The sequence below is a fragment of the Bacillus sp. PPSBB_2 genome (assembly GCF_045291115.1).
Lineage (GTDB): Bacteria > Bacillota > Bacilli > Bacillales > Bacillaceae_G > Bacillus_A > Bacillus_A cereus.
In genome coordinates, this window is sequence record NZ_CP147983.1 from 648,406 (window position 1) to 706,076 (window position 57,671).

Here is a 57,671-nt window from a genome sequence, read left to right on the forward strand (position 1 = left end):
TAATGATAAATTACAGTCTGTTTCATTAGTGAAAGGAGCGTTTCATAACGCTGGTATATTTCAAGTTGTAATTGGTCCAGGGGATGTAGATCGTGTTTACGCTGAATTGATAACGCTTGCAGGTATGAAAGAATCGACTGTAGCTGACGTAAAAGACTCTGGAAATCAGAAGTTAAATCCAGCTCAAAAGTTTGTAAAAATATTTTCGGATGTATTTATGCCGATATTACCAGCGATCGTAACGGCTGGTTTACTAATGGGTATTAACAATCTATTAGGGGCAAAGGACTTATTTTTTGATGGGAAAAATTTATTAGATGTTTATCCGAACTTAGGCGGGCTTTGGGATTTAATTAATATGATGGCCAATACAGCATTCGTATTCTTACCAGCACTTGTCGGTTGGTCAGCAACGAAGCGTTTTGGTGGTAGTCCAATACTAGGGATTGTTATGGGATTAATGCTTGTGCACCCGGCCTTATTAAACGCTTGGGACTATGGAAAAGCAGCGACTGGTTTAGAGGGTCAAAAGATTGAGTACTTCAATATTTTAGGACTGTTCCAAATTGAGAAGGTAGGATATCAAGGACAAATTTTACCCGTTTTAGTAGCAGCATTTGTATTAAGTAAAGTGGAAATTTTCTTAAAGAAACATGTACCAAATGCAATTCAATTATTAGTTGTACCAATTACAACAATCGTTGTGACAGGTGTGTTAGCATTAGGAATTATTGGTCCGGTTACACGTCATATTGGAGATTTATTAACAGTAGGATTAGTAGGTGTATATGAAACAGTACCAGTAGTTGGAGCAGTATTATTTGGAGCGTTATATGCACCGCTTGTAATTACAGGTATGCATCATATGTTTATTGCAATTGATTTACAATTGATTGCACAACATGGCGGTACATTTATTTGGCCGATGATCGCTCTTTCTAACATTGCGCAAGGTAGTGCGGCACTTGCGATGTTCTGGATTTCTAAAAATCAAAATGATAAAAGTATGGCATCAACATCAGCCATTTCAGCATACTTCGGTATTACAGAACCAGCGATGTTTGGGGTGAATTTACGAAATAAGTTCCCGTTCTATGCAGCGATTATAGGGTCTGCTGTGGCAGCGATATTCATTACATTAAATGGTGTATTAGCGCCTGCTATCGGAATTGGCGGATTGCCAGCATTTATTTCTATCATTCCGAAATCGATTCCAATGTTTATTGTAGGAATGATTATTGCAGTTGTAATCCCGTTTACTTTAACATGGTTATTTGCAAAAAGAGTCAAACAGAAGTAGGAGGAAGTTAAACATGAAGGATTGGCATAAAAGTGTAGTCTATCAAATTTATCCGAAGAGCTTTAATAGTTATTACAATAGAGAAACCGGTGATATAAAAGGGGTTACAGAGAAACTAGATTATTTAAAAGAACTCGGAGTGGATTATATATGGTTAACACCGATATACCAATCACCACAAAATGATAATGGATATGATGTAAGTGATTACTACAGCATTGATCCATCTTACGGAACGATGGAAGAGTTTGAAGAACTTTTAGAGGAAGCGAAAGTACGTAACATTGAGATTATGCTTGATATTGTTGTAAATCATAGTTCGACTGAACATAAGTGGTTTAAAGAAGCGAAGGAAGATAAAAATAGTCCATATCGTAATTACTATATTTGGCGTGATGAAAAAAATAATTGGCAGTCTAAGTTTGGTGGATCTGCTTGGAAATATGATGAGAAGACGGAGCAATATTATTTACATTTATTTGATGAAACACAAGCTGATTTAAATTGGGAAAATGAAAAACTTCGTGAAGAAGTATATGATATGATGCGTTTTTGGCTGGATAAAGGAGTAACAGGATTCCGATTAGATGTCATTAACTTAATTTCAAAAGACCAATGCTTCTTAAACGATGAAGGTAGTACTGCGACAAGTGATGGACGCAAGTATTATACAGATGGTCCGCGTGTTCATGAATATTTACAAGAGATGAACCGAAATGTTTTTGAAGGAAAAGATGTAATTACAGTTGGAGAAATGTCATCTACGACAATTGATAATTGTATTAAATATTCTAATCCTGAGCGTAATGAATTAAGCATGACGTTTAGTTTCCATCATTTAAAAGTAGATTATCCGAATGGTGATAAGTGGACGAAAGCAGAGTTTGATTTTATTAAATTAAAAGAGATTATGTCTAACTGGCAAATTGAAATGCAAAAGGGCGGAGGATGGAATGCGTTATTTTGGTGTAATCATGATCAGCCTCGCATCGTGTCACGCTTTGGTGATGATGGAAAGTACCGAAACGAATCTGCAAAAATGTTAGCGACAGCCATGCACATGCTGCAAGGAACGCCTTATATTTATCAAGGGGAAGAAATCGGTATGACGAATCCTAAATTTGAGTCCATCGAGCAATATCGTGATGTGGAATCGTTAAATATATACGATATAAAGCTAAAAGAAGGGTTATCAAAAGAAGAGATTATAGGGATTTTAAAGCAAAAATCTCGTGACAACTCCCGTACTCCAATGCAGTGGAATGAAGAGATGAACAGTGGCTTTACAACAAGTACACCTTGGATTTCAGTGGCTGAAAACTTTAAAGAAATAAACGTAGAGAAGGCATTAGAAGATAAAGAGTCCGTATTTTATCATTATAAAAAGTTAATAGAACTTAGAAAAACGTATGATGTTCTTACAGAAGGAGAATATGCTATTTTGGATGAAAATCATCCTAAGATTTGGGCATATACACGTACTGTAAATGATGAGGTATTACTTGTTATCAATAACTTCTATGGAGAAGAAATAACGTACTCTGTACAAGCGCACGTTCAATTAGATGGAATGAAACAAGAAGTACTACTGTCGAATTATAAAGATGCCAGCAAGGATATTGCAAAACTTAACTTAAGACCATATGAATCAATTGTGTATCGATATACGAAATAAAAAGGTTGTATGCCCATGCGGCATACAACCTTTTATTTTAGGACACCACTGTACAAAATGTTTACCTCTACCTCAGGTTTGAATTTTACTTTTGCATAATCTTTATTCCAATTTTTCTTCTTCCATAAGTCAGGGTGATAGGCGATAAGGTGTCTGCCGATACCGAAAGCATCACAGTTTGCTTTTTGTAACTTTTTCGTTATCTTTTTAGCTTCTTTCGTAAGTTGTGTAGACAATTCTTTATTTAGTTTTTTTCTTTCATCCATTTTGTAAAGATTATCTCTCGGAGCTTCAAGCGCTATAACTTTTAGTTGGAGCTTAATGTGAGCATAAACATTTCCTTTTTTATCTGTTGTTATTTTTAAGTCGCGTTTTAACTTTCGATTGCTAATTTCCATTGTTAAATAATCAGATGTTTTCTCTGATTCATCGCTAGTAAGCTTTTGGGTTATACGGGCACTTGTTCCCATTTTTCCAGTTAATAATACGAATAAAACAGATTGTTTCAAAGGTAAATGCCCAGTTAATTTATCATTATTAAATAAAGCTAGACCGTTTGTAATCACTTCTTTTCCTTTTATTTTTATAGAAGGGAGGGTAAAGTCTTTACCGGGATCTAACATTTTTGTAGAAGCTGTTTCTAAAGTTTCTTTTGGAAACACACTCATATCTTCTAAACTTTTCACTTTTTTCTTTAGAAAATCTCCAATTAGTAAATTTCCTACTTTCTTTTTTTCTAGTATCTCGGATGTTTCACCATCTACTGCAATAAGTTTTACTAAAGCAGTTGGGTTTGTTGGGTCCCGAAAGCTGACATCTAAATAAGGTAATATACCTTTTTTTAGAATTTTGGTTCCTAGTAATTGAACACCATATTTAAAATAACGAATATTCCCAGTCACATTTTTTTTTAGGGCATCGCTTGTATCCCTTATGTTATGCCCCGTTGCTGAATGTATTTCATTTTCGAATGAAGATTGCTCTCCGCTTGAACTTTTTACGAGCTCGATTGTTTGCTGGAGTTTATTCTCTTCCGTAATATCAGATCCAATACTATAAGCTAACCTTGCTTCCCTTAATGGTTCTTGATCCCAACAGCCAGAAGGGACGGAACTAGCACATAATATAGAAAGTAATTTAACTTTTCTTGTGAACATACTGTTCTCCTTTCTTATTTCGTATCACAGAATAAAGTAGAAATAAAAGAGGGAGGACAACAATAAAAATATACGTGAACTTATCAGTGAAAGTTGAGATTACTTTTAATTCTTCAGGTGTATCTATAAATAAGGCTACACTAAAAGCAATAATACCAATGATTGGAACAGCTTTTTTATGATTAGCAAGATTGAATATATGTCCCACTCCGATTGAAGCAGCGCAATAATAACTAGCGATAGAAGCTGCAACTGTTATCATCCATATGGGAATGAATAGTAAATCCGTCCGGTCTATAATCCCAATATGTAAGGAACGTAATAAGTAAGCAACTGGTTCTGGAATAAGCTCAATTTGTTTTGGACTAAATACGATAAAGCAAATCCAAACAGTAAAAGTATAAAAAAGAGTTACAAATCCGTTAGCGATAGAAATGGCCTTCAGTTTTGCCACAGAACTCCCGTTTACTTTTGGGAAAGCGATAAGAATGATTTCAAAACCATACATAGCTGTAATTGTTTCTTTGGATGCTTGAATAATATTCCACCATCCAGCTTCTGTAATTGGAAAAATATAAGAAAAGTCAGCCCGTGAGAGCCCAAGTCCAATTAAAAGTGCCATTGGGAAAATAAGAATAGAAGCCATGACATAAAATCGTACAATTACTTTAAATGTATTATAGGCTACATAGCAACAAGCTATTGTAAATAGGATGAGAATGGCAGACCAAGGAGTGGCTTGTAATATCCAAACTTTAATGACATTACAAGCGTTCAACATAACCGTCATACCAATAAGCGTAAAATAAAAAACATAAGCAAAACCTAATAGTTTTCCAAACTTATTACCAAATAGCATACAAACACTTTCATACATATCTGCATCAGGAAATCGTTTTAAAAAAAGCCACATAAGTAAAATAATAAGCTGAATTGCAAGCCCGGCGATGAGAGCAGAAATCCATCCGCCACCTTTTGCTATCGGGTGAAGACGGTTAGGTAGAGAAAGGATACCAACTCCGATTTGGCATTGAATAACGAAAAAGGTAAATTGAACGAGCGAAATTTTACTTTGCGTGTTTGTCACCGTCCTCATCCTCTCTCGTTACATGTTGTCGTTGCATTTTTTTCGGTTTTGGATCATGTGGTCGTTCCCAAAACGACCAAATTGGAAGTCTTACAAAAGAATCTTTCATATCTTTTATCCGCATCGGGGCAACAGGAGAAAGATATGGCGTATGAAATGAATGTAATTGACATAAATGAACGAAAGTTATAATGAGACCGAATGATATTCCGACGTATCCGAATATAGCAGCAAGAATCATTAATGGAAAACGAAGAATTCGAACTGCTGAACTCATATCGTTTGATGGAACGAGAAAAGATGAGATTGCAGTTAAAGCTACAACGATAATCATTGTGTAAGAAACGAGTCCGGCTTTTACAATCGCATCACCAATTACTAAACCACCTACAATACCGATTGTTTGTCCAACTCGGCTTGGTAAGCGAATACCAGCTTCCCGTAATAATTCAAAGATTAATTCCATTAAGAGAGCTTCAAAAATAGGAGGAAGTGGTACTTTCTCTAATGAAGCTTTAATTGTATACACAAGTTCGAGCGGCAATACATCAGGATGGAAGGCTACGGTTGCGATATATATAGCTGGTAAGAGAAAGGCAATCAAGAAGCTTACTAGGCGAATCATTCGGACGAAAGAACCAACAATCCAGCGGTTATTATAGTCATCTGGTGATTGGTAAAAAGCAAATAATGTAACAGGAACGATAAGAGCTGTTGGATCTCCATCAGATAAAATAGCAACTCGTCCTTCCATTAAATTTGCTGCGACTCTATCTGGACGCTCTGTATTTAATTGCTGCGGAAATGGTGAGAAAGACGTATCCTCTATAAATTCTTGTATATATCCTGGAGGCATAAGTGCATCTGTCTTAATCGTTTCTAACCTTCTTTTTACTTCTGTAACTAAATCGTCATTCGCTATGTTTTGCATATAAGCAATTGCCACTTTCGTATGCATTTCTTCACCAAGTGTGAAATATTTAATGACGACATGTGGACTTTTTATGAGTTTGCGAATGGAAGCTAAATTGGTTGCTAAGTCTTCTACAAAACCAGTATGCGGTCCACGGACAATTCCTTCATTATCAGGTTCTGCTATATCTCTCTTTAAGGATAGAGCTGTTTCGAAAATACAAAAACTGTCGACGTGTTCATGAAAATATAAGGATTTACCTTGTAATAAAAGCTGCACACCATAATTTAAATTCGTTTCTTTTTTCATATTTAATGTAGAAAAAGCTTTATCTATAGCTAAGTCTGACCGTGTCAATAAAGGCTCAAGAGCTAACTGATGAATTAGATTTGGATCTGCTAAAGATTCGATATATAAGATTATTCCTTTTCCGTTTTGAAAAGGGAGATCTAATTTTTTTATATCATCAGAATGAGAAAGTTTATTTTCAATGTAACTAATGTTCTCCGGAAGTGATGGAAACATATGCTTTTGTTTTTTACTCTCTTGTTGTTCTTTTTTCTCTGTCATAATTTCCACCTCTTTTAAAGTGCAATTGTTTCTGTTAATTTTTGTCGTTTGTGAGAAATTTATGCTTGAATTATTTTTTTTAAAGAGGGTTGAAGGTTACGTTACATTGTCTTTTGTGCATTATTCAATTTCATAGCAGTACTTCTAACATTTGTGTCGAATTAAGAAGATATATAGGAGGGATATATATGGAAATAGCTGTAGAACGTGTTTTTACGAAAGAGATTTTAAAAAGAGCAGCGAATTTGTTTCATGTAACAGTAGAAGAAAAGCCACTTGGAGATTTTGAGAATTATATTTTTAAGGCGGAGGGTGATAATGATGAAGATTACGTATTACGTTTAACACATTCTTCTCATCGTTCTAAACAAGAGGTAGAGGCTGAACTAGATTTTTTACGATATGTTGCGGAGAATGGGGCAAAGGTAGCAGGACCTCTTTATTCAACGTCTCGAAATCTCGTAGAAGAAATCGTAGCAGAGGATGGGACTTTCTTTTTCGCTTCTTTATTTATATATGCAAAAGGTGAGCAAGTAAAAGGAGCAGAATCGCCTTATTGGGGAGATGCTTATTTTGAAGCGTGGGGAAAAGCGATTGGGCAACTGCATCGCCTTAGAACCTGTCTAGAATCTTTTTAATAAAATTGCCACACCGGCCAATAAGCAACTTTGTCTACTGTTTTCAAGTGTTCGTTCACAGTTTTTCCACAGTCTGCGGTAATTTTCCAACCAAGCAAAAGTTCGCTCTACGATCCAGCGTTTGGGTAACACAACAAACTTGTGAAGTTCCGAGCGTTTGATAATTTCAACTGAACAATGAATCGTTTCTTTTATCGATTGTGCAAATGATGGGCCCGTATATCCACCATTACAAAGTATATTTGTCACTTTGTCCAATGATTTTTTATGCTTTTCACACATTTGGATAGCACCTTCTCGATCTGTTATATTCGCAGTTGTTACTTCAATCGCATGAATGAGACCATTGGTGTCTACAGCGATATGTCGTTTGATTCCTGATACTTTCTTTCCCGCATCGTAGCCTTTTTCACTCGCTATCCATGTGTTTTTTACACTTTGTGCATCTACGATGCAGAAGCTTGTCTGTTTTTTTCGCCCCTCTTGTTCACGATAGGTTTCGATCAATTTTTTTATGCACTTTTTCAAGAAGACTTATGCCATTCTCGTCTACTTTCCGCCAAATCTGGTAGTAGGAATAGACGGTTTTCCAGTTTGGAAAGTCCCTTGGCAGATTACGCCATTGACAACCTGTCGTAAGCAAATATAGTACACCGCAGAATACCTCGTACAAATCAACTGTGCGTGGGCGCGTCGTTTTCCGTGCATTTTCTAAATCTTCACGAATCAGTTCAAACTGTTTACGAGTAATATTACTGGTATAATCATGTATCATTAGGAAACATCTTTTTTTGTATAGATTATACCATAGATTTCAGACAGGTTCTTACAATGGATTATCCTAAAACAGACTACCGTGATACGTGGGAAGAAGACGAAAGTGGAATTGTTAATGAATTAGAAGATGGTCAAGTGAAAGAGATTGCAGCGGTATTAATGGATGAAATTAAGGCTCTTCCAGTTGAAAGAGAAACGTTCGGTCTTATGCACGGTGATATTCATCAAGGTAATTTTCATTATGATGGTAAAGAGCTAACAATCTTTGATTTTGATGATGCTGCTTATAATTACTTTATACATGATTTAGCGATGGTTTTATACTACTCTGTTCTATTTACACCGTGGACAGCAGAAGAGAAGACAGATTTTGCTCGTAAACAGTTACAAGTGTTACGAAAAGGATATGAGTATGAGCACAGGCTGGCGGATAGTTGGTATGAATCGTTACCACTATTTTTACGTTTACGTGATATAGGTTTATATGGAACGCTTCAAAAGAAGTTTAAAGGGAAAGATATGCCTGATAACTTCTTGAAATTATCAGAAGAGCTATACGAAAGAATTATTAAAAGAGAAGCAATTGTGAATATATAATACATTTAGTTCAAAACAAAGTATATAAAACAAATATATACTTTGTTTTTTTATACAAAAATATGTTTACTTTATTAAAATAATATTGTCCTAGATTCGGTATGCACTTATAATTTTATATATATTCTGAATATTCTTTATAAAGAAGGAGGGGGAATGTTGGAAACTTTCGTAAATTGGTTAAATAATATTGTTTGGAGTCCAGCACTTGTTTATTTATGTTTAGGAGTAGGTTTATATTTTTCTATTCGAACGAAGTTTTTACAAGTAAGGCACGTAGGAGAAATGGTGAAGCTGACATTTCAAGGAGAAAAATCAGAGGCTGGTGTTTCTTCATTCCAAGCGTTAGCACTTTCGTTATCAGGACGTGTTGGAACAGGAAATATCGCTGGGGTAGCAACAGCCGTTGCATTCGGTGGACCAGGAGCTGTATTTTGGATGTGGGCAGTAGCCTTTTTAGGAGCAGGATCAGCTTATGTAGAATCAACACTCGCGCAAATATATAAGACGAAACATCAAGGACAATTTCGTGGTGGACCTGCTTATTACATTGAAAAAGGTTTAGGTGTGAAATGGTATGCTTTAGTATTCGTTGCAGCGACAATTCTTGCAACGGGGCTTTTACTACCAGGTGTGCAAGCAAATAGTATTGCTGTAAGTTTAGAAACTGCTTTTGGTATTAATACTACCGCATCAGGGGCTATATTAGTTGTCGTATTAGCTCTTATCATTTTCGGTGGAGTAAAGCGAATTGTTAACGTAGCGCAAGTTGTCGTACCGTTTATGGCAATAGGCTATATTTTAGTAGCTTGCGTCATTGTTGCTATGAATATTGAAAAATTGCCAGAAGCATTTATGTTAATTATAAGAAGTGCATTTGCATTAGAAGCTGCTTTCGGTGGTATTATCGGTTTAGCAATCTCTTGGGGGGTAAAACGTGGTATTTATTCCAATGAAGCAGGACAAGGGACTGGACCACACGCAGCAGCAGCAGCCGAAGTATCACATCCAGCTAAGCAAGGTTTAGTGCAAGCATTTTCCGTTTACATTGATACATTATTTGTTTGTTCAGCAACAGCATTTATGATGATTATTACAGGCATGTATAACGTATTTGATGCAAGCGGAAAAAACTTTATCGTTAATAAACTAAATGGTGCTCAGCCAGGACCAGGATATACACAGGCGGCGGTAGAATCTGTTTTTCCTGGATTTGGAAACGGTTTCGTTGCAATCTCGTTATTATTCTTCGCGTTTACAACAATTATGGCGTATTACTACATTGCAGAAACGAATATTGCATACTTAAATCGTGATAAAGACCGTCCTTGGATGTCTATGGTACTAAAGTTTGTATTTTTAGGAGCTGTATTCTATGGCTGTATAAAAACAGCAGCAACAGCTTGGGCTTTAGGCGACATTGGGGTAGGAATTATGGCATGGGTAAATATCATTGCGATTTTACTATTACAAAAACCTGCATTAGTCGCATTAAAGGATTATGAAAAACAGAAAAAAGAAGGAAAAGATCCAGTATTCGATCCAGGGCCATTAGGAATTAAAAATGCTGATTTTTGGGAGCATGAATACGGGAAAGATAAGAAAGAAGAAGTATCTTAACAGAATAGAAATGAAGAAGCAAAGGGGAAACCCTTTGCTTTTTTTTATGGACAAATTGAAGCTAAAAGTTATTTTTGGGACTATTTTTGAATATAAAAAGAATGTACATGCATTGTTAGGGGAAGGGGGAGTATGTTGATAGAATTTCGTAATGTAAATAAATATTATGGTAACTTTCAAGTTTTGAAAAATATTAATGTGCAAGTGAAAAAAAGGGAAGTGGTAGTAGTTGTCGGGCCTTCAGGATCAGGAAAAAGTACATTGCTTCGATGTATAAATCAATTAGAGGCAATTACAGATGGAGAATTAATTGTACAAAATACAGAGGTACACAATAAAAAAACGGACATGAATGAATTGCGGCGAAATATTGGGATGGTCTTTCAACATTTTTATTTATATCCACATAAAACGGTTCTTCAAAATATTACATTAGCACCGATTAAAGTAAATAAAGTTTCCAAAGAAGAAGCAGAGAAAACAGCAATGTTTTATTTAGAGAAAGTAGGAATCCCGGAGAAGGCTAACGTATATCCGCATCAATTATCCGGAGGACAACAGCAACGGGTGGCAATTGCTAGAGGACTTGCAATGCAGCCGGAAATTATGCTATTCGATGAGCCTACGTCTGCTCTTGATCCAGAGATGATTGGAGAGGTACTTGATGTTATGAAAGCACTGGCTAAAGAAGGGATGACAATGGTCGTTGTCACGCATGAAATGGGATTTGCTAGAGAGGTAGCAGATAGGATCTTATTTATGGATGATGGTCAAATTATTGAAGATACAACACCGGCGAACTTTTTTGCAAACCCTGAACAAGAAAGAGCTCGTTTATTTTTAAGTCGGGTGCTAAATCATTAGAGGAGGAATTTCATGCTTAAAATGAAAAAGTTATTTACTTTAATCGTATTTTCATGTTTATTCGTGCTTGTTGTTGCTGGATGCGGAAGTAAGAAAGATGAGGCAAAGGAAACAAATACGAAGCAAGGCGGGGCTGTTGAGCAAATTAAGAAACGAGGGAAATTAGTAGTTGGGGTGAAGAATGATACGAATTTATTTGGATTAAAAAATCCTTCAACAGGGCAGGTAGAAGGATTCGATGTTGATGTCGCGAAGGCACTGGCGAAAAAGATTCTTGGAGATGAAAAGAAGCTAGAGCTGAAAGAAGTAACGTCTAAAACACGTATTCCAATGCTGAAAAATGGTGATATTGATGCAATTATTGCAACAATGACAATTACGGAAGAACGCAAAAAAGAAGTGGATTTTTCAGATGTATATTTTAAAGCAGGACAATCGTTACTTGTGAAAAAAGGAAGCAATATTAAGAGCGTCGATGATATAAAACAAGGCGTTAAAGTATTAGCTGTAAAAGGGTCAACATCTACAAATAACATTCGTCAAAAGTCACCAGAAGCGACTGTATTAGAGTTTGAAAATTATAGTGAGGCATTTACAGCGTTAAAGGCAGGTAAAGGTGATGTGTTAACGACAGATAATGCGATCCTTTACGGAATGGCAAAACAAGATTCTAATTATGAAGTAGTAGGAAAAATTTTCACAGATGAACCGTATGGAATTGCAGTGCAAAAAGGGGCAGATGATTTAACGAAAGAGATTAATACTTTAATTAAAGACATGAAAGCAAGTGGGGAGTATGACAAATTATATGAGAAGTGGATTGGACAAAAACCAGAAAAGTAGATAGTAAAAGTGAGAGGATGAGAGTACTCATCCTCTTCTTGTAAAGAAAGAGGGGAGAATATGTGCCTGATTTTTCTATATTAACGAATAACATTGATATGTATTTAGAAGGGTTTAAATATACAGTTATGTCTAGTGTAATTGCATTGATAGGTAGTTTTATTTTAGGAGTAATTTTGGCAGTAATGCGTATTGCACCTATTCGCATTTTAAATTGGATAGGATCAGCTTTTGTGGAGTTTGTAAGAAATATTCCACTTGTATTAATTGCATTTATATTCTATTTTGCTTTACCTGTAATAGGAATTACTTTAAATGGTTTTGTAGCAGGAACAGTTACGCTTACGGTATATACGGCAGCTTTTATTGCAGAAGTAATTCGCGCTGGTATTTTATCCGTTGCAAAAGGTCAAATGGAAGCAGCACGTTCCTCAGGATTAACGTATGTACAGGGAATGTATTATATTGTTTTACCCCAGGCGATGAAAATCGTAATCCCTCCTTTAGGAAATCAATTTCTCAATTTAGTTAAAAACTCTTCAATACTTGGAATTATTGCTGGTGCTGATTTAATGTATCAAGGAGATTTAATTTCAACGAAGACGTTTGTTACGTTTGATGTTTATATATTTGTCGGGATGTTTTATTTAATATTAACAATTCCGCTCAGTATGCTAGTGCGTTATTTAGAAAAACGCTTAGCAAAGGAGGCGGTGTAAATGGATTTTAAGGGAGCAATTACAGGGGATCATATTCTATTTTTATTAAAAGGATTACTTATAACGTTAGAGGTAGCGCTCGTAGCAATTGTACTTAGCTTTATTATCGGTAGTGTAATAGGAATATTGCGCTACACGAAAATACCTGTCGTCTCACAAATATTAGGAATTATCGTTGAAGTGATTCGAAACTTACCACTACTGTTAATTATATTTTTCACGTATTTTGCACTTCCAGAAGCAGGCTTGAAATTAGAAATTATAACAGCTACAATTGTTGCTTTAACAATATTTGAAGCTGCAATGATATCTGAAATTGTTCGAAGTGGTCTATTATCTATCGAAAAAGGGCAAATCGAAGCAGCGAGGTCTTCCGGATTAACGTATGTTCAAGCGCTGTGGCATATTATTTTGCCACAAGCATTAAGAAGAATGGTCCCGCCACTTGTCAGTCAGTTTATTTCATTGCTGAAAGATACAGCGCTAGCAGTCGTTATATCACTACCAGAGCTTATTCATAATGCTCAAATTATTAGCGGGCAAAATGTGAATTACATGATTCCGACGTTTATAGTAGTAGCTTGTATGTACTTTATAGTAAATTATAGTTTATCAATTTTATCGAGAAGATTAGAACTCCGTTGACTCTTACAATATATGTAAGGGTTTTTTCCTTGTTTCTCCTTATTTTCCTCTAAATAGAATCTAAATCTTGCGATAATTCGATTTTTATATTGTTTTATCAGAAAAGTTTTAATTTTATATAGAAAATGTAATCGCTTTCGTGTATATTTTTATTATCAGAAAATTTTAACAGGATATAGGGGTATGGTAGGGGGAGGATTTAGATGCAGCAACCAACGAATGAGAAATTACATCGTACGATGAAGAGTAGACATTTATTTATGATCGCACTTGGTGGTGTAATCGGGACTGGTTTTTTCTTAGGTTCAGGTTACACCATTAATCAGGCTGGACCAGGGGGAGCCATCCTTTCATATTTAGTAGGCGGATTTATTATGTATTTAACAATGCTTTGTCTTGGAGAGTTAACGGTAGCAATGCCAGTTTCAGGATCTTTCCAAAAGTATGCGACGAAGTTTATTGGACCAGGAACGGGTTTTATGATCGGCTGGCTATATTGGCTTGGCTGGGCAGTAACAGTAGGACTAGAATTAACGTCAATCGGTTTAATGATGAAAAGATGGTTTCCAAATGTTGATGTTTGGGTATGGTGCCTTGTATTCGGCGTTATTTTATATGCTTCAAACGCAATTTCGGCGAAAAGTTATGCTGAATTAGAATTTTGGTTCTCTAGTATTAAAGTAATTACAATTCTTGCATTTGTTGTTCTTGGTGGTAGTGCATTATTAGGGTTTATATCATATGACGGAAAAGAAGCAGCACCTCTTTTCTCTAACTTTGTAAGCGATGGTGGATTATTCCCGAATGGACTAGCTGCCGTATTACTTACAATGATTACAGTTAACTTCTCGTTCCAGGGAACAGAGTTAATCGGGATTGCAGCGGGAGAAAGTGAAAATCCAGAAAAAACAATTCCACGTGCGATTCGTAATACGGTATGGCGCATTATGTTATTCTTCATTTTAACAATGACGATTTTAGTAGGATTAATTTCTTGGAAAGAAGCAGGCGTAATTGAAAGTCCATTCGTAGTCGTATTTGATAAAATTGGTATTCCATACGCAGCTGATATTATGAACTTTGTTATTATTACTGCGTTATTATCTGTAGCGAACTCTGGATTATATGCAGCGACGCGTATACTATGGTCACTTGCAAATGAGGGAATGGCACCAACTTCCTTCCAGAAAGTAAATAAGCGTGGTATTCCAATTACAGCGCTAGTCGTAACGATTGCGGTAGCTGGATTATCTCTATTCACAAGTTTCCTTGCAGAAGATACAGTATACATGTATTTATTATCGATAGCTGGTTTATCGGCTGTTTCAAGTTGGATCATTATTGCTCTATCGCAACTTCGCTTTAGAAGTCAGTATATAAAAGGCGGAGGAAAGTTAGAGGACTTAAAGTATAGAACACCACTATACCCAATTGTCCCGATTTTAGCCTTAATTACAAATAGCATTGTTGTTATTAGTTTAGCGTTTATTCCTGAACAAAGAATGGCGTTATACTGTGGTATTCCATTTATCATTTTCTGCTATATATATTATTATATTAGTAAGAAACGGCAGAAACCGATGAAAGTGGAGATGGAAAAAACAAATGAAACTAACAATCAAACACGATGATATAGAAGCAGATTTATCGTATGGTCAATTAGCGATTGGAAAAGAAAACGGGTATTCACCGTTACAATTACTCATTTCTTCTATCGCAGGATGTAGTGCAATTGTCTTTCGAACAATTTTAGAAAAGAAACGTATTACATATGATACGTTTACAATCGAAACTGAAATTGGTAGAAGTGAAGCTTTATCGAAGCCAGTTGAAAGTGTTCATTTGCACTATAAAATTAAAGCGCAAAACATTACAGAAGAGCAGCTGGACAAGGCGCTGCAACTTGCAGTGAAAAATTGTACGATTGTTCAATCTGTAAAAGATAGTATAAAGGTTACGGAAACAATTGAATTAATAAAGTGAAACTGTAATCAGTGGGAGTGTTTATCCCCCACTGATTACTAGTTGAACCAATCGGGCTTTTACGGGCAGTTGATCTCCTATTTCACTTCTTTGCTTTACAGCAGAATTTTGAGATAGGGATCTTACTGCCCGTTAATGCGGGATAAAATGAAACATAAAAACGTGAGAATACGGCTCTCACGTTTTTATGTTTTTAATAAAGGGAGAAAGTATGATGGAATGTTTAGGTTGTAAATTAGCAAATGAAGAGGAAAAAATATATAAAATATATGAAGATGACTATGTAACATGTTTTTTAGATCATGAACCTTTCTATACAGGACATACTTTAATTGTGCCAAAGCAACATGTTGTAGAAGTAGACGAATTAGATGATGTTGTAGCAAAATCCATTATGGATGCTTCTAAGCTGATTGCAAAAGCGATTAAGGTATTATATAAACCTGACGGAATTACAGTTTGTCAAAATGGTGGAGTATTTAACGAGTTAACACATTATCATATGCATGTCGTACCAAGATATAAAGAGCGTTCGTTTGCTGAGTTTTATATGGTACAGCCAGCAGAAAAGCAGAATCATAACTTGGAAGAGACAAAGAATTTGTTAAAAGAAGCGATAGAGCATATGCTGCTTACTGAAAAGGCGTAGCGGTCAGGAAAATTCTAATATTAAAAAGCCCAATTTCTCAGTTAAAATAGAGAAATTGGGCTTTTGTTTATTCTATTATTAAATTTTATACATAAAAAGATTTTGCAGTGTCACAAAGTATAGCGCTTATTCGTTATATAGAGTGAGAGGAGGGATTATATGAAAGTTACAAACAACGATTATGAAAAGATGGAAGAGCTATATGAGTTGTATGAACAAAAGATTTATTATGTAGCGTATTCTATTTTAAATAATATTCAACAGGCTGAAGATGCGGTTCAAGAGACGTTTATTACTCTTTATAAGAACTTGGAAAAGCTCCATAGCTTGGCTACTCAAGAGCTTAAACGCTACATTTTGAGGGTCGCGAAAAACAAGGCGATTGATAGTTACCGGAAAAACAAACGACATGAAACATTTTTAGAAGAATACGAAAGAGAATCAACAGAAGCAGTAGATGAAAATATTGAAGAGTGGGAAAAACGTGTAATGTCCGAGGTTCAAATTGATGCATTGTTAAAAGAGTTAAATGAGTCTAATAGACAGGTGTTTAAGTACAAAGTCTTCTATAACTTAACGTATCAAGAAATTTCAAGTGTCATGGGGATAAACGAGGCCAATGTCCGCAAGCAGTTTGAGCGTGCTCGAAAACGAGTCCAAAATATGATAGGAGGTATAAAACATGACGAATTCAAAGAACTCCAAAGAAATATATGAACTTGCTGAAAAAATTGCTTTAGATGATTTTGATAAACTCAAAGAACAACATGAATTTTCACATACATATACGCGCAAAAAGAAGTTGTTTATGGAGGAAATGAAGCTGAAAAATGGACAACCACAGAAAAAGCGTAAAAAACATCGTATGTTAATCGCTGCTGCTTGCTTATTGATTGGTATGCCGACAACCGTTTTTGGTGCAGTAAAAGTCTATAATATGATTGTTCAGAAACAAAATTACGAAGTAAATGTTTCCTTAACAAATAAGGATTCGAAAAAGAGTGATCAGTGGTATAAGTTGAAGATTGGTAAATTGCCAGAAAATATGGAAGCAATTGATGACTCTGCTATGAAATATTCCTTTAAAGATAACTACGCAATGGGTGGATTTTCATTCGTTCTTTGGAGAGTAGGAGGGAATTCAGATTTTCCAACTCTGTACTCGAAAAATTATGAAGAAAAAGAGATAAATGGTAAGAAGGCAGTAATTGTTCATAGAGAAAATGGTAATAAAGATTTAATGTTTAATAGAGTAATTTTTCTCTATTTTGAGGAAGAAGGAATTATGTTACAAAGTTATATTGGAAATGATATAAACGAAGAACAAATGATAGATGTGCTAGGGAGCATTTCACTTGAGCCCACGTCAAAAGAAAAGTCATCATATATAAGCGATTATGATAAAAAGTATTTTAGCCAAGAAAGTAAAACAACGAAGGTAATTCCTTTGAAGAAGGATAGCAAACGACTATTTCATATAGGGCAAAAGGTTCCAGTAACGATATCTATGGATAACAGTCAAATTGAATATGTGATAGAAAAAGTTGAAGCCTTTGATTCAATCAAAGATTTTAAACAAGAGAACTTTAATGAAATGGGCTTAGGAATACTAAGCAGGAATCAAGCTTTGGATCAAGCTGGAAAATTGATACCATATAGAAGGGATAAATATAAAATTGGAAATGGTAAAGATTCAATTGATCAATTAGTAGAATCAAAATTAATTCATCCTAAATTTGTCTACCTGACAACAACAGTGAAAAATATAGGTAAACAGGCGACAGAAGAAATCTATATGACTCCATCTATAAAAGTTCTTGAAGATAAAGGAAATGCATGGCAGTATGCTGGGAAAGATGGAATCGCAGAAAAAAATATTATGACGGGCGAAGTTGATTATTTAGAGCCTCATGGAGACGGGAAAAGCTTTTACAATATTGGCAGTATCACACCAGGACAAACGGTGAAAGTTAACTTAGGTTATTTTGTAGATGAGGATAAACTAGATTCAATCTTCCTTGATGCTTTCCATTACAGAGGGAATGGAAGTACTGAAAATATGAATGCATCATATCGTTGGTGGATTGATATTCGTCAATAGTAACAAAGAGACTAAAAAGCTGCTTACATCTAGCAGCTTTTTTCGTCTTCATACATATGTAAAATTTCTTTCGCACGTATACGTAAACCATCTATTAATTCTTTCGGTTCTAACACTTTTGCATCTTTTCCAAGCCTATAAAATAAAGGGGTAATAAAATTAATTTCACCTTTATCAATTGTTGAATGTATATATCCTGTCCCGTCCTCATTTACTACAACGAATTCTTCAAGGTAAGGCACGCTTTTACATTGGCGCACACCTTCTGTCGTTAATAAAACATGTAACTGGATAGGAATGTTTATGACGTTAGAGCTAGAGTCAAACCATTCTTCTAAATTCATGAACGTACTTTCACTTTCTTCTGTTGATAATATAGAAAGAATACGATCAACGCGATACAGTAATACTTTTTTTCTACTGAAGTCATAGGACGGTAAATACCATAGCCCGTCATGAGCATATACACCGATAGGATGAACGTGTTTTGTTTTTAACCCCGATTTAGATTTGTATTGAAAGTGTAAATTTTTATTTTCAATAGCCGCGGTTAACACTTCGTTTAAAAGAGGTGTATCAATTGTGCGCTTCGGATTCCAAAAAGCGATGTAAGAACGTATTTTATCAACTTTCGTTTTTGCATCATGTTGTAGGGAGCTATACAGTTTATGTGTAACGGAATTGATTTCTGTGTTAAAAGGTAAGTCGCGATAGTAACTTAAAGATTGAAAAGCAAAAAAGATAGAGACTGCTTCTTCTTCCGTAAATAAAATAGGCGGAATTACTCTATTCGTTAATACTTTATAGCCGCCGTTACGGCCTTGTTCTGCGTAAATGGGCAACCCCATATCACTTAAATCTAAAATGTATCTATGGACAGTACGAACGGAGATATTAAATTCATCAGCTATTTCTTGCGCTGTAAATGTCTTTTTGGCAGAAGCAAATATAAGAATATCTAATAAGCGTTTAGCTTTTGACAAATGTATCACCTTTTTTCTTTTTAACATGACATAAATTGTCATGTTTTATTGTTAGTATATTGTTTACATCATATGTTATCAAGGTGAGATGCAAGGAGGAAAAGATATGTCACGTGAAATAGTTTTATTTATTGCGGCGAGCTTAGATGGATATATTGCGAAAGAAAATGATGATTTAGAGTGGTTAATGGAAACAGAAGGAGAGGGAGATAACGGTTATACAGAAATGTATGAAACAATTGATACAATAATTATGGGAAAGAAAACGTACGACTATGTAGTAGAGCATACGGAAACATTCCCGTACTTAGATAAATCATGTTATGTTTTTTCTCGTTCAGAAAAAGGTTCAGACGGAAATGTAGAGTTTGTAAATGAAGATGTAGTGGAGTTTACAAAAAGGTTAAAAGCAAAAGAAGGATCTAAAATATGGATGGTTGGTGGAGGAGAGCTACTGAGAGAATTCTTTAAGAATAATCTAATTGATGAATATGTTGTTACGATTACACCGCATATATTAGGTTCTGGAGTTCCGTTATTTCAAGACAAGAACCCAGAAATTAATTTAACTTTGACGGATACGAAACGTTTTGGGCAATTTGTAAATTTATATTATAAAGTAAAATGATAAAGAAACACGACTACTGATGGTAGTCGTGTTTCTTTACAGATGGTAATGAAATGATAAAACAAGATCCATGATCAACTTCACTCGTGACAGTAATCGTCCCGCCGTGTAGCTCTACAATTTCTTTCACGATAGATAGTCCTAAACCAGTTCCACCTGTAGCTCGTGATCTTGCTTTATCGACACGGTAAAAGCGGTCAAAAATGTGAGGGAGGTCTTCAGGTGGAATACCTTCGCCTTCATCTTCAATTGCAATGGAAATATGTTTATGTTCTTCTGTAACAGAAATGTTTATATGAGAATGCTCTTTTGAATGTCTATAAGCGTTATTTAAAATATTCACCACAACTTGTTCGAATCGTTGTTCATCTAAGTTTACTAGCAGTGTAGGAGGACAAGAGAAAGAAACTTTACTGTACCTTTCTTTATACATGGCGTTTACTTTTTCACATATACGCGTAAGGAAGGTGTGTAAATGCACTTCCTTTACTTGAATAGAAAAGTTATGTTGTTCCATTTGTGCAAGTGAAAATAAATCTTGAACTAAGTTTGTAATGTAATCAGACTCATCTTTTATAATTGATAAATATCGCAAACGTTGTTCAGAAGGGGTGCTTTCTTTTAAAGCAATGTCAGCATAACCTCTTACGTATGTTAACGGTGTTCGTAATTCGTGAGCAACACTTGCTAGAAATTCACTTCGCTCTGTTTTCATATAATGCAAATCATTTGCGAGCGTTTGAATAGATGATGCCAGTTCACCAATTTCATCATTACGAGTAGTCGTTAACGAAACGGACAAATCGCCTTTACTCATTTTTTCAGTTGCATGTTTCATGTGTAACAATGGTTTTGTTAATAAACGTGATAATAGGAAAATTGTGATGACTGTGAGTAGAAATGTGATGGCACCAGCAATAATGAATTGTTTCGTTAATCCATTAACTAACTTTTCAATTGATTCTGTTCCAAGAAACATGTACACATAGCCTTCATGTTTTCCATCTACTACAATGGGGCTAACTGTACATATATAATTAGATGTTTTCCAATGATTTTCTATAATCGCTCCATTATGGTCTGTTCGAGTTTGCATTTTACTAATATGATCGTTTATAGTCGTGTTTATTTCGTTAGATTTAGCTAGTATTTCTTTATTTGCATTTGTAATAACGACAGTTGTTTCAGCTTCAGATTCCATTAATGCTACGTGAGAGATGGTTTGCTCATCGTAATATTTTTCAAGTACATCTCGATGACTATTTCCTCGCTTTAATAAAGCTGTCATTTCTTCATTTACTCTAGTGTTTACAAGACTATAATAGAGCAAAATAAAGAGAACACTTTCAATTAAAAGTGTAACAATTAAAAAATAAAATCCGAATTGAATTGAAATTCGTTTCATCGTTTTGCCCCTTACTGTTCAGTATCAATCCATCGATAACCTATTCCATACACGGTTTTTAAATGATGATCAATAGGAAAATTTGCTTTTCGCAATTTATCACGTAAATTACGAATATGTGAATCGACTGTGCGATCTTCTGTATTTGTGTTTAATCCCCAAATTCGTTCGATGAGCTGATCACGGTTTAATACGTAGTTCACATGGCGTAAAAATAATCCGAGTAAAGAAAATTCAATTGGTGTGAGAAGGAGTTCTTCATTATGGACAGAAACGAAGTGTTTTGTTTCATCCCATACAATACCGTGATATTGGATTTGTTTATGTTCATTTGTACGTCTTAAAACGGCTTCAATTCTTGCGAAAAGTTCTTCTTCATGGAAAGGTTTCGTTACGTAATCATCGGCTCCAATTTTTAATCCTTGAACGACATCTACTGTTTGATCACGAGCTGTAACCATAATAATAGGAATGTTACTAAAAGATCGGATTTTTTTGCACGTTTCCCATCCGTCCATCTTTGGCATCATAATATCGAGTAAAACAAATTTAAAGTTTCGATTTTCTATATGTAAAATAGCTTCTTCTCCTGAAGTCGCACATACGCAGTTATATCCAATTGGTGTAAGATAAAGCGTTAATAATTCAAGCATTCTCGGTTCATCGTCTACGAGCAGTATATCAATCATAGAGAGCCCTCCATATTTATAATCGTTACTTAAAGTGTAATGCAAAATCATGAAGAAATGGTGCAGATTATGATGTGTCTGCATAATTTCTTCAGAATTGCTTGTTATTGTGGAGTTGAAATTACATTTTAGGTAATCATATTGGCTCAAAAATGATTAATACGGAGGCGGTATAGTGAAAAAAATGACCCGAATTTTTGGGATAACAATAATTACAGCAGTTGGTCTTGCTGCATGCGGACAAACGAATACAGACCATAAAAACCATGAATCTACAAAAGAGAAGAAAACAGAACAAAAGGAAATGAAAATGAATCAGGAGGTAACGGCGCCAAAAGAAATGAACCAAGGTGCATCTAATGATTTATTAACGACAAGTTTAAAAAATGTAACGAGATTAAACACAAATGATCCTTCGCAAATGGCAGTATTAACTTCGCAAACGATATGGCCAGCAACTCATAAGGAGAACCAGCCAGGTGCTGTTATTTTAGTACCAGCAAGCGAGTGGCAATTAGGTATTGCGAGTGCAGATCTTATTCATCATCCGAATAACGGGCCGATTTTATTTATAGAAAAAGAAAAGATACCGGAAATGACGTTAAAAGAAATAAAACGATTAAATCCAATCGGAACGAAAGATGGAACACAAATTATGGTGATGGGAGATGTAGGTACTAGCGCGCTTGAACAATTAAAAGGTTATAAAGTAAAACAAATAAAAGAAACGGACCCAGCTATATTTGCGAAGGATGTTGATAAGGAGTATGCCGATATAACAGGAAGCTACCCAAATAGTGTTATTATCGGTTCGTCTGCAGAAGAAGGACGTTTATATACAACCCCCGCTGTAAATTGGATTTCTCATATGCCGGAACCACTACTCTATACAGAAAAGAATAAAGTGCCAGAAGCGACAATAGAGGCACTAAAAATGAGAAAAGATAAAGCAAATATATATGTATTAGGGCCAGAAAAAATTGTTTCAAAAGAAGTAGAAAAAGAGCTAAGCAAATACGGGAAAGTAACGCGTATTAGTGGAGAGACCCCTACAGAAAACTCGATTGCGTTCGCTAAATTTAAAGATGAAAAAACAAAATTTGGCTGGGGATTCACAAAACCTGGTCACGGTTTATCATTTGTTTCAAGTAAAACACCAGATTTAGCAGTTGCTGGGGCACCTTTTTCACATATGGGTAAACATGCACCTGTTGTATTATTAGAAGAAGGTAAAGCTTCACAACCAGTGTATGACTTCCTTGCAAGCATTCAGCCGAAGTTTAAAGATGATCCAACACTTGGACCATATAATCACGGTTTCTTATTAGGAAGTACGAGTGATATTTCATTTGAAACACAAGGAATACTAGATGAGAGGTTAGAAATTGTTCAGGAAAGTGGTCAAGGACACGGTGGACATTAATGAAATGAAAAAAGATGCTACTAAGGTAGTGTCTTTTTCTTTAGGAAACTTTTACATAGCAAAAAATCTTCTACTCGTTATATAATAGCTTTCGTGCAGTCGGCTAGATTTTCTTATGGAGAAAATCAAATTATAAAGGAGTAGAGGAGTGGTATTTTGTTTCAAACGATAAAAAATGACTGGTTTTCTAATGTGAGAGGGGACGTGTTATCAGGAATTGTCGTTGCTTTAGCGTTAATCCCTGAAGCGATAGCCTTCTCTGTTATTGCAGGCGTGGATCCGACAGTTGGACTATACGCAGCCTTTTGTATTGCAGTTACCATTTCATTTGTTGGCGGGAGAACTGGAATGATTTCAGCTGCAACAGGTGCAATGGCATTATTAATGGTAACGCTTGTTAAAGATCATGGTTTGCAATATTTATTTGCTACAACAATATTAACAGGTATTGTCCAAATTATTTTTGGCGTGTTCAAACTGAGCTCATTTATGAAGTTTGTTCCGAAATCTGTTATGAGTGGTTTTTTAAATTCACTTGGAATTTTAGTTTTTACAGCGCAATTGCCACATTTTAAAAATGCAACTTGGCAAATGTATGCACTCGTTGTATTAGGACTTGCAATTATATATTTATTTCCACGTATTACAACGGTTGTACCTTCTACGCTTATTTCAATTATTATTGTGACGAGTATTGCACTTATGAGCGGATTACAGTTGAAAACAGTAGGAGATATGGGAAGCCTGCCGAAAGAATTACCGTTCTTTAGTATTCCTGACGTGCCTTTTACACTTGAGACATTAGGGATTATTTTACCGTATGCAGTTATGCTTGCAATTATCGGTTTACTAGAATCATTATTAACAGCTTCAGTTTTAGATGATATGACGCATACGGAAAGTAATAAGCATAAAGAGGCACGCGGACAAGGGATCGCAAACATTGTTGCTGGTTTCTTCGGAGGAATGGCAGGTTGTGCAATGATCGGTCAATCTGTTATTAATATTAAATCAGGTGGACGAGGTCGCCTATCAACATTTGTAGCGGGCGGATTTTTAATCGTATTACTATTCGTTTTAGGAGATTATGTCGTTCATATTCCGATGGCAGCTTTAGTTGCAGTTATGATTATGGTTTCAATCGGAACGTTTGATTGGAACTCTGTAACAACAATTCATAAAGTACCAAAAGGAAACTCATTTGTTATGATCGTAACAGTTGTGATTGTCCTAATTACACATAATTTAGCATTAGGTGTAATTATCGGAACAGTAATTAGTGCAGTTTTATTTGCATTCAATATGGCAAAGATTCACGTGAAACATTTATATATTGAAAATAAGAAAATATACGAAATTCACGGTCAACTTTTCTTTGCATCTACAGCCGATTTCATAACTAATTTTTCATTTAATGAAGATGTAAAAGAAATTGAAATGAATTTTACTCATGCGCACGTATGGGATGATTCAGCAGTGGCATCAATTGATAAAGTTATCATGAAGTATGAACAAAGTGGTGTGAAAGTAAGTATAACAGGATTAAATGAACGTAGCTCAAAACTTGTTGCAAATTTAGCTACTTATAATAAAAGAATTGCTAGTTAAAAGCCTCCTTTTTAGGGGGCTTTATTATATAATACGAGTAGGATAACGAAAAGGGGATTCAGCATATGTACAAACAAATTATATTAGCATGTGACGGTTCTGAACATGCACTTCGAGCAGCGGAACATGCAACATATATTGCAAAATGTAGCGAAGAAACAAATGTTGAAGTTGTGTACGTAGTAGATAATAGAACGGCAAAATCAGATATTATACAAGGTCAAACAGATTTAGAAACAATATCAGCTAGTCGAAAAGATAAATTAAAAGAGATTGAAGGTTTATTAAAGAAAGAGAACATTTCTTATACAATTACGATATTACATGGTGATCCTGGAGATACAATTGTTCAATATGTAAATACAGGAGATATAGATCTTGTCATTGCTGGAAGTAGAGGGCTCAATACACTGCAAGAAATGGTGCTGGGAAGTGTAAGTCATAAAATAGCAAAGCGTGTGAAATGTCCAGTGATGATTGTAAAATGAAATAGAATGTAACGAAGATCTTAGTATAACTGAGGTCTTTTTTTATGTATAAATGACTCTTATTTGTGGAAATACTAGATATATAAGTTGAAAAGATGTTAACTTACAAATTTGTAAGTTAGTTGTTAGAGAAATCGATGTTATGAAATTTTTCCCATTGGTAAAATAAAAGTATCAAAGGGGAGATAGGGAGGATGGAAGCAATGAAATCATTTCAAAATTTGTCATATAGCCAAGGTGTCAGTCTTATTTGTTTAGGGGGATTTGCTGCATCTGTTACGTTAGCTGTTTTAATAAAGGTGTTTCATCAAATCTTTTAATCTTATAGTAGGGAAGGAATTGGTTGTTATCATTAGTAGGAACAGCAATGAAAATAAAAAATAGCTCTTAGCATGTATGTAAATGCTAAGAGCTATTTTTATGGTTGTTATATATTATTTAAGCTTGTTTTGATTTTACTGACCCTGTATTTAAAGTAAGAGCAAGGAAGAACATTGCAAGTACGCAAGATGCAAGTAATAAGATGAATCCGCCATCCCATCCGAATGCATCTACGATAAAGCCCATAGCTGCACTAGCGAAAGCTGCTCCGCCTAAGTAACCGAAGAATCCAGTTAAGCCTGCTGCAGTTCCAGCAGCTTTCTTTGGTGCTAAATCTAGAGCGTGTAGACCAATTAACATAACCGGTCCGTAAATTAAAAATCCAATTGCGACAAGTGCGATACTATCAACCATTGGATTACCAGGAGGGTTTAACCAGTAAACAAGAACTGCGATAAATACACCAACCATAAATAAAATACCAGCAGGTGCACGACGTCCTTTAAATAGTTTATCACTCATCCATCCGCAAAGAAGTGTACCTGGAATACCAGCCCATTCATATAGAGCGTAAGCAGTACGTGAGCTACTATGAGTAAAGCTTTTTTCTTCTACTAAATAAGTAGGAGCCCAGTCTACAACGCCGTAACGTACGAAATATACGAAAACGTTCGCAATAGCGATGTACCATAAAAACTTATTGTTTAATACGTATTTAAATAAAATTTCCTTTACTGAAAGCTCGCGTTCGCGATCTTTTACTTTTTCATCTGGTGGATATTCCCCAGTATGTTCTTCAATAGAAGGTAGTCCGCAAGATTGAGGCGTATCTTTCATCGTAATTAATACATAAATACCAACTAAAATTGAAAGAATACCTGGGAAGTAAAAAATACTTTTCCAGTCATCTGCGAAGAAGTATAAGCCTAATGTTACAAGGGAAGGCATAAGCGCTCCGCCAACATTATGAGCGACGTTCCAAATGGACATTTTTGTACCACGTTCGCTAATAGAGAACCAGTGAACCATCGTACGACCACAAGGAGGCCATCCCATACCTTGTACCCATCCATTTAAAAACTGAAGTACAAACATAAGTATAATGCTCGTTGTAATGAAAGAAAATGAGCCGAAAATAATATTAATGATACCTGATAAAAATAGCCCAGCTGCTAAAAAATAGCGAGGATTACAACGATCGGATACGATACCCATAAGAAATTTACTTAATCCGTAAGCAATAGAAACTGCTGAAAGGATAACCCCAAGTTCCCCTTTACTAAAGCCTTGCTCGATTAAGTATGGCATTGCTAGTGAAAAGTTTTTTCGAACAAAGTAGTAACCTGCATAACCGATGAAGATACCTAAGATACTTGTAAACGTAATTTACGGTATTCGCTATCAACGCGATCAGCTGGTAAGCGTTCCGCGTGGGGCGCAGGTTTAAATAATTGTGTGAAAAACATAAAATGAAAATCCTCCCCGAATTAATTCGAAGCGTTTTAAGACAGAGAACATAAAAAGGCCATGAAATATAAAAAAGTTTCCTTTTTTATGATTCATAGCCGTGTACTCCGTTTCTCCGTGACTGTCAATATTAACTTCGTCGAAAATTATACAACTTTGTGACAAAAATGTAAACGTTTTTATGAATAAAAGTATTGACGGATTTTATTCGTGGGATTAATATTTAAATACATTAAATATTTTATTGTTTAAATAAGAGGTGGATAACATGCCAAATGATATGACGCATATCGATAAAATTCAAGCTCTTGCCTTTTCGATTGGAAAGAAAATGCAAACGGAGTTATTAGAACAAATGCAAGCGACAGGACTTACACCACCGCAGTTTTATATTTTAAAGATTCTAGATCATTATGGGGCTTCAAGAGCGACAACATTAGCGAAAAAGATGTATGTGAAGCCTAGCGCGATTACAGTGATGATTGATCGTCTAATCGATCAAGAACTTGTAGAACGCTATCACGACAAAGATGACCGTCGCGTTGTCATCATCGAGTTAACGAAAAAGGGGAAAGCTAGAGTAGAAGAGGCAATGACAGCTCGTAACGAGCATATTGCAAAATACTTTTCACATTTAGAGTTGCAAGAAAGAGAAGATTTATTACGTCTCTTTGAGAAGTTAGAAACCATTATTTGCGGGACACAAGAGAAAAAAGAGAATAACTAAGAGGAATTGAGGAGATTACATGGAGCAACAAGAAAATCAAAATAGAAAGTTGTTGTTAATCGGTTTAATTATCGCGATGCTATTTGCTGCATTAGATGGAACAATTGTCGGTACAGCAATGCCACGTATCGTCGGTGACCTAGGTGGATTAAGCTTAATGACATGGTTAACAACAGCTTATATGTTAACATCAACGACAGTTGTACCAATTGCAGGTAAATTAGCTGATTTACTTGGTCGTCGTAACGTATATATAACAGGGCTAGTTATTTTCATGATTGGTTCGGCGTTATGTGGTATGGCAAATGGTATGACAGAATTAATTATTTTCCGTGGTATTCAAGGTCTTGGTGGCGGTATTATGATGCCAATGGCTATGATTATTATTGGAGATATGTTCACGGGAAAAGAACGTGCGAAATGGCAAGGTATTTTTGGGGCGTTATACGGCCTTGCTTCTGTAATTGGACCACAAGTTGGTGGTTGGATTGTAGATGCAGTGAACTGGAGATGGGTATTCTACATTAACTTACCGGTTGGTATTTTAGCAACAATCTTTATTGCAATGGGATTAAAATCACATAAACAAACAGGACCAATTAAAATTGATATCGCTGGAATCTTTACGATGATTCTCGGTGTTGTAAGTTTATTACTTGCGCTAACGTTTGGCGGAAAAGATTATGCATGGGATTCTTGGCAAATTATCGGTTTATTTGCACTAGCTGTAATTGGTATCGTTAGCTTTGTTATCGTTGAAACGAAAGCTGAAGAGCCAATTTTACCAATGCACTTCTTTAAAAATCGCACATTTACAATACTGAATGCGATTGGATTCTTTATGAGTATTGGAATGTTCGGTGCGATTATGTTCGTACCATTCTTCATGCAAGGGATTGTAGGAGTAAGTGCTGCTGAATCAGGAACAATTATGACTCCAATGATGATTACAATGATTGTGATGAGTATTATCGGTGGGCAACTTGTATTAAAAGTTGGTGTAAAACCACAAATTATCGCAGGTATGCTTATTATGGCCGGTGGTTTCTGGTTATTAACAACGATGGATATGCACACAACGAAGCTTACAGCTACTTCTTATATGATGGTTATCGGTTTAGGAATGGGTCTTGTAATGCCTACATTAACATTAGCGTTACAAGAAAGCTTCCCGAAAAAAGACCTTGGTGTCGTAACGTCATCAAGTCAATTCTTCCGACAAATCGGTGGTACATTTGGTATTACAATTTTAGGGTCAATTATGAATAACACTTCAGGTACGACATTAACAAAAAATTTAGTACCTGTATTAGATACATTCCCGAAAGAAGCGGGACAAATGGTAACGAAATTTAAAGATATGATTCACACAGATCCACAAGGTTTATATTCAATGCTATTTAGCCCAGAGGCATTAAAACAAATGCCAGAAGCGTTCGCTAACAGCATTGTACCTATTTTGAAAAACTCTTTAGTAGACTCGCTTCATACTGTATTCTTAACAGGATTAGTATTTATCGTAGTAGGTGCCATCTTTACGATTTTCTTACAAAAAATTAAATTATCAGATCGTAAAAAAGATGCTAAAGAGCTTGTTGTAGAAGAAAAAGAAAAAACTGTATCATACTCGTAATGAAGAAGCATCGCCTTATGGCGGTGCTTTTTTGAGTATAACCTTAAAAGCTTTTTAGTGAGAAATGATTGACGTATTTTTAGAAATACGTTATATTATTTTCTGTAAACGGTTACATGAAATGAGGAGAAAAGAGAATGAGTACGATCAAAGACGTTGCGAAATTAGCGGGAGTATCTGTTGCGACCGTTTCCAGAGTTCTAAATAAAAATGGATATGTTCACGAAGATACATTAAAAAAGGTAGAACGTGCAATTGAGATGTTAGATTATAAGCCTAGTACAGTAGCGCGTTCACTGTATAATAAAAAGTCTCGTTTAATTGGCTTAGTTGTTCCAAATATCGTGAATCCATTCTTTCCGGAAGTTGCACGTGCCGTAGAAGATGTAGCACATAAACAAGGTTACACAGTTGTCCTTTGTAACTCTGATGAAAGTTTAGAAAAAGAGAAACAATATATTGATGTACTTAGACAAAATAATGTAGATGGATTTATTGTAGCAACGAATCCACAAAATAGTGTTAATTACATGAATTTATCTGTTCCAGTTGTTGCGATTGACCGTATGTTTAATGAGCGTATTCCTACTGTATATGCAGATAACTATGCAGGAAGTCAGGCTGCGACAAAGTTGTTACTAGATAAAGGATGTAAACATATTGCACATATTCGCGGTCCACGTGATGTGAGTACTGCAAATGAACGTTTTGAAGGTTTTGTAGACGTTATTACGCAAAATAATCTTTCGTATATGATTGCAGAGAGTACGTTTGATCCAGCAAATAGTGAGCGTGTAGCGATGGAATTATTAGAAGAATACCCGCATATTGATGGTATTGTCGCTGGGAATGATTTAATTGCGATCGGTATTGTAAAGGCGGCACTTCAAAAGCGGATTGCCATTCCAGATGATTTACAAATTATCGGATTTGATGGCATTTCTTTAACGGAAATGATGTATCCATCTATTACGACAGTTGCACAACCGATATATGAAATGGGGAAAATTGCAACAGAGTTGTTGTTAGAGCAAATGGAAGGAAATACATTAGAAGAGAAACATTATCGTTTGCCGATTGAAATTATAGAACGAAATACAACGAAGTAAGGAGATGAAACAGATGCCAAATATTGCAGTAGTAGGAAGCATTTCAATGGACTTAGTGGCTGTTTCAAAAAAACGCCCGAAAGCAGGAGAAACAGTAATTGGTGAAGCGTTTCATACAATCCCAGGAGGGAAAGGGGCAAACCAAGCAGTTGCTGCAGCTAGGTTAGGAGCAAATGTAGCAATGGTTGGAGCGGTAGGAAATGATGATTATGGAACAGTAGTTAGAAAAAATCTAGAGAACGAACGCATTTTTATCGATTATGTGGTACCGGTTACAGATGGAACGACAGGAATTGCTCATATCGTTTTAGCAGAAGAAGATAACAGTATTGTTGTCGTACAAGGGGCAAATGCTCTTGTAAATAAGTCAGTTGTAGATCGCTCCAAAGACCTTCTTGTAAAAGCGGATATGGTTGTTCTTCAACTAGAAATTCCACTTGAAACAGTAAAATATGTATTGGCTATTTGTGAGGAACATAATATTCCTGTTATGTTAAATCCAGCGCCAGCACAAGTTTTATCAGAAGACATTTTAGAAAAGGCAACTTATATTACGCCAAATGAACATGAGTGCCGCATCGTATTAGATGATTTTACATCACCAATTGAAGATTTATTGGCGAAGTATCCCAATAAATTATTGATGACAGAAGGTTCTAACGGTGTTCGTTTCCATAATGGCACGGAGATTGTACATGTTCCTAGCATTGCTGTTGATGTAGTGGATACAACTGGAGCTGGTGATACATTTAATGGTGCGTTAGCAGTTGCACTTTCTGAAGGAGAGACACTTCAAAAAGCAATTCGTTTCGCGAATATTGCCGGTGGTCTTTCTGTAACGAAACTTGGAGCACAGGGCGGTATGCCAACGAGAGATCGAGTACGTGAAGTGCAGGTGATTGTTGGATGAAAAAGCATGGTGTATTAAATAGTGAAATCGCGGCAGTCCTTGCTTCACTTGGGCATACAGATACGGTTGTAATTGCTGATTGCGGGTTACCGATTCCGGATGGAGTAAAACGAATTGATTTAGCTGTTGAGATTGGAAAACCGAGTTTTTTAGAAGTGTTACAAGTTGTAGCTGATGATATGGCAATCGAAAAAGTGACGTTAGCAGAAGAAGTCATTATAAATAATGCGGCAGTAAATAAAGAGATCGAGCAGAAATTAACAGAGCCAGCATTTGAGTATGTATCTCATGAGCAATTTAAAGAGCATACAAAGAAAGCGAAGGCGATTATTCGTACAGGCGAGGCTACGCCTTATGCAAATGTAATTTTACATGCAGGCGTGATTTTTTAATAAAGGGAAGTGATGGGAATGCATATTGAAATGAAAAACATTTCAAAGGCGTTCAATGGCAATCCTGTTTTGAAGAATGCACAGTTTATGATTGAAACAGGAGAAGTCCATGCATTGATGGGGGAAAATGGAGCGGGTAAATCAACGCTCATGAAGATTTTAACAGGTGTATACAAAAAAGATGGTGGGACAATCACGATTGATGGGCAAGAGCGCACCTTTAAAAATGCGAAAGAAGCTGAAGAGTACGGCATCGCATTTATACATCAAGAACTAAACATATTGCCGAATTTAACAGTAGCTGAAAATATGTTTCTCGGTAAAGAGTTAATGTATGGGAAAACAGGTATTTTACGCACTCGACAAATGAACGCGATTGCGCAGCAGCAACTAGCGGAGTTAGGGTTGCATGTAAGAGGCGCTATGTTAGCAGAGGAATTATCGGTTGGACAACAGCAAATTATCGAAATTGCGAAAGCATTAATGACAAACGCGAGCGTTATTATTATGGATGAACCTACTGCGGCACTGACGGATCGTGAAATCGAAACGCTCTTTACAGTAATCAATAAGTTACGTAAAGAAGGTGTTTCATTCGTGTACATTTCGCATCGTATGGAAGAGATTTTCTCAATATGTGATGCTATTACGATTTTGCGTGATGGAGAATACGTGGGAAAGAGATTAATTCCAGAAACATCATTTGATGAAGTAGTGAGTATGATGGTGGGGCGCAGCATTGGTGAACGTTACCCAGAGCGAAATAGTCAAATTGGTGATGTCATTTTTGAAATGCGTAACGGAACGAAGAAAGGGAAATTTGAAAATGTTTCGTTTCAAGTGAGGAAAGGTGAAATCCTTGGTGTAGCTGGTTTGATGGGGGCTGGTCGCACTGATATTATGAAAGCGATATTTGGTTATGAACCTTTAGACTCTGGACAAATTTTTATAAATGGACAAGAAGTAAAGATTGATAGTCCAATAGATGCAATTAGACAAAGAATTGCTTTCATTACAGAAGATAGAAAGTCTGAAGGATTAGTGTTAGATTTTTCAATTCGAGAAAATTTAGCTTTACCGAATTTAGAAAGTCTTTCAAAGGGAAGTGTTCTAAGCAACGAGCTAGAACAACAGTTTACAGAGGATATGATGAAGCTTCTTAATGTGAAAGCATCTAGCGGAGAGCAGGCAGTGAAATCTCTTTCTGGTGGAAATCAGCAAAAGATTGTAATCGCAAAATGGTTAGGCATTCATCCGCAATTACTCATTTTAGATGAGCCAACAAGGGGTGTTGATGTTGGAGCGAAAAAAGAAATTTACTCTATTATGAATAAGCTTACAGAGCAAGGCGATGCCGTTATTATGGTATCATCTGAGCTTCCGGAAGTTTTAGGGATGAGTGATCGAGTTCTTGTTATTCATGAAGGAAAAGTCGGCGGAGTTTTAGGGAAAGATGAGGCATCACAAGAGTCTATTATGGCACTAGCTACAGGGGGAGAGTAAGGATGGCTAAGAAGGGGAATGTATTACAACAACTTGGTTCTTTAATCGGTTTAGTATTAATTATCGTCGTAATTACAGCTTTAAATCCAGCGTTTATTGAAATTCCAAATTTATTTAATATACTGCGTCAAGTATCGATTAATGCGCTTATTGCATTCGGAATGACCTTCGTAATTTTAACAGGGGGTATTGACTTATCGGTAGGTTCTATTTTAGCATTATCAAGTGCACTTGTAGCTGGAATGATGGCAAGTGGCATGGATCCGTTCCTTGCAATGGCAGTTGGACTATTAGCAGGTCTTGTAATGGGAATTGTAAACGGTATCATCATTGCGAAAGGAAAAGTAGCTCCATTTATTGCAACTTTAGCAACAATGACTATTTTTCGTGGGTTGACGCTTGTTTATATGGACGGACGTCCGATCACTGGTCTTGGTGATCATTTAATGTTCCAAATGTTTGGCCGTGGTTATTTTCTTGGTATTCCGGTACCCGCTGTTACAATGATGATCGCTTTCGCAGTACTGTACTTCATTTTGAAGAAAACGACATTTGGTCGCCGTACATTTGCAATTGGTGGAAATGAAGAAGCAGCAGCACTATCAGGTATTAATGTTACGAGAATTAAAGTAATGATTTACGGTCTTTCCGGAATTTTGGCAGCGCTTGCAGGTATTGTCTTAACATCACGATTAGATTCTGCACAGCCGACTGCAGGTACTTCTTACGAATTAGATGCAATTGCAGCAGTTGTATTAGGTGGAACAAGTCTTTCTGGGGGAAGAGGATGGATTGTTGGTACATTCATCGGTGTACTTATTATTGGTGTACTAAATAACGGTTTAAATTTATTAGGTGTATCTTCTTTCTTCCAACAAGTTGTAAAAGGACTTGTAATCTTACTAGCTGTATTAATTGATCGCAGAAAAGAAGCGTAATGGAGGGACAGTTCATGAAGAAATGGTTACTTATACTCGTTGCATGTATTATGGTCGTTACTGCTGGTTGTTCAATGGAACCACCAGAATGGGCAAAGGATTCTAGCGATAAAGGTCGAAATAAAACTATTAAAGTTGGATTCTCTGTTTCAACTTTAAATAATCCCTTCTTTGTAACTTTGAAAAAGGGTGCAGAAAAGAAGGCGAAAGAAAGCGGCATTGAATTGATTGCTGTTGATGCACAAAATGATGCAGCAAAGCAAACGAACGATGTTGAAGATTTAATTCAAAAAGGTGTCGATGTAGTTGTTATTAACCCGACCGATTCAGATGCTGTTGCTTCAGCGGTAAGTGCTGCAAATGCAGCGAACGTTCCTGTTATTACAGTAGACCGCGTTGCAAATTCAGGTAAGGTTGTTTCTCACATTGCCTCTAATAATATTGAAGGTGGTCAAATGGCTAGTGATTACATTCGTGAATTAGTCGGCGAAGGAGCAAACGTTGCTGAGTTAGAAGGAATCCCTGGATCCTCTGCCGCTCGTGAACGTGGGAAAGGATTCCATAACGTAGCCGATAAGTCTTTAAAAGTAGTTGCAAAACAAGCGGCTGATTTTGATAGGGCGAAAGGATTATCTGTTATGGAAAACATTTTGCAAGCAAATAGCGATATTAAAGCCGTGTTTGCTCATAACGACGAGATGGCATTAGGTGCACTTGAAGCGTTGAAGTCTGCTGGAAAAACAGATGTAGTAGTTGTTGGATTTGATGCAACAGAAGATGCTGTGAAAGCGGTTAACGATGGGCGTATGGCTGCAACAGTCGCTCAAAAACCAGAATTAATCGGAGAGAAGGCGATGCAAACAGCAAAAGAGATAACACAAGGTAAAAAAGTGGACAAATCTATTCCGATTGAATTAGAGCTTATTAAGAAAAAAAAATAAATATAAAATGAAAATTAGGAAGGAAGAATAACAAATGAAATTCTTTATTGATACAGCAAACATTAACGAAATTAAAGAGGCAAATGCATTAGGCGTATTAGCTGGAGTAACGACAAATCCATCACTTGTAGCAAAAGAAGGCGTAGATTTTCACGAGCGCATTCGTGAAATTTGCAACGTTGTAGAAGGTCCTGTAAGTGCAGAAGTAATTAGCTTAGAAGCTGATAAAATGATCGAAGAAGGAAAAGAATTAGCGAAAATTGCTCCAAACGTTGTTGTAAAAGTTCCAATGACAACAGAAGGTTTAAAAGCAGTAAAAGCATTCTCTGACTTAGGAATTCGTACAAACGTTACATTAGTATTCTCAGCAGTTCAAGCGTTACTTGCAGCTCGTGCTGGTGCAACATACGTTTCACCATTCTTAGGTCGCTTAGACGATATCGGTCATAACGGTATGGACTTAATTCGTCAAATCGCAGAAATCTTTGCGATTCATGGCATCGAAACAGAAATCATTGCAGCATCTGTACGTCACAGTGTTCACGTAACTGACGCAGCATTAAACGGTGCACATATTGCAACAATCCCAGCAAACGTAATTGCTTCATTAGTGAAGCACCCATTAACAGATCAAGGAATTGAGAAATTCTTAGCTGATTGGGAAAAAACACAAGAGAGATAATAGAAAAGCAAGAATCCTAGTTTAATTGACTAGGATTCTTTTTTATTTAAAAGAATTTTCATGCAATTTTGCATATTGTCTTTTAAATTTGTTATATAAGATATTTAATATATATCACATAACTCTTTATTTTTCATATTTCGATATAAAGTGAAACTTTAATCAGTGGGGACTTTGTTCATCCCCACACTGATTATTAATTGAACCAAGGGATAAAAAGATAGAGGGTCTGACCAGAAAACTGGAGGGCATGATTCTATAACAGAAAGCTTAACGTTTATAGAATTATGCCTTTTTATATAGGGAGGGTAGTAAACGGGGATTTCGACAAAAATGTACTTATTTATCTGAATTTTAAGTTTTATAAAAGGAGAGAAATGGAATGAGAAGAAAAGCGCCATTTAAAGTGTTATCGTCATTAGCAATTGCGGCAATTATCGGATGCACATCTGTAATGAGTGCTCCATTAACATACGCAGAAACGCCAGCAAAAGAGAAAGATAATGTATCTACAACACCAATTGATTACAATTTAATTCAAGAAGATCGTTTAGCGGAAGCACTGAAAGAAAGAGGAACAATTAATCCAGCATCTTCTAAAGAAGAGACGAAAAAAGCTGTCGAGCAATATATTGAAAAGAAACAAGGAGATCAGGCGAATAAAGAAATTCTTCCAGATGCTCACTCACAAGAAACGTCTGATTTCACAAAAAAAGTAAAAGAGAAAAAGATGGAAGAAAAGGAAAATGTAAAAAAGGCTGAAAAAAATGTTAGCCTTGAGCAAAAGCCAGAACCAAATAAAAAGCAATTGAATGGGCAAGTTCCAACTTCAAAAGCAAAGCAAGCTCCATATAAGGGATCTGTTCGATCGGATAAAGTATTAGTGTTACTCGTTGAATTTAGTGATTATAAACATAATAATATTGATCAAACACCAGGTTATATGTATTCGAAAGACTTTAGTAGAGAACATTATCAAAAGATGTTGTTCGGTAATGAGCCGTATACTTTATTTGATGGTTCAAAAGTAAAAACGTTTAAACAATACTATGAAGAGCAGTCTGGTGGTAGTTATACGACAGATGGATATGTAACGGAGTGGCTAACTGTTCCAGGAAAAGCATCTGATTATGGAGCTGATGGTAGCAGTGGTCACGATAATAAAGGTCCAAAGGGTGCACGTGATTTAGTGAAAGAAGCTTTGCATGCAGCTGCTGAGAAAGGACTAGATTTATCCCAGTTTGATCAATTTGATAGATATGATACAAACGGGGACGGGAATCAAAATGAACCTGACGGTGTAATTGATCATTTAATGGTAATCCATGCTGGTGTTGGTCAAGAAGCTGGTGGCGGTAAATTAGGTGATGATGCGATCTGGTCACATCGTTCAAAATTAGCAGTAGATCCAGTAGCGATTGAAGGTACGAAATCAAAGGTAGATTACTTTGGTGGTAAAGTAGCAGCACATGATTACACAATTGAACCAGAAGATGGAGCTGTAGGTGTGTTTGCACATGAATTTGGACATGATCTTGGATTACCAGATGAATATGACACGAAATATACTGGAAATGGTTCACCAGTCGAAGCTTGGTCATTAATGAGTGGAGGTAGTTGGACAGGGAAAATCGCAGGAACAGAGCCGACTAGTTTTTCACCACAAAATAAAGATTTCTTACAAAAGAATATGGGTGGCAACTGGGCAAAAATATTAGAAGTAGATTACGATAAAATTAAGAGTGGTGTGGGAGTTCCTACCTATATTGATCAAAGTGTTACGAAATCAAATCGTCCAGGCGTTGTACGTGTTAACTTACCAGGTAAAAGTGTTGAAACGATTAAACCGGAGTTTGGAAAGCATGCATATTATAGTACAAGAGGCGATGATATGCATACAACGTTAGAGACACCATTCTTTGATTTAACGAAAGGAACAAATGCAAAATTCGATTATAAAGCAAATTATGAGTTAGAAGCAGAGTGCGATTTCGTCGAAGTACATGCAGTAACAGAAGATGGAACGAAAACATTAATTGATAGACTTGGGGAAAAAGTAGTCCAAGGAGATAAAGATACAACAGATGGGAAATGGATTGATAAATCATATGATTTAAGTCAATTTAAAGGCAAAAAAGTGAAACTACAATTCGACTATATTACAGATCCGGCTGTAACATATAAAGGTTTTGCGATGGACAATGTAAATGTAACTGTTGATGGACAAGTTGTATTTTCTGATGATGTAGAAGGACAGTCTAAAATGAATTTAAATGGTTTTGTTGTTTCTGATGGGACAGAGAAGAAAGCTCATTATTACTACTTAGAGTGGAGAAACTATGCGGGATCAGATAATGGTTTAAAAGCAGGAAAAGGTCCAGTGTATAATACAGGCCTTGTCGTTTGGTATGCAGATGATAGTTTCAAAGATAACTGGGTTGGGATGCATCCAGGTGAAGGATTCCTGGGTGTTGTAGATTCTCATCCAGAAGCGCTAGTTGGTAATTTAAACGGAAAACCAGCATACGGTAATACGGGCATGCAAATTGCAGATGCTGCATTTTCATTTGATAAAACACCAGCATGGAGTGTAAATTCATTAACACGTGGTCAGTTTAACTATTCTGGATTACAAGGTGTTACAACTTTTGATGATTCAAAAGTATATAGTAACAAGCAAATTGCAGACGCAGGAAGAAAAGTTCCAAACCTTGGACTTAAATTCCAAGTTGTTGGACAGGCAGAAGATAAATTGGCAGGCGCTGTTTGGATTAAACGTTAATAACATAAAAGCACATTCTTCATATGAAGAGTGTGCTTTTTGATTTGTACAGTAAGTTATTATTTTAGTTTATCCCGCATTAACGGTCAGTAAGATCCCCACCTCAAAATTCAGTGGAAGTAAAGAAGTTAGTTGGGAGATCAACTGCCCGTAAAAGCCCGATTGGTTCAACTAATAATCAGTGGGGAGGAACCAAACCCCCACTGATTAAAGTTTCACTTTATGTAATACAAGTGTTTATTCATGTGTACTGTATCAAATTATGTGGGGAAAGGAAATATTTCCGAGGAAATTGTCGAAGTATCGTCAGTATTTATAAACTTTCTGTTTAAAAGAAGAGATGTATTATTGCCTCTACGGCTCAATTTATTTACATTGTTATTTGGTTATACACAAAAGTAATATATTGGGCAAAAAGAGTTCTATTCGATAGGGCTCTTTGGTTTTGTATTTGATATACAAATATTAACCTCAATTGTTTGGAAATGTATCTTCTTGTTTAGCGTCATTTGGACTTTAACTACAGTTTTTGTTTTTCGTTTATATGAAGAAGGAGATGAGCGGTTACCTTTTATATTTAAATTAATTGGCATTATTCCAACGCTTCCATTATATTACGAGTTATATCAATATGCATTAAAAAAAAGACAACGATGGATTATCCCATCATTGTCTTTTTTACTTTGCTTCTTACATAAATCATCCCAGCAAATGTTAATAAAAATGCTGTCCCGATAATGAAGCTGACGCTAGGTGATGCTCCGATTGCGCCGACTGTAAAGGAGCCAGCAACAACTCCTAATGAGAAGAAGGCATAAAATAATCCGAATGCCTTTCCGCGATTATCGTCTGTAGTATTTTCAACGAGTAAAGCGTTAATAGATGGAAAGAGGATTGCGAATCCAATTCCATAAATCATCATTACGATAAAGAGCATACCTTTTGTAGCAAATAATCCGAGTAAAGATAATGCGAATGCCATAACTGCAATTCCGATTAGCATTAGTTTTGAACGATTAAATCGATCATAAATACGATTTGTTGGAAGTAAGAAGAAGAGGATAGCAGTTATACCAAATACACTTAACATCATGCCTGTTGTGGATGCTTTAAGCGCTAATGCCTCAACTTTTACTGGTAACATGTAAGTGACAATTCCTTGTGAAAACATTAATGTGAAAGCACCAATATATGCTTGTAATAACGGTTCTGATTTTAAAAGTTCAACCATATCTTCTTTGTTCATCATTTGTGTTCTTGATGTATCTTTTCTTGATACGTTATTTGGTAAGAAGAATAGAGATACGATCGTACCAAGAGCCATTAAAATAGAAATAGTAATGAAGACCCATTCTACGCCAGCTGTTGCTTTCATAATACCGCTGAAAGCAGGTCCTACGATTGCGGCTGTTCCAACAGCAGCACCAGATAGAGCCATTGCTTTTCCTTGTCTTTTTGCATTTGTTTGTTTTGATAAAAATGTAAAGGCAGCAGGAATTAAAAAGCCATCACTAAATCCATGCATAAAGCGCACAACTAATAGTTGTTCACCACTTTGAACAACGGTGTATAACAAGACTATGAAACTCGTAATTCCCATGCTTATATAAAGGATTTTTTTTGCACCAAATTTATCGACAGCGGCTCCAGCAATAATATTACCGATCATATTAGCGAATGAGTACATACCGACAACTAGCCCGATAATAAGAGGAGTTCCTCCAAGGCTTTGAGCGAAAGTACTCATAATAGGTAATTGTGAAAATGTATCTAAAAATGCCACGATAACGATAAAGTAAATAAAATATTTCAAGCGATATTCACCTCTCCTATGCTATTATGGCACAATGCTAATTTCACCTGCAATGAAATTGAATTAACAGATGTGGAAAAAAGTACAAAGTGACAAAATATTGAACGTTATTTGTAAAAAATTAGTGGGAATGTGATTGTTTTTTTGAAATATATGGATAGAAGTATTATAATAGAATTGTAAACTTCACCAGGTTAAGTATATACATAGAGAGGGATGTATAAAATGAAAGCACTACTTTGGCATAATCAACGTGATGTACGAGTAGAAGAAGTACCAGAACCAACAGTAAAACCAGGAACAGTGAAAATCAAAGTTAAATGGTGTGGTATTTGTGGGACAGACTTGCATGAATATTTAGCAGGTCCTATTTTTATTCCAACAGAAGAACATCCATTAACACATGTGAAAGCACCTGTTATTTTAGGTCATGAGTTTAGTGGTGAGGTAATAGAGATTGGTGAAGGAGTTACATCTCATAAAGTGGGAGACCGCGTTGTTGTAGAGCCAATTTATTCTTGTGGTAAATGTGAAGCTTGTAAACATGGACATTACAATGTTTGTGAACAACTTGTTTTCCACGGTCTTGGCGGAGAAGGCGGCGGTTTCTCTGAATATACAGTAGTACCAGAAGATATGGTTCATCACATTCCAGATGAAATGACGTATGAACAAGGTGCGCTTGTAGAACCAGCAGCAGTAGCAGTTCATGCAGTACGTCAAAGTAAATTAAAAGAAGGGGAAGCTGTAGCGGTATTTGGTTGCGGTCCAATTGGACTTCTTGTTATCCAAGCAGCTAAAGCAGCAGGAGCAACTCCTGTTATTGCAGTTGAACTTTCTAAAGAACGTCAAGAGTTAGCGAAATTAGCAGGTGCGGATTATGTATTAAATCCAGCAACTCAAGATGTGTTAGCTGAAATTCGTAACTTAACAAATGGTTTAGGGGTAAATGTTAGCTTTGAAGTAACAGGTGTTGAAGTTGTACTACGTCAAGCGATTGAAAGTACAAGCTTTGAAGGACAAACTGTAATTGTTAGTGTATGGGAAAAAGACGCAACAATTACTCCAAATAATTTAGTATTAAAAGAAAAAGAAGTTATTGGTATTTTAGGATACCGTCACATCTTCCCAGCCGTTATTAAATTAATTAGCTCTGGTCAAATTCAAGCAGAGAAATTAATTACGAAAAAAATTACAGTCGATCAAGTTGTTGAAGAAGGATTTGAAGCACTGGTAAAAGATAAAACACAAGTGAAAATTCTTGTTTCACCTAAATAAGATAGAATCGAATAAAGTAGCCCTTTTCTAGAAATAGAAGAGGGCTACTTTTTTTCTATACTGAAAGGTGATAGACTTTCCTTTGACTCAATGTATTTTTGTTTGGAAGGGAGAATCTAATGCTTTCATTTTTGTTAACTTTAAAGCGAATGTTAAGAGCCTGTTTACGAGCGTGGAAAGATAAAGAATTTCAAGTATTATTTGTATTAACAATTCTGACTTTAATATCGGGTACGATTTTTTATAGTACAGTTGAAGGATTACGTCCTATTGACGCTTTATATTTTAGTGTGGTCACGTTGACGACTGTCGGTGATGGGAATTTTAGTCCGCAAACTGATTTCGGAAAGATATTTACAATCTTATACATATTTATTGGGATTGGACTAGTGTTTGGATTTATTCATAAGTTAGCAGTTAATGTACAATTGCCAAGTATATTATCGAATAGAAAAAAAGAGTAAAGCATTCAGATGCTTTACTTTTTTTTACATTAGAGGGTGTTGCAAAACTAAAATAAACATGCAATGTTATGAATCAGAAAAACTAGCTGAACATGCAATAGATAGCGATTTTGACCATACCAACGTGGCTGTTCCAACCCTTTATCTTTGAGTTTACTAAACTGTTGTTCAATTTTCCTACGTTCTTTCATCAATTGTTTACCAAAGATAGTTTGTATAAAATGAGATAATACACGACGATGTGTACTCTTATTTTGTTCACCATTCCTAGGATTGATTGGATTCATGGCAAAGATGTTACATGTTCGTGCAATTTCATAAATACGTTGACTATCGTAAGCAGCATCTGCAACGGAAAATAANAAAGAGTCAATTTGAAATACAGTTTTCAAGAAAAAGCATTTCAGTAAGGCTTTTCTACAGATTGGTGGGCGACCTGTCACAGGCGGAACGCCTTCAATAGTTAAACTGTCTACGTATGCAAATAAAATCTGTAAAATGGATTGATTTTCATCAAATTTGGTTATCATACTAGTAAATCCGTCCTTTCTGGAGATAGTTTCGGTTACTATCATTTTTCCAGGAAAACGGATTTTTTTATGCATTCATTTTTGGATATTTATGAGTTTTGCAACACCCTCTACATTAGTTTAGACAAGCCTTAATAATAGTTTATTAAAATGAAAGTGTATTCATTCATTATATTCACTGTGTATAAAGTTATAATGATATGAACATTTGCATATTTTAATTTAGTGATAGAAATTTCGTGAAAGGTGGGATATTCTAGTCATAGGTTAACCGGACGACATCATAGGATCCTAACAAAATGTTTACAATAATTCAATTATAAAATGGAGGATTTTATATGAAAAAGAAAGTACTTGCTTTAGCAGCAGCTATTACATTAGTTGCTCCATTACAAAGTGTTGCATTTGCTCATGAAAATGATGGGGCACAGAGATTTGGAGTTATTCCGCGCTGGTCTGCTGAAGATAAACATAAAGAAGGCGTGAATTCTCATTTATGGATTGTAAACCGTGCAATTGATATTATGTCTCGTAATACAACACTTGTAAAACAAGATCGAGTTGCACTATTAAATGAATGGCGTACGGAGTTAGAGAACGGTATTTATGCTGCTGACTATGAAAATCCTTATTATGATAATAGCACATTTGCTTCACATTTCTATGACCCTGACAATGGGAAAACTTATATTCCGTATGCAAAGCAAGCAAAGGAAACAGGAGCTAAATATTTTAAATTAGCTGGTGAGTCTTATAAAAATAAAGATATGAAACAAGCGTTCTTCTATTTAGGATTATCTCTTCATTATTTAGGGGATGTAAACCAACCGATGCATGCGGCAAACTTTACGAATCTATCGTATCCACAAGGATTCCATTCTAAATATGAAAACTTTGTAGATACGATAAAAGATAATTATAAAGTAACGGATGGAAATGGATATTGGAACTGGAAAGGTACGAATCCAGAAGATTGGATTCATGGAGCAGCAGTAGTTGCGAAACAAGATTACGCTGGCATTGTAAATGATAATACGAAAGATTGGTTCGTGAGAGCTGCTGTATCACAAGAATATGCAGATAAATGGCGCGCTGAAGTTACACCAATGACAGGTAAGCGTTTAATGGATGCACAACGTGTTACTGCTGGATATATTCAGCTTTGGTTTGATACGTACGGAAATCGTTAAGTATTTAAAAAAGGTCAAATCTCAGAATAGAGTATTTGGCCTTTTTATCACTATACAATACATGGGGGTATGAAACGTGAAATGTAAATTGCTAAAAGGTGTACTTAGCTTAGGTGTTGGTTTAGGAGCTTTATATAGCGGAACGTCAGCTCAAGCAGAAGTGTCTACAAATCAAAATGATACATTAAAAGTGATGACGCATAATGTATATATGCTATCAACAAACTTATATCCGAACTGGGGACAAACTGAGCGTGCTGATTTAATCGGGGCGGCAGATTATATAAAGAATCAAGATGTAGTTATATTAAATGAAGTGTTTGATAATAGCGCTTCAGATCGTTTATTAGGGAATTTGAAGAAAGAATATCCAAATCAAACAGCAGTATTAGGTCGTAGTAGTGGAAGTGAATGGGATAAAACGTTAGGAAACTATTCATCTTCAACTCCTGAAGATGGTGGCGTTGCGATTGTGAGCAAATGGCCAATCGCTGAAAAGATTCAATATGTATTTGCAAAAGGATGCGGGCCAGATAATTTATCGAATAAAGGATTTGTATACACGAAAATTAAGAAAAATGATCGCTTCGTTCACGTGATTGGTACACATTTGCAAGCGGAAGATAGTATGTGCGGAAAAACTTCACCTGCATCTGTACGTACAGACCAATTAAAAGAAATTCAAGACTTTATTAAAAATAAAAATATACCAAATAATGAGTATGTGTTAATTGGCGGTGATATGAACGTAAATAAAATTAATGCAGAGAACAAGAATGATTCAGAGTATGCATCTATGTTTAAAACATTGAACGCTTCTGTACCATCTTATACTGGACATACAGCGACTTGGGACGCAACGACAAACAGTATTGCAAAATATAATTTCCCTGATAGTCCTGCTGAGTATTTAGATTATATTATTGCAAGTAAAGACCATGCGAACCCATCATATATAGAGAATAAGGTGTTACAGCCGAAATCTCCACAATGGACTGTTACATCATGGTTCCAAAAATATACGTATAATGATTACTCTGATCATTGTGAAGTGCACGTTATCAACTCTTTAAAGAGATTAGGTCACAAATTGGTAACGAAAATGATAAATCTTGTTCCATAAATGCAACCACTTCCGCTTGTTTTGACGGGTATAAATGACTATATGTATTTAACGTTGTTGAAACATCCGAATGTCCTAGGCGTTGGGCTACCACCAGTGGACTTACCCCTTTATTTATTAAATATGATGCATGGGAATGTCGAAATTCATGAAGTAGAATTTTGGGTATTCCAGAAGCAACAATATATTTGGCAAAACGTNAGAAAGAAGGAAAAGATGAAAGAGCATGAGTTATTAGGGATTAGAATAGAACTTACAAATCAAATTGAAAAATTTGAAATGAGAATAGTGAAAAAAGTGGCAGAGTCGTGACCGCTTTTTGGCAGGAAATGTGCCGGTTATTTTGGGATTTTCGTGTTATATTTGTATTGTGAGAAGTGGCGGAAAAACACAACTCACTATGTTGTTTCTAAATTTCTAAACGGTTCATAATGACGGCACATAAAATCCGAAACCAGCAGATGGTACTGATTGAATGTTACCGTTGAAAAGAAAGAGCATCCTTAGGGATGTTCTTTTGTTTTTATGTAGCAAAGAGTATGCAGTATACTCTTTGCTAGTTTTCTTTCGTTAGTAACCATACCAATTACGGTGGCTTTCAAGTAAAGCATCGTGTGAAGCATCCCAATACTTCACAGAGTAAGCATAGTCGTAATTCATCATGCATTGAATACCGCTACCAGAAGCATCGTGAGGTAATCCATAATTATGGGAAATTTCATGTTGAATGGCATACGGAGTGTATAAGGTACCGAGATCGAATATGACGCTAATGCCACTTGGGGGAGCGGAAGGATACATATAAGCAATGCCACCAGCGGTAAAGCGAGTATCTTTCGTAAAACCAATTACGAAATCATAAGAGGATGTGTTTCCCCATTCAGTATTTAAATCATACAAGATAGAAGCACTATCATATCCATCGGACTTCCATGTTGTATAATTTACAACAGAAAATTGAATATTATGTTCAGTTAAAAAACTTTGGCCGGCTTTTTCAACGAGTTGTTTCGTCAGAGATTTCCAGTCTGGATGCGCAGCACGGTATTCTTCATCTGCAGCGATCAAAATTGTAACGGTGCGAGTAGGAGCTAAAGTATGAAAAAAAGAATTTGAATTTTTGATGTTTGAGGGTGAGAAGGGATGTAGAGGAGTTGTAACTTTATCTTGGTTCACCTTTGGTAAAGGATCACCAATAACCGGTAGATTGCTAGGGATGGATTGTTGATGGATATCTATTTCTTGTGCGTGTGTAGAAATAGAAGTAAAAGGTACCAGTAAAAGTGCACTACATGCTAAAGCTATAATCATGCGTTTCAGATTCAAATGTTTGTCCTCCTAATAAAATAATGTTGTTCTAAAACATTATATAGAGATTTATTTATAATGGTGATAGGACAAGCACCTTATTTAGAAAAGGATGTATAAAATGTTGAGAAGGTGAAGGGAAATGTTTTTTTTACATGAAAAGAAGCATATAGAGATGTGAAGTGTACTTGTTGAGAAATAAATTAGCACCTTACTACAGAAATGCGCCTATTGTACAATACATTTGTAAGTCAATTTATATCATGGGAGTGATGAATTTGAAACGTATGATGGGTGTAATGTCTACAGTTGTATTAATCGGAACAATGGTATTTGGTGGATCAAATGGGGTGGCACATGCAGATACTACTTCAAAACCATATTAGGTTGTAACGCCAGGCGAACATAACGAGAAGCCTGTGACAATTGGTTTTGATACGCAAAACGAGTTTGAATCTTATGTAAAGAAACATCCAGTGATACCAAACTTATCAAAAACATTCCAGTCATCAAGGATTTATTCCACTTTATATCATGATATTCATTTAAAAGGAGCACAGTTTTCAATAGATGCAAGCCGTAATCCTGTTATTATTACTAATTTTAATAGTAGCAATAATGATAAGGTTTCCTCAATACTTACACATCCGTTTGGAAATTACACAATGATTTATGAACATAATAATGCACAAGGTTATGCATTGGCTATTGTAAATAATGGGAAATATCTAAATTTGACAGATGTTAGTATGGGTGATGGAGAAAGAACATGGAATGATCAAGTATCTTCTGCTACTGTAAAAGCGAATTAATTGCATCAAAAGATGTATAAGAGCATCTGAAAGGAAAAAGCCGGACAATTTTGTTCGGTTTTTCGTATAGGAGAGAAAACAATTTAATTTTGAGGATAAGGATAAAAGTGAATGTAGTTTTGATATCAAAGAGTGATAATACATACTGGACTGTAATACTAGTAAAGAAAGGAGAGTGATCAGATGGAAAAAATATTTGCTACACATGTGAGCTTGATAAATGGAAAAACACATATCTTACATATGAAGTTGGAGAGTTTTATAGACAAAGTGGTTGCGCCAGATGGAAGCTTTAGGGAAGGACTGATACGCTTCGATGACATTGTAATAAACCCAGAACATATTGTTTCTTTGCAGCAAGTCACTTCTGTACGAACGCGTAGGGCGAGTCGAACTATATAGGGAATGTGGAGAAGGCACCTATAGCGGGTGTTTTTTCTATTTTATGAGGAGGATTCACAAAATGGCTAATAACAAATTAATTATTGAAGTAAATGCGGATACAACTGGAGCGTTAGAAGGCATTAAGGAAGTAACAGAAGTTGCAAATGAATGTGCGGAATCGTTAGAAAAGTTAGAAAAGTTTATGAATAGGCTTACGAATAAGAAGAAACAAGAGGATATAAAATTTGTCCTGACATTAGGTGAGAAAGTAGTAGTTAAATCTATTGTTGAGCATACAGCGGATTCAATCCAAGGTCGCGTAGTTAAAGGGAGTGAGATAAATGAAACTAGATAAACAAGAACAAGCGGTTGCAATTGGTATTTTCATTTCGATGCTGGGGCAAGATCTTGTAAATGAGCGTATCGATAAACAGAAATTAGAAAGTGTACTGCCTATTTTTAATGAAATGCAAGATAATACAACACCCAAGCAAAAGAGAGAAGCGATGATCAGTTTGCTTGGTAAAGTGGTGAATGAATTTTTGGAAAAGTAACCATAAAAACAAGAAAAGTAATTCGTATTGGGGACGAATTACTTTTCCGGATGACAATGTTAACTCTATTATAACAATTTGTATTTATTTGTAAATGTATAATCGGAATATTCTTTCTAAAGGAGTGAGGAAAGATGCAAGTCTACTGTTCTAGCTGCAATAAAGATTACGATATGCAACCACAAGTAGCACAACTTCCTAATCGTATTGAGAAGTGTTACTTCATATGTCCTCATTGTGGCCATGAACATGTTGCTGCATATGTGAACGATAAGATTCGCAAGCATCAAGCGGATATAGCTAAGTGTCATGAACAGATTAATAAAAAGAATCTGGCCATCGAGGATGAAATGAAACGATTGAGGAAGAGGATGGGAGGTGCCAAGTAAACCATTCAAGCCGTGCAAGTCATTAGGTTGCAATGAACTAACACGGGATAAGTATTGTGCTAAACATACCGAAAAAGGAAAAGAAACTGTAAGATATTACGACAAACATATGCGAAACAAAAGCTCACGTTCATTCTACAATTCAAGACTGTGGAAGGATATGCGTGAGCTTATGTATCGTAGAGATCATGGCTTATGTGTTCAATGTAGAAGCAAGGACATCATTAAGATAGGTGATGTAGTCGATCATATCATTCCTATTCGTGTTGATTGGTCGAAACGATTAGAGCCGACTAATTTACAAACGCTTTGCCATGCTTGTCACAACAAGAAAACAAAAGAAGATGAGAAGAAAAACAGAAAATGATTGGAAAGAAAAAATTCACAAACACCCCCCCATCATGAAAAAGCAAAAGGCGAATCCCTGGAGACCGCCGCCTAGCTTTCCGTGCAAAAAATTCGTTTTATTTCATAAAAGGGGGTTCAACTAAAGGAGGTGGTTCACATGGGACGAAAAGCGAAACCAATTCATTTGCAAATACTTGAAGGTAATAAAAATCGATTAACTAAACATGAAATAGAACAACGTGTGAAGGCTGAACAAAATATTCAACCGAAAGCGAATAGAATCAAAGCTCCAACTTGGTTGAATACTGTAGCTAAAAAGGAATTTAATCGTATTTCTAAAGAATTAATGGAATTAGACCTTATTACAAATGTAGATATTAATGCTTTGGCGGCTTATTGTGACGCCTACTCTGATTACGTTGAATGTACAAAGATTATCGGTGAAGAAGGGCTAATGGTAGAGTATACAAATAAAGCAGCTGAGACTAATAAAGTTCCACATCCCTTATTAACTAAAAAGAAACAATTACATGAACAAATGAAGTCGTTGGCAATTGAATTTGGATTAACGCCAAGTTCTAGAGCATCTTTAGCAAAACCCAAGGGTGATGATAAACCAAAAACCAATGCTGAAAAGCGGTTTGGTGATAGGGTATGAGATTAGAAGAAAGACTAATGCAATATGTTTATGACATTTCGGACGGTAACATATTGGCTTGTAAGAAGCATAAATGGGCTTGTGAGCGTTTTTTAAAAGACTTAGAACGTACACAAGATGATGAGTGTCCATTCTATTTTGATATTGAACAATTATATGATTTTTATGAATGGTGCAAGCAATTTAAACATTTTAAAGGTGTATTAGCAGGGCAATATATTGAATTAACCGATTTTCAGTTATTTGTAGCAGCTAATATATTTTGTTTTTTTATTAAAAATACAAATAATAGACGTTTTCTACGTGTATTTATTGAACTTGCAAGAAAAAATGCAAAATCACAATTCTTGGCCCTTATTGCTTCTTATATAACTTTTTTATCTGACCAACAAGAAGAATGTTATATAGCTGGTTGGGATAGACAACAATCAAGCCTTGTATATAATGATATTTTAAAACAGCTAGGCGCATGTGATATGTTATCCAAAAAATATAAGGACTCTTATGGGAAAATCACGCATATAAAAAGTGGTTCAACAATAACGCCACTTTCTAAAGAAGCAAAAAAGACTGGTGATGGTACAAACCCATCGCTTGGTATCGTTGATGAATATCATGCTCATGATACGAGCGAGATTTATGATGTAATTGATTCGGGAATGGGTGCACGTGAGAATACATTGATGTTCATTATCACCACAGCAGGATTTAACATCAATGGACCTTGTTACAAGGAGTATAAATATTGTTCAAGGATATTAGATCCAAACGATGTAGGTGTGGAGAATGATGAGTATTTTGTTGTTATTTGTGAACTGGATAAAGATGATGATATCAAGGATGAAACGAATTGGATAAAAGCCAATCCAATTGTAGCAACTTATGAGGCTGGGATGAAGAAGCTACGTAGTGACTTGAAAGTTGCTCTTGATAATCCTGAAAAAATGCGTTCTTTTCTAACGAAACGTATGAATATATGGGTTAATAGAAAAGAAAACGGTTATATGGATATGTCTAGATGGAATAAGTGTGATGAAGTAATTGATCTATCCGAATTAAAAGGCATGGAATGCACAGTAGGTGCTGATTTATCAGCGAAAATTGATTTGACTAGTGTAGATTTTGAATTCAAGAAAGACGAGAAATACGTCGTGATTAGTCATAGTTTTATACCGGAAGACACTTTATTCGAGAAAATGAAAACGGATAAGGTGCCATATGATATTTGGGCGCAGCAAGGTTGGATTACTGTAACACCTGGTTCAGTAGTAGATTATAATTTTGTTAAAGAATATATAAAAACTATGGAATCAGATAATGATTTTAAAATAAAAGAAATATGTGCTGATCCATGGAATGCAACTCAATTTATGCAAGATATGGAAGCGGAAGGGTATGTGGTTGTAGAAATCCGACAAGGGATGGCTACTTTATCAGGACCAACAAAAGACTTTCGTGAGCAAGTGTATCAAAAGAAAATTATTCATAATAACAATCCAGTTCTGAATTGGGCAATTGGAAATGCTGTTACTAAGCAAGATGCCAACGAGAACATCATGTTGGATAAGTCAAAAGCAACAGAGAGAATCGATCCGATAGCGGCTGTAATTAACTCACACGTTCGCTGTATGCTCAATTCTGGTGAGATGGATTTGAATTCATATATTTTAAGTCAAAATTTCTCATTCTAGGAGGAATTACATGCGGTTTTTAATGTTTTTAATCAATGTTTTAGATGACGTTTTATTTATTTCAGGGTTGTCCATTATTATAGGGATGACTTTTTTTATTAATCCAATATACGGATGGTATCTTTTAGGGATTATTCTCACATTGTTGGGGGTGGTAATGATAAGAAGATAGAAAGGAGGTGAAACTTTTGATTTTTCGGCAGTTATTTAGAAATCAGGATACGAGAGATTTAAAAAATCCTTCTCCTTGGTTTAAAAGTTTATTTGGATATCAAGCAGCAAGCGGTGAGAAGGTAACAGTTGAGTCCTCTTTAGGTGTCCCGACAGTTTATCGCTGTATTAATATCCTTGCAAACAGTGTTGCAATGCTTCCTTTTCAAGTTTTTAGAAAGACATCAAAAGGAAGAGAACGAGATAAGATGCATCAAGTGTCATTTGTTTTGGAAAGAAGACCGAACCCTTATCAAAGCCCATTTAAATTCAAGCATTTAATCGAAACGCACCGAAATACATGGGGAAATGCTTACATCAATATTCATTGGGGTGCGGATGGTAGACCGAAAGAATTATGGGCACTAAATCCGGCTGTAACAACTCCAATCGTGGACCTGAAGACAAATAAATTATGGTATTTTACGAGTTTACCAGATGGTACACCTATTAAAATAACTGATGATGACATTATTCATCTTACTACGTTGTCTACTGATGGACTGAAGGGTAAACCACCTATTCAGATTGCAAGAGAGTCTATAGGTAGTTCACAAGCGGCACAAAAATTTAAAGGTAAATTCTTTACAAATGGTGCAGCACATAGTGGGATATTGAAAACTCAACAAGCCCTTGGAAAAGAAGCAAAAGATGTACTTCGTGATGCTTGGGAAGAAGCAAATACAGGTTTAAATAATGCTCAAAGGATAGCAATTTTAGATGCTGGACTAGAGTTTGAAAAGGTTGGAATGCCTTTGAAAGATGCTCAATTTATCGAAGGTATGAAATTTGATAAAGGTGAGATAGCAAACATCTTTAATATTCCATTACACATGATTAATGAGTTAGATCGTGCTACATTCTCAAACATTGAGCAACAGGCATTGGATTTTATCCAAAATACATTGAGTCCAATTCTTATCCAGTATGAAGAAGAATTTTCTTATAAAACATTTTCATTTCATGAACAAAAGCGTTATTATTTGAAATTTAATCTAACAAGTTTACTTCGCGCTGATTCTAAATCTAGAGCGGAATTCTATAAGATTATGTTAGATACTGGCGCTTTCTCGATCAATAAAGTATTAGATCTTGAAGATATGGATGGAATTGGGGAATACGGTGATAAACACCGTGTTGACTTAAACCATGTATCCATTGAAATTGCAGATGAATATCAGTTAGCGAAAGCAGGAGCGCCTACGGGGGGAGGTGAAGAGGATGCATAATGTGTTTACCGTCAAAAATCAAATAGATTCTTCGGCGGATTTGTATATTTATGGTGATATCATTAATAATACAGCTTGGAAATGGGACGATTCGGATGTGATGCCGGATGATGTGAAAAACATGTTAGGACAACTGGATGATAAAAGTAACCTGAATATTTATGTAAATAGTGGTGGTGGTTCTGTATTTGCTGGTTTAGCTATTTATAATATGCTAAAGCGAAATAAGGCACAAAAAACTGTTTATGTGGATGGTGTGGCAGCATCTATTGCTTCTGTTATTGCTTTAGCGGGTGATCGTATTGTGATTCCTTCGAATGCTTTCCTAATGATTCATAAACCCTGGACCATCTCTGCAGGGAATGCCAATGATTTTCGTAAAATGGCAGAGGACTTGGATAACCTTGAGGCTGGAATTATGAATGTATACAAAGAAAACTTGAAAGAAGGCATCGAAATGGAAGTAATTCAGCAATTAGTAGATGCTGAGACTTGGTTAAGTGGTGAAGAAGCTGAAAAATACTTCAATATTGAAGTTGTGGAAGCAAAAGAAGTCGCAGCTTGTAGCAGCGATTACTTTGATAAATATCAAAAAACACCAAATAAGATTGTAGCAAAAGCTCCTTCTATTCCAAAGAAAGACAATAATGAACAATTAAAAATACAAAACGCACTAGACCTGTTAGAGCTATAGGTCTATTTTTTGTGCCAAAATAAGGAGGAAATACCGAATGGATAAACGTGAACAAGAGTTACGTCAAAAAGTTGCTGATTTAAAAGCGAAAGCAGAAGAATATAACAATAGTGGTAAATATGAAGATGCAAAGGCAAAAATTGAGGAAGCGAAAAACGCGAAAAATGAATTGGATAACTATCTAGCAATGATGCAAATTCAAGTTTCTGATCCTGTAAATTCACAAGCAAAAGTTTTGCCTCCATCATCAGTTAAAAATGAAGATTCATCGTATAAAGAAGTGTTTATGAAAGCTATTCGCGGTCAACATTTAAGTCATGAAGAAGCAAGCGTTATGCAGGAATACAAAGCGGCCTTATCTGAGAATTCAGGTAAAGATGGCGGTTATATTGTTCCAGAAGATATTACGACAACGATTAATCAATTAAAACAAACAGTGGATAGCTTAGAACAATATGTAAATATACAACCTGTTTCAACAAACAAGGGGGCTCGTACACTAGAAAAACGTGCAGCATCTACACCTTTTGCGCCATTATCTGAGTATGGTAAACCGAATGCAATGCAAGAGATTGCTTCTCCTGAATTCGATCGTTTATCTTATGCAATTGAGGATTATGCAGGTTTTTTACCAGTACCAAATGATTTATTAGATGATACAGATCAAGCTTTAGAAAGTTATTTACGTCAATGGATTGCAAAAAAATCTATTGCAACTCGAAACTATCTAATTTTACAAGAAATCAATAAATTAACAAAAGTTGATTTAAAGGATTATAATGGCCTTAAAAAGACCTTAAACGTCACACTTGATCCAATATTTGCAGCAGCAGCTAATATTTTTACAAACCAAGATGGATTTAATTACTTAGATCAGTTAGAAGATAAAAATGGTCGTCCACTACTTCAACCAGATCCAACAAATCCAACTCGTAAGCTGTTCGCTGGTAAGCCTGTTATTGTATTGTCTAATAAAACAATTGCTACAGATAAAGATGGGAAAGCACCTTTCATTGTTGGGGATTTAAAAGAGGCGGTTATTCTTTGGGATAGAAAACAGTTATCTATTGATATGACCAAAGAAGGTGGGAACGCTTGGAGAACAAACACTTCTGAATTCCGAGCAATTGAACGTGAAGACGTTACGTTATGGGACCAAGAAGCAGTTGTGTATGGGCAAATTACGATTGTGCCTAAAACAGGGGCTTAATAAGGTAGGAGGTGTCCTTCTTGGTACTAACAGTAGAGGAAGCGAAAAAGTATCTTCGTGTGGATGGTGATGAAGAGGACGATCTCATTACATCTTTCGTAATCGCAGCTGAAATATATATTAAAAATGCTACAAGTAAAAATGTAGATTTGAAGAGCGAGCTTGCTACATTAGCAGCTCGTATTTTAATTGCTCATTGGCATGAAAATCGTGAAGCAGTTGGAAAGGCTGAACAATTAGCATTTAGTTTGCAGTCGATATTAGTTCAGTTGCAATATTGTGGTGGTGATGCAAGTGAATCCAGGTAAATTAGATAAACGTCTTACATTTCAAGTGAAAGACGATGAAGCAAAGAGCCCAGACGGTGATCCAATAGAAGGTTATAAGGATTCTTTTACTGTATGGGGCTCTTTTATTTTTTTAAAGGGAAGAAAATACTTTGAAGCAGCATCAGCAAATAGTGAAGTTCAGGGGGAAACGGAAATAAGATTTCGCGCAGATGTGAATGCTGATATGAAGATTAAGTATAAGAACGTAATGTATGACATTATTTCAGTTATTCCAACTGAAAAACACACCTTATCAATCATGTGGAAGCGTGGTGGAATGAATGGCTGATGGTGTTGAGTTTTTAGGTTTGGATCGCCTGATATCTGAATTAGAGCAAATGGGTCTACGTGGGGAAAAGATTGAAGATAAAGCTCTTGCAGCAGGTGGAGAACCTATTCGAAAAGCTATTTCCGAAATAGCGCCAAGAAGTGATAGTCCTAAAAGAGCAACAAAAAGTGAACCGTGGCGTACAGGACAACATTTGGCTGATAATATACGAGTTACAAAAGCTAAAATGGAAGGCGGCATAAAAACGATTAAAATCGGGATAGATAAAGCAGATCGTTCTCCATTCTTCTATGGGAAATTCTTAGAATGGGGAACATCTAAAATGCCAGCAGAGCCATTTATAGAACCAGGATTTCATTCTTCAAAAGAAGCGGCAATTCGTGCTATGACAGACATCTTAAAGAATGAAATGAGGCTAAATGTATGATAAATTTACGACCTGAAATCGTGCAAGCTCTTGAAAATAATCAAGAGCTTGTTTCTTTATTAGGTGGAAAACGTGTGTGCTATCGTAAAGCCAAAAACGCTGAAGAGTTTCCGCGTATTACATTTTTCGAATTAGACAATAGGCCAGATGGGTTTGCGGATAATGATGAAAGTGAAAGTGAAATCACATTCCAAATCGATATTTGGTCAAAGAGTAGTACAACAGCAATCCATCAAAAAGTGAATGAAATCATGAAAAGTATTGGTTTCTCACGTTATGCAGTAGCTGATTTGTATGAAGAGGATACACAAATTTTTCATTACGCGATGAGATTCGCGAAAGGAGTGGAGTTATAAATGGCTGGAGAAGTAATTAAGATTAGTTCGACTGTCGGTGTAGATAGCCTTGTTTACGCAAAGTTATTGAAAGATGATGCGACAGGTGTTGACTATAGTGCAGTGAAAGAAATGGAAGGCGCTGTAAAGATTAAAACATCTAAAAAGGTAGCTTCTGAAATTATGTGGAGCGATAATAAAAAATCAGAAATTGCTGAGTCTGATGGAGAAGTGGAAGTAGAAATTGAGCTTCGTAGTATTTCATTATCAATAAAAGCAGATATTGAAGGGTATCCAGAAGTTAAAGATGGTGTATTAGACGAAAAACGCGAGGGTGAAAAACCATATTTAGCAATTGGATGGCGTTTCTTAAAGGCTAACGGAAAATATCGATACGTTTGGTTATTAAAAGGGAAACTTTCACAAGAGGAAGAAGAAGGCGAAACGAAGAAGGATAAGCCTAACTTCCAAACAACGAAACTCAAAGGTTCATTCATTGAGCGTGATTTTGACGATAGGCCTAAATTTACGGCAGATGCTGATGAACCTACATTTACAAAAGCTGTGGGAGATAATTGGTTTAAAAAGGTGTATGAGAAGCCTGTAGTACAACCACCAGCAGGAAAGTAAGGGGGAGCAAAAGCTCTCTCTCTTTTTCATTAACAAGGAGGAAAAAATATGAAACTAACACTAATGATGAATAAAGAAAAGAAAACGTTTCATTTACCGGAGTTCATTCCAGCACGTTTGATTCGTCAAGCGCCTGAGCTTGCGGATATTCCAAATAACCCTGGTCCGGAGGACATGGATAAAATGGTTCAATATGTAGTAAAAGTTTACGGTGAACAATTTACATTGGATCAATATTGGGATGGTGTAGATGCTCGCAAGTTCTTATCGACCACTACAGAAGTCATTAATGCCATAATAAACGAAACGGTAGAAGCGGCTGGTGGTACATCAGGAACTGGAGAAGAAACAAACCCAAACGCGTAGAGGGAGGAGGGCTCACGTTCACTGAGTTTATGGACGAGCTCTACCTCTCTTTATTACGTCAGGGGTATAAACATCATCATATCGATAATGAAATGGATATCTGGCATTATTTAAGGTTAAACCAAAAATATCGAGAACAAGATCATTACAATAGTGGAAACCAAAATTCAAATGAAATAGAAGTTCCAGCAGAAAACATTATCTAATAAGGGGGAAGATGATGGCGAATGAAATGAATAATTTAGTCGTTAGGCTGTCCCTTGATAATGTGAATTTTCGTCAAGGTATAGCAAATTCAGGACGTGCTGTAAGAACATTACAGAACGAATTGAAATCAATCAGTACTGGTATGGGTGGCTTCGCTAATGCTAGTGATCAAACACGTGCTAAAACAGATGCACTTAATAGACTTATTGAAGCACAAAAAGAAAAAGTTAGAGCGTTGCGACAAGCCTACGATCAAAACAAGGCTAAATTAGGTGAAAACGATGCAGCAACCCAGCGATATGCTTCACAAGTGAATAAAGCCGTTGCTGATTTAAATCGTTTTGAAAATGAATTAAAACAAGTAAACCGTCAAGCGGAACAAAAAGGAATGGATAAGTTAAACAACGCATTAGAAGCCTTACAGGCTGAATTTCAG

General features: G+C 35.9%; 59 protein-coding genes and 5 pseudogenes (2 of these 64 only partly in view). 52 read left to right on the top strand and 12 right to left on the bottom strand.

Annotated features, from left to right (window positions below):
- Positions 1–1,300: the 3' portion of a PTS system trehalose-specific EIIBC component gene (gene treP / locus V6946_RS03140; RefSeq protein ID WP_000513942.1), read on the top strand. The gene continues 128 nt to the left of window position 1, outside the view; the window shows 1,300 of its 1,428 coding nt (coding positions 129–1,428); its start codon lies beyond the left edge, outside the window; its stop codon occupies positions 1,298–1,300.
- Between the two features lie 13 nt (positions 1,301–1,313).
- On the top strand, positions 1,314–2,975 hold the full coding sequence (gene treC, locus V6946_RS03145; protein WP_006919523.1) for an alpha,alpha-phosphotrehalase: 1,662 nt from the start codon (positions 1,314–1,316) through the stop codon (positions 2,973–2,975).
- Between the two features lie 32 nt (positions 2,976–3,007).
- Here the strand turns inward: treC and gerKC are convergent, their stop codons facing one another.
- From gerKC to gerKA, 3 genes are read right to left on the bottom strand one after another with little or no spacing between them, the layout of a single operon-like run.
- The gene (gene gerKC / locus V6946_RS03150) at positions 3,008–4,132 is read right to left on the bottom strand and encodes a spore germination protein GerKC (protein WP_366981999.1); all 1,125 of its coding nucleotides are present in this window, start codon (positions 4,130–4,132) and stop codon (positions 3,008–3,010) included.
- Positions 4,113–5,219, bottom strand: coding sequence for a GerAB/ArcD/ProY family transporter (locus tag V6946_RS03155; protein WP_044306393.1), 1,107 nt, complete (start codon positions 5,217–5,219; stop codon positions 4,113–4,115). The genes gerKC and V6946_RS03155 overlap by 20 nt, the downstream gene beginning before the upstream one ends.
- Entirely contained in the window at positions 5,200–6,702 is a 1,503-nt protein-coding gene (gene gerKA, locus V6946_RS03160; protein ID WP_000136667.1) for a spore germination protein GerKA, read from the bottom strand. The genes V6946_RS03155 and gerKA overlap by 20 nt, the downstream gene beginning before the upstream one ends.
- A gap of 188 nt (positions 6,703–6,890) precedes the next feature.
- On the opposite strand from gerKA, the pseudogene V6946_RS03165 reads away from it, so the two are divergent.
- Positions 6,891–7,316, top strand: a pseudogene (locus V6946_RS03165) (phosphotransferase); the annotation flags it as partial.
- 9 nt (positions 7,317–7,325) lie between these two features.
- Here V6946_RS03165 and V6946_RS03170 read toward each other — a convergent pair.
- Positions 7,326–8,115 (bottom strand): IS5 family transposase gene (locus tag V6946_RS03170; protein WP_406622211.1). Its coding sequence is split into 2 segments (ribosomal slippage): positions 7,326–7,856 and positions 7,858–8,115, totalling 789 coding nucleotides; the frame shifts between segments, so codons are not numbered across the junction.
- 50 nt (positions 8,116–8,165) lie between these two features.
- Here V6946_RS03170 and V6946_RS03175 point away from each other — a divergent pair.
- The 11 genes and pseudogenes from V6946_RS03175 to V6946_RS03225 form a co-directional block, all read left to right on the top strand.
- Positions 8,166–8,714: pseudogene (locus V6946_RS03175) on the top strand (phosphotransferase enzyme family protein); the annotation flags it as partial.
- A gap of 159 nt (positions 8,715–8,873) precedes the next feature.
- Positions 8,874–10,334: a sodium:alanine symporter family protein gene (locus tag V6946_RS03180; protein ID WP_000447396.1), complete on the top strand. Its 1,461-nt coding sequence runs from the start codon at positions 8,874–8,876 to the stop codon at positions 10,332–10,334.
- Between the two features lie 132 nt (positions 10,335–10,466).
- The gene (locus V6946_RS03185; protein WP_366982204.1) at positions 10,467–11,198 is read left to right on the top strand and encodes an amino acid ABC transporter ATP-binding protein; all 732 of its coding nucleotides are present in this window, start codon (positions 10,467–10,469) and stop codon (positions 11,196–11,198) included.
- A gap of 12 nt (positions 11,199–11,210) precedes the next feature.
- Entirely contained in the window at positions 11,211–12,041 is an 831-nt protein-coding gene (glnH, locus tag V6946_RS03190) for a glutamine ABC transporter substrate-binding protein GlnH (RefSeq protein ID WP_000916491.1), read from the top strand.
- Positions 12,042–12,103: 62 nt separating this feature from the next.
- Entirely contained in the window at positions 12,104–12,760 is a 657-nt protein-coding gene (locus V6946_RS03195) for an amino acid ABC transporter permease (RefSeq protein ID WP_006917996.1), read from the top strand.
- Entirely contained in the window at positions 12,761–13,405 is a 645-nt protein-coding gene (locus V6946_RS03200) for an amino acid ABC transporter permease (protein WP_000345978.1), read from the top strand. It begins immediately after the preceding gene.
- A gap of 203 nt (positions 13,406–13,608) precedes the next feature.
- Positions 13,609–15,036, top strand: coding sequence for an amino acid permease (locus V6946_RS03205; protein WP_001187097.1), 1,428 nt, complete (start codon positions 13,609–13,611; stop codon positions 15,034–15,036).
- Complete coding sequence (locus tag V6946_RS03210; protein ID WP_006918002.1) at positions 15,011–15,388, top strand: OsmC family protein; 378 nt, start codon at positions 15,011–15,013, stop codon at positions 15,386–15,388. The genes V6946_RS03205 and V6946_RS03210 overlap by 26 nt, the downstream gene beginning before the upstream one ends.
- A 187-nt stretch (positions 15,389–15,575) precedes the next feature.
- The gene (locus V6946_RS03215) at positions 15,576–16,037 is read left to right on the top strand and encodes an HIT family protein (protein ID WP_002023251.1); all 462 of its coding nucleotides are present in this window, start codon (positions 15,576–15,578) and stop codon (positions 16,035–16,037) included.
- Between the two features lie 159 nt (positions 16,038–16,196).
- Positions 16,197–16,754 (top strand): RNA polymerase sigma factor, encoded by a 558-nt coding sequence (locus V6946_RS03220; RefSeq protein WP_000869271.1) that lies wholly within the window; start codon positions 16,197–16,199, stop codon positions 16,752–16,754.
- Positions 16,720–18,138, top strand: coding sequence for a DUF4367 domain-containing protein (locus V6946_RS03225; RefSeq protein ID WP_000185120.1), 1,419 nt, complete (start codon positions 16,720–16,722; stop codon positions 18,136–18,138). Before V6946_RS03220 ends, V6946_RS03225 begins: the two co-directional genes overlap by 35 nt.
- A 29-nt stretch (positions 18,139–18,167) precedes the next feature.
- Here the strand turns inward: V6946_RS03225 and V6946_RS03230 are convergent, their stop codons facing one another.
- Entirely contained in the window at positions 18,168–19,163 is a 996-nt protein-coding gene (locus tag V6946_RS03230) for a YafY family protein (protein ID WP_196812991.1), read from the bottom strand.
- A 64-nt stretch (positions 19,164–19,227) separates the two neighbouring features.
- On the opposite strand from V6946_RS03230, the gene V6946_RS03235 reads away from it, so the two are divergent.
- Positions 19,228–19,749, top strand: coding sequence for a dihydrofolate reductase family protein (locus V6946_RS03235; protein ID WP_000085783.1), 522 nt, complete (start codon positions 19,228–19,230; stop codon positions 19,747–19,749).
- 13 nt (positions 19,750–19,762) lie between these two features.
- Here the strand turns inward: V6946_RS03235 and V6946_RS03240 are convergent, their stop codons facing one another.
- On the bottom strand, positions 19,763–21,154 hold the full coding sequence (locus V6946_RS03240) for a HAMP domain-containing sensor histidine kinase (RefSeq protein ID WP_006918010.1): 1,392 nt from the start codon (positions 21,152–21,154) through the stop codon (positions 19,763–19,765).
- A gap of 11 nt (positions 21,155–21,165) precedes the next feature.
- A complete protein-coding gene (locus V6946_RS03245) occupies positions 21,166–21,843 on the bottom strand; it encodes a response regulator transcription factor (RefSeq protein ID WP_006918011.1) in 678 nt (225 codons plus the stop codon).
- Between the two features lie 175 nt (positions 21,844–22,018).
- Between V6946_RS03245 and V6946_RS03250 the strand changes: the two genes are divergently transcribed.
- The 4 genes from V6946_RS03250 (at position 22,019) to V6946_RS03265 (ending at position 25,682) form a co-directional block, all read left to right on the top strand.
- The gene (locus V6946_RS03250) at positions 22,019–23,266 is read left to right on the top strand and encodes a hypothetical protein (RefSeq protein WP_006918012.1); all 1,248 of its coding nucleotides are present in this window, start codon (positions 22,019–22,021) and stop codon (positions 23,264–23,266) included.
- A gap of 156 nt (positions 23,267–23,422) precedes the next feature.
- Complete coding sequence (locus V6946_RS03255; RefSeq protein WP_000487920.1) at positions 23,423–24,874, top strand: SulP family inorganic anion transporter; 1,452 nt, start codon at positions 23,423–23,425, stop codon at positions 24,872–24,874.
- 65 nt (positions 24,875–24,939) lie between these two features.
- Entirely contained in the window at positions 24,940–25,362 is a 423-nt protein-coding gene (locus V6946_RS03260) for a universal stress protein (protein WP_000277999.1), read from the top strand.
- A gap of 203 nt (positions 25,363–25,565) precedes the next feature.
- Positions 25,566–25,682, top strand: a complete 117-nt coding sequence (locus tag V6946_RS03265) for a DUF4027 family protein (protein WP_000834733.1) — start codon at positions 25,566–25,568, stop codon at positions 25,680–25,682.
- A 118-nt stretch (positions 25,683–25,800) separates the two neighbouring features.
- Here V6946_RS03265 and glpT read toward each other — a convergent pair.
- Positions 25,801–27,149: pseudogene (glpT, locus tag V6946_RS03270) on the bottom strand (glycerol-3-phosphate transporter).
- Positions 27,150–27,418: 269 nt separating this feature from the next.
- Here glpT and V6946_RS03275 point away from each other — a divergent pair.
- From V6946_RS03275 to V6946_RS03325, 11 genes and pseudogenes are all read left to right on the top strand, one after another.
- Entirely contained in the window at positions 27,419–27,877 is a 459-nt protein-coding gene (locus tag V6946_RS03275) for a MarR family winged helix-turn-helix transcriptional regulator (RefSeq protein WP_001132365.1), read from the top strand.
- A gap of 19 nt (positions 27,878–27,896) precedes the next feature.
- Entirely contained in the window at positions 27,897–29,510 is a 1,614-nt protein-coding gene (locus tag V6946_RS03280; protein ID WP_006918016.1) for an MDR family MFS transporter, read from the top strand.
- A gap of 137 nt (positions 29,511–29,647) precedes the next feature.
- Positions 29,648–30,619 (top strand): ribose operon transcriptional repressor RbsR, encoded by a 972-nt coding sequence (gene rbsR, locus V6946_RS03285; RefSeq protein ID WP_197228400.1) that lies wholly within the window; start codon positions 29,648–29,650, stop codon positions 30,617–30,619.
- Positions 30,620–30,632: 13 nt separating this feature from the next.
- Positions 30,633–31,529 carry a ribokinase gene (gene rbsK / locus V6946_RS03290; protein WP_001132860.1) on the top strand — a complete coding sequence of 299 codons (897 nt, stop codon included), beginning with the start codon at positions 30,633–30,635 and terminating at the stop codon, positions 31,527–31,529.
- A complete protein-coding gene (gene rbsD, locus V6946_RS03295) occupies positions 31,526–31,921 on the top strand; it encodes a D-ribose pyranase (protein WP_000716150.1) in 396 nt (131 codons plus the stop codon). The genes rbsK and rbsD overlap by 4 nt, the downstream gene beginning before the upstream one ends.
- A gap of 18 nt (positions 31,922–31,939) precedes the next feature.
- On the top strand, positions 31,940–33,424 hold the full coding sequence (rbsA, locus tag V6946_RS03300; RefSeq protein WP_006918021.1) for a ribose ABC transporter ATP-binding protein RbsA: 1,485 nt from the start codon (positions 31,940–31,942) through the stop codon (positions 33,422–33,424).
- Between the two features lie 2 nt (positions 33,425–33,426).
- Positions 33,427–34,362 carry an ABC transporter permease subunit gene (locus tag V6946_RS03305; RefSeq protein ID WP_001074641.1) on the top strand — a complete coding sequence of 312 codons (936 nt, stop codon included), beginning with the start codon at positions 33,427–33,429 and terminating at the stop codon, positions 34,360–34,362.
- 14 nt (positions 34,363–34,376) lie between these two features.
- Positions 34,377–35,303, top strand: a complete 927-nt coding sequence (rbsB, locus tag V6946_RS03310) for a ribose ABC transporter substrate-binding protein RbsB (RefSeq protein ID WP_000758998.1) — start codon at positions 34,377–34,379, stop codon at positions 35,301–35,303.
- A 34-nt stretch (positions 35,304–35,337) separates the two neighbouring features.
- Positions 35,338–35,985 carry a fructose-6-phosphate aldolase gene (gene fsa, locus V6946_RS03315; RefSeq protein ID WP_006918022.1) on the top strand — a complete coding sequence of 216 codons (648 nt, stop codon included), beginning with the start codon at positions 35,338–35,340 and terminating at the stop codon, positions 35,983–35,985.
- Between the two features lie 382 nt (positions 35,986–36,367).
- Positions 36,368–38,767 carry a M6 family metalloprotease immune inhibitor InhA2 gene (inhA2, locus tag V6946_RS03320; RefSeq protein ID WP_366982250.1) on the top strand — a complete coding sequence of 800 codons (2,400 nt, stop codon included), beginning with the start codon at positions 36,368–36,370 and terminating at the stop codon, positions 38,765–38,767.
- A 429-nt stretch (positions 38,768–39,196) separates the two neighbouring features.
- Positions 39,197–39,505: pseudogene (locus V6946_RS03325) on the top strand (hypothetical protein); the annotation flags it as partial.
- Here the strand turns inward: V6946_RS03325 and V6946_RS03330 are convergent.
- A complete protein-coding gene (locus V6946_RS03330; RefSeq protein WP_000873272.1) occupies positions 39,426–40,580 on the bottom strand; it encodes an MFS transporter in 1,155 nt (384 codons plus the stop codon). The pseudogene V6946_RS03325 and the gene V6946_RS03330 overlap by 80 nt on opposite strands.
- 225 nt (positions 40,581–40,805) lie before the next feature.
- Here V6946_RS03330 and bdhA point away from each other — a divergent pair, with 225 nt between their 5' ends.
- Both bdhA and V6946_RS03340 read left to right on the top strand, forming a co-directional pair.
- On the top strand, positions 40,806–41,858 hold the full coding sequence (gene bdhA, locus V6946_RS03335) for a (R,R)-butanediol dehydrogenase (RefSeq protein WP_000645827.1): 1,053 nt from the start codon (positions 40,806–40,808) through the stop codon (positions 41,856–41,858).
- Between the two features lie 119 nt (positions 41,859–41,977).
- Positions 41,978–42,322, top strand: a complete 345-nt coding sequence (locus V6946_RS03340) for a potassium channel family protein (protein ID WP_000948210.1) — start codon at positions 41,978–41,980, stop codon at positions 42,320–42,322.
- A 47-nt stretch (positions 42,323–42,369) separates the two neighbouring features.
- Here the strand turns inward: V6946_RS03340 and V6946_RS03345 are convergent, their stop codons facing one another.
- Entirely contained in the window at positions 42,370–42,852 is a 483-nt protein-coding gene (locus V6946_RS03345; RefSeq protein ID WP_406622212.1) for a transposase, read from the bottom strand.
- A 338-nt stretch (positions 42,853–43,190) separates the two neighbouring features.
- Here V6946_RS03345 and cerA point away from each other — a divergent pair, with 338 nt between their 5' ends.
- Positions 43,191–44,042, top strand: coding sequence for a phospholipase CerA (gene cerA, locus V6946_RS03350; RefSeq protein WP_000730995.1), 852 nt, complete (start codon positions 43,191–43,193; stop codon positions 44,040–44,042).
- Between the two features lie 76 nt (positions 44,043–44,118).
- Complete coding sequence (gene sph, locus V6946_RS03355; RefSeq protein ID WP_406622214.1) at positions 44,119–45,165, top strand: sphingomyelinase C; 1,047 nt, start codon at positions 44,119–44,121, stop codon at positions 45,163–45,165.
- On the opposite strand, the pseudogene V6946_RS03360 reads toward sph, so the two are convergent.
- Positions 45,104–45,331 (bottom strand): annotated as a pseudogene (locus V6946_RS03360) (tyrosine-type recombinase/integrase); the annotation flags it as partial. The gene sph and the pseudogene V6946_RS03360 overlap by 62 nt on opposite strands.
- On the opposite strand from V6946_RS03360, the gene V6946_RS03365 reads away from it, so the two are divergent.
- Positions 45,292–45,477, top strand: coding sequence for a hypothetical protein (locus tag V6946_RS03365; protein WP_406622345.1), 186 nt, complete (start codon positions 45,292–45,294; stop codon positions 45,475–45,477). The pseudogene V6946_RS03360 and the gene V6946_RS03365 overlap by 40 nt on opposite strands.
- Before the next feature lie 258 nt (positions 45,478–45,735).
- Here V6946_RS03365 and V6946_RS03370 read toward each other — a convergent pair whose 3' ends face one another.
- Positions 45,736–46,491, bottom strand: a complete 756-nt coding sequence (locus V6946_RS03370) for a zinc-dependent metalloprotease (protein ID WP_006920692.1) — start codon at positions 46,489–46,491, stop codon at positions 45,736–45,738.
- A 401-nt stretch (positions 46,492–46,892) separates the two neighbouring features.
- On the opposite strand from V6946_RS03370, the gene V6946_RS03375 reads away from it, so the two are divergent.
- The 17 genes from V6946_RS03375 to V6946_RS03455 form a co-directional block, all read left to right on the top strand.
- Positions 46,893–47,285, top strand: coding sequence for a hypothetical protein (locus V6946_RS03375; protein WP_406622215.1), 393 nt, complete (start codon positions 46,893–46,895; stop codon positions 47,283–47,285).
- 463 nt (positions 47,286–47,748) lie between these two features.
- Positions 47,749–48,024: a hypothetical protein gene (locus V6946_RS03380; RefSeq protein ID WP_406622216.1), complete on the top strand. Its 276-nt coding sequence runs from the start codon at positions 47,749–47,751 to the stop codon at positions 48,022–48,024.
- Positions 48,011–48,223 carry a hypothetical protein gene (locus V6946_RS03385; RefSeq protein ID WP_406622217.1) on the top strand — a complete coding sequence of 71 codons (213 nt, stop codon included), beginning with the start codon at positions 48,011–48,013 and terminating at the stop codon, positions 48,221–48,223. The genes V6946_RS03380 and V6946_RS03385 overlap by 14 nt, the downstream gene beginning before the upstream one ends.
- Positions 48,224–48,357: 134 nt before the next feature.
- Complete coding sequence (locus V6946_RS03390; protein ID WP_197229012.1) at positions 48,358–48,612, top strand: hypothetical protein; 255 nt, start codon at positions 48,358–48,360, stop codon at positions 48,610–48,612.
- Positions 48,602–48,979 carry an HNH endonuclease gene (locus tag V6946_RS03395; RefSeq protein WP_406622218.1) on the top strand — a complete coding sequence of 126 codons (378 nt, stop codon included), beginning with the start codon at positions 48,602–48,604 and terminating at the stop codon, positions 48,977–48,979. Before V6946_RS03390 ends, V6946_RS03395 begins: the two co-directional genes overlap by 11 nt.
- A gap of 129 nt (positions 48,980–49,108) precedes the next feature.
- Positions 49,109–49,618: a phage terminase small subunit P27 family gene (locus V6946_RS03400; RefSeq protein WP_406622219.1), complete on the top strand. Its 510-nt coding sequence runs from the start codon at positions 49,109–49,111 to the stop codon at positions 49,616–49,618.
- Complete coding sequence (locus V6946_RS03405; protein WP_406622220.1) at positions 49,615–51,309, top strand: terminase large subunit; 1,695 nt, start codon at positions 49,615–49,617, stop codon at positions 51,307–51,309. The genes V6946_RS03400 and V6946_RS03405 overlap by 4 nt, the downstream gene beginning before the upstream one ends.
- Positions 51,310–51,497: 188 nt before the next feature.
- On the top strand, positions 51,498–52,748 hold the full coding sequence (locus V6946_RS03410) for a phage portal protein (protein WP_406622221.1): 1,251 nt from the start codon (positions 51,498–51,500) through the stop codon (positions 52,746–52,748).
- Positions 52,741–53,442: a head maturation protease, ClpP-related gene (locus V6946_RS03415; RefSeq protein ID WP_406622222.1), complete on the top strand. Its 702-nt coding sequence runs from the start codon at positions 52,741–52,743 to the stop codon at positions 53,440–53,442. Before V6946_RS03410 ends, V6946_RS03415 begins: the two co-directional genes overlap by 8 nt.
- A gap of 37 nt (positions 53,443–53,479) precedes the next feature.
- Entirely contained in the window at positions 53,480–54,652 is a 1,173-nt protein-coding gene (locus tag V6946_RS03420) for a phage major capsid protein (protein ID WP_406622223.1), read from the top strand.
- Between the two features lie 20 nt (positions 54,653–54,672).
- Positions 54,673–54,960 carry a head-tail connector protein gene (locus tag V6946_RS03425; RefSeq protein WP_406622224.1) on the top strand — a complete coding sequence of 96 codons (288 nt, stop codon included), beginning with the start codon at positions 54,673–54,675 and terminating at the stop codon, positions 54,958–54,960.
- On the top strand, positions 54,947–55,270 hold the full coding sequence (locus V6946_RS03430) for a phage head closure protein (protein ID WP_042597906.1): 324 nt from the start codon (positions 54,947–54,949) through the stop codon (positions 55,268–55,270). Before V6946_RS03425 ends, V6946_RS03430 begins: the two co-directional genes overlap by 14 nt.
- A complete protein-coding gene (locus tag V6946_RS03435; protein WP_406622225.1) occupies positions 55,263–55,697 on the top strand; it encodes an HK97-gp10 family putative phage morphogenesis protein in 435 nt (144 codons plus the stop codon). The genes V6946_RS03430 and V6946_RS03435 overlap by 8 nt, the downstream gene beginning before the upstream one ends.
- Positions 55,694–56,053, top strand: coding sequence for a DUF3168 domain-containing protein (locus V6946_RS03440; RefSeq protein WP_406622226.1), 360 nt, complete (start codon positions 55,694–55,696; stop codon positions 56,051–56,053). Before V6946_RS03435 ends, V6946_RS03440 begins: the two co-directional genes overlap by 4 nt.
- On the top strand, positions 56,054–56,662 hold the full coding sequence (locus tag V6946_RS03445; protein ID WP_406622227.1) for a major tail protein: 609 nt from the start codon (positions 56,054–56,056) through the stop codon (positions 56,660–56,662).
- Positions 56,663–56,710: 48 nt separating this feature from the next.
- Positions 56,711–57,028 carry a phage tail assembly chaperone G gene (gene gpG / locus V6946_RS03450; protein WP_242316643.1) on the top strand — a complete coding sequence of 106 codons (318 nt, stop codon included), beginning with the start codon at positions 56,711–56,713 and terminating at the stop codon, positions 57,026–57,028.
- Positions 57,029–57,248: 220 nt separating this feature from the next.
- Positions 57,249–57,671: the 5' end (the start) of a phage tail tape measure protein gene (locus V6946_RS03455; RefSeq protein ID WP_406622228.1), read on the top strand. Its footprint extends 3,435 nt past the window's final position; only the first 423 of its 3,858 coding nucleotides appear in the window; the start codon lies at positions 57,249–57,251; its stop codon lies beyond the right edge, outside the window.

Bases quoted from the DNA above. Each gene is read 5' to 3' on its own strand.
- treC (WP_006919523.1), top strand. From the start codon at position 1,314: ATGAAGGATTGGCATAAAAGTGTAGTCTATCAAATTTATCCGAAGAGC.
- gerKC (WP_366981999.1), bottom strand. From the start codon at position 4,132: ATGTTCACAAGAAAAGTTAAATTACTTTCTATATTATGTGCTAGTTCC.
- gerKA (WP_000136667.1), bottom strand. From the start codon at position 6,702: ATGACAGAGAAAAAAGAACAACAAGAGAGTAAAAAACAAAAGCATATG.
- V6946_RS03185 (WP_366982204.1), top strand. From the start codon at position 10,467: ATGTTGATAGAATTTCGTAATGTAAATAAATATTATGGTAACTTTCAA.
- glnH (WP_000916491.1), top strand. From the start codon at position 11,211: ATGCTTAAAATGAAAAAGTTATTTACTTTAATCGTATTTTCATGTTTA.
- V6946_RS03200 (WP_000345978.1), top strand. From the start codon at position 12,761: ATGGATTTTAAGGGAGCAATTACAGGGGATCATATTCTATTTTTATTA.
- V6946_RS03205 (WP_001187097.1), top strand. From the start codon at position 13,609: ATGCAGCAACCAACGAATGAGAAATTACATCGTACGATGAAGAGTAGA.
- V6946_RS03210 (WP_006918002.1), top strand. From the start codon at position 15,011: ATGAAACTAACAATCAAACACGATGATATAGAAGCAGATTTATCGTAT.
- V6946_RS03215 (WP_002023251.1), top strand. From the start codon at position 15,576: ATGTTTTTAATAAAGGGAGAAAGTATGATGGAATGTTTAGGTTGTAAA.
- V6946_RS03220 (WP_000869271.1), top strand. From the start codon at position 16,197: ATGAAAGTTACAAACAACGATTATGAAAAGATGGAAGAGCTATATGAG.
- V6946_RS03225 (WP_000185120.1), top strand. From the start codon at position 16,720: ATGACGAATTCAAAGAACTCCAAAGAAATATATGAACTTGCTGAAAAA.
- V6946_RS03230 (WP_196812991.1), bottom strand. From the start codon at position 19,163: ATGACAATTTATGTCATGTTAAAAAGAAAAAAGGTGATACATTTGTCA.
- V6946_RS03235 (WP_000085783.1), top strand. From the start codon at position 19,228: ATGTCACGTGAAATAGTTTTATTTATTGCGGCGAGCTTAGATGGATAT.
- V6946_RS03240 (WP_006918010.1), bottom strand. From the start codon at position 21,154: ATGAAACGAATTTCAATTCAATTCGGATTTTATTTTTTAATTGTTACA.
- V6946_RS03245 (WP_006918011.1), bottom strand. From the start codon at position 21,843: ATGATTGATATACTGCTCGTAGACGATGAACCGAGAATGCTTGAATTA.
- V6946_RS03260 (WP_000277999.1), top strand. From the start codon at position 24,940: ATGTACAAACAAATTATATTAGCATGTGACGGTTCTGAACATGCACTT.
- V6946_RS03265 (WP_000834733.1), top strand. From the start codon at position 25,566: ATGAAATCATTTCAAAATTTGTCATATAGCCAAGGTGTCAGTCTTATT.
- V6946_RS03275 (WP_001132365.1), top strand. From the start codon at position 27,419: ATGCCAAATGATATGACGCATATCGATAAAATTCAAGCTCTTGCCTTT.
- V6946_RS03280 (WP_006918016.1), top strand. From the start codon at position 27,897: ATGGAGCAACAAGAAAATCAAAATAGAAAGTTGTTGTTAATCGGTTTA.
- rbsR (WP_197228400.1), top strand. From the start codon at position 29,648: ATGAGTACGATCAAAGACGTTGCGAAATTAGCGGGAGTATCTGTTGCG.
- rbsK (WP_001132860.1), top strand. From the start codon at position 30,633: ATGCCAAATATTGCAGTAGTAGGAAGCATTTCAATGGACTTAGTGGCT.
- rbsD (WP_000716150.1), top strand. From the start codon at position 31,526: ATGAAAAAGCATGGTGTATTAAATAGTGAAATCGCGGCAGTCCTTGCT.
- rbsA (WP_006918021.1), top strand. From the start codon at position 31,940: ATGCATATTGAAATGAAAAACATTTCAAAGGCGTTCAATGGCAATCCT.
- V6946_RS03305 (WP_001074641.1), top strand. From the start codon at position 33,427: ATGGCTAAGAAGGGGAATGTATTACAACAACTTGGTTCTTTAATCGGT.
- rbsB (WP_000758998.1), top strand. From the start codon at position 34,377: ATGAAGAAATGGTTACTTATACTCGTTGCATGTATTATGGTCGTTACT.
- fsa (WP_006918022.1), top strand. From the start codon at position 35,338: ATGAAATTCTTTATTGATACAGCAAACATTAACGAAATTAAAGAGGCA.
- inhA2 (WP_366982250.1), top strand. From the start codon at position 36,368: ATGAGAAGAAAAGCGCCATTTAAAGTGTTATCGTCATTAGCAATTGCG.
- bdhA (WP_000645827.1), top strand. From the start codon at position 40,806: ATGAAAGCACTACTTTGGCATAATCAACGTGATGTACGAGTAGAAGAA.
- V6946_RS03340 (WP_000948210.1), top strand. From the start codon at position 41,978: ATGCTTTCATTTTTGTTAACTTTAAAGCGAATGTTAAGAGCCTGTTTA.
- cerA (WP_000730995.1), top strand. From the start codon at position 43,191: ATGAAAAAGAAAGTACTTGCTTTAGCAGCAGCTATTACATTAGTTGCT.
- V6946_RS03380 (WP_406622216.1), top strand. From the start codon at position 47,749: ATGGCTAATAACAAATTAATTATTGAAGTAAATGCGGATACAACTGGA.
- V6946_RS03385 (WP_406622217.1), top strand. From the start codon at position 48,011: ATGAAACTAGATAAACAAGAACAAGCGGTTGCAATTGGTATTTTCATT.
- V6946_RS03390 (WP_197229012.1), top strand. From the start codon at position 48,358: ATGCAAGTCTACTGTTCTAGCTGCAATAAAGATTACGATATGCAACCA.
- V6946_RS03405 (WP_406622220.1), top strand. From the start codon at position 49,615: ATGAGATTAGAAGAAAGACTAATGCAATATGTTTATGACATTTCGGAC.
- V6946_RS03415 (WP_406622222.1), top strand. From the start codon at position 52,741: ATGCATAATGTGTTTACCGTCAAAAATCAAATAGATTCTTCGGCGGAT.
- V6946_RS03420 (WP_406622223.1), top strand. From the start codon at position 53,480: ATGGATAAACGTGAACAAGAGTTACGTCAAAAAGTTGCTGATTTAAAA.
- V6946_RS03435 (WP_406622225.1), top strand. From the start codon at position 55,263: ATGGCTGATGGTGTTGAGTTTTTAGGTTTGGATCGCCTGATATCTGAA.
- V6946_RS03440 (WP_406622226.1), top strand. From the start codon at position 55,694: ATGATAAATTTACGACCTGAAATCGTGCAAGCTCTTGAAAATAATCAA.
- V6946_RS03445 (WP_406622227.1), top strand. From the start codon at position 56,054: ATGGCTGGAGAAGTAATTAAGATTAGTTCGACTGTCGGTGTAGATAGC.
- gpG (WP_242316643.1), top strand. From the start codon at position 56,711: ATGAAACTAACACTAATGATGAATAAAGAAAAGAAAACGTTTCATTTA.